This is a genomic window from Nocardia sp. CY15 (assembly GCF_009829295.1).
GTDB classification, from domain to species: domain Bacteria; phylum Actinomycetota; class Actinomycetes; order Mycobacteriales; family Mycobacteriaceae; genus Nocardia; species Nocardia sputi.
Genome location: NZ_VUOT01000020.1, coordinates 56,793 through 114,463 on the forward strand (window position 1 = coordinate 56,793; position 57,671 = coordinate 114,463).

Below are 57,671 nucleotides of genomic sequence, written 5' to 3' on the forward strand. Positions count from 1 at the left end.
ACGACTTCGCGGCGTTCGAATGGGCGGAGGACGCCTACGACCATTTCCGCCGCGACGACGGTGACATCGATGACATCGCGCGCACACTCGGTGAACATCCGCGCACCGACGGCTCACATTTCACCCGCGACGATGTGGAGCAGATCAAGAACCATCTGTTCCGCGAAGAACACCCCATCATCGACTATGACGGCAACCTGATTCGACGCAGGTTCGACGCCGATCCGGCCATCGCCGAGGCATGGATCCGGTTGCGCGCCGGACATCCGCTGCCCGCCGATATCGTCTTACTCGAACACGAGCTGGCCGAGTCCACCTACCTGCGTGCTGATCCCGGCTCGACGTATCAGGACGCACACGCCCACGCGAATCTCGACCATCACTGGTCCAACGACATACCGCCACGAACTGGCGAACGCTACGACACACTGTGGGGACGACACGATGGCACTGCTGATCTACTACAACCAGACCAAGGACAACCCGAGCGAAGTGGAGTACCGGTTCGGGGAGACGAGGGACAACCTCGATCGCACACTGATCATCGACAAGACGAGCAACACCGCCCGCACGGACCAACCGGAGGACGGGATCTTCCGGGCGGCGGCAGGACAGATCATGATCCGGGCCAGACGCGAGAAGCAGTGGCCTCGCAACGGCGTGATCGCCTCGTAACCGAGGACAACCGTCCGCGCCCGGCACACTCGCAAGCGGACACTCCACGCCCGCAGGAGTCCGACCGTGGACCCCAGGGGACGACGGACCGTGTGGCAGCGGTGCCACCTCGTGACGTTCCGGATTCTTCGGGCACCGCGCCGCATCGACCTTCGTCGCCGCGCGGGCCGGTCGAACTCAGCTACAACGACCTTCGGGTGATCGAGGATCACGCCACCAGGCACGGTCTGGTGGCCGCCGACATCGTCCGCGGGGTCCAAGACGGCACGCTGCGTGTCGGACAGTACGGCGTCTACAAGAACCCGGAACAACCGCCACTCCACGAGACTCCCGACAAGCTCGACCCGGAGTACCTCACCGAGGTCGTGGATCACGACCTGCGCGATCCCGTGCGACGGCGCTACGCGAGCGTCGAACCCGACGCATTCGAACCCGGCTGCGCCGACAACCTGCTGCCCGATCACCTGACCCGGTCCATGCCCGGCCAGGCGCTCGACGACGCGACTGCGCCGATCGACCCCACGAGGTTGGTGGTCAACTATCCCGGCGACGGCCTGTCGCCGGTATGGCGGGACAGGAGCGCTGAAGACGCGTTCCTGGACGCCCGCAACGCCCTGTTCCGCATGGATTCGCGGGGGCCGGAGATCTTCGACCTCGGCTTCTCGCCACGCGATCCCGACAACCTCAACATCGGTGCGCACGTCGGCCACACCGGCCCCGGCCAAGCAGACGGCTTCGTGTCGCTGTCGAGGAGTCCGGAGCACACCATCGCCCGGGAAACGGACATCGCGGGCAACGACCTCGACCGGCTCGCCGATGAGGGGCAGCTGACACGTCTGCCCGACGGCACCTTCCGGCAGACGATGTATATGCACGAGCTGTACCACCCGCACGGCATCGACGTAGACGCCACCTTCCACGACGCCACTGCCCATAGCCGATACAACGCGGGCAGCCACAGGGAAGCCGAGGTACTGGCCCCTGGCGGGATATCCGGCGACACCGTCTACCGCGTCTGGCCGCGGGAGATAATCGTCGACGCCAACGGGAACCTGGTATCCGTCAGGGTCGGCGAGCCCGTCTACAACCCGCGCTTCGCCCACCTGGACAACCCCCGCTTCGCCCACACCCACGATATTCCCGCTGTCGACCGAGGACGACAAGCGGGAGAGCACGCTCAGCAGCAGGATGCGCACTCCGGGCAGCACAGTCCCCTAACGGAACACGCACCACCGCACACGCAGGTTCCCCGCCCGGAACCTCCACCGCACCGGTCGGGTTTCGATCCGAACGTTCACAGGTACGTCGCGCATTTCAACGACGGTCGTGTCATCCCGCACGATCCCTTCTACTACGGCCGATACAACCCGCACATCGGCCGCTACCAGCCGACACCGCAGGAGACCGAGGCCGCCTACGCCCACCCGCTGGGGCAGAGCCCATACGACATCCAGGTGCGCAACTGGCTCGACGGCCACCAACAGCACACCGACTACCGGGCTCCCGAATCCCAGCCTCCGACACAGCAGGACCCGTGGCGGTCGATGCGGGCGCCGGAATCGCTCCCGCCGACTACTCACGAGCCGAGACAGCGCGCACAAGAGAACCCTCGTTCCCATGGCGAGACGCAACGCCTGAGCACACAGCGCACGCAGAATCCGTATACCGAGCGCCCGCACCCGGACGCTCCGCACGTGCGGGAATCCGATCGTGGCCGGGTGCCGCCACGCGCGCCCGAAGCACGCGCACCCGTAGCCGATCTGTCATCGATGCGAGCCCCCGAATCGCTGCCACCACAGCCGCGTGTCCCATCACCACCAAGACACGTAGCGGAACCACACTCACCCGTCGCTCCCCATCGGTCGGGCCCCTCCACGTCTGCGCCACATAATCCGAGACGACCTGCCAACCGCGAGCCCAGACAACACCTCGACACGCGCATAGAACGGCACATGGGATCGGGACCACAGCGTCAGGACCCTCATGTCACTGTGCCACTGCATGATCCGCACAGCTCCGCACCCCCTACCGAGGTACCCGATCGTCGCCGTCCGATAGACCCGGAAACACAACGGGCACTCGAAGCGCGCAATGCGCGCGAGAACTACCGACGACGAGCACCCGATCGAGTCATCGCGGTTCGGCCGGACCGAACGCCCGGCATCCCCGCATACGAGATGCGGCGGTACGCGGAAGGACCCGAGCATGTTGCCGTGGTCAGCGTGCGGATCCACCTCTCAGCCGGTCCGCAGATCTCCCCGCAGGAAATGCGGAATCTGATCGAAAACGCTCACTTGGCGACAGACCGTGCCTTCAACTACGGCCACCGATTGCTCAGCGGTGACTGGCTGCTGGTCGACGTCGTTTTCACCGACGACCCGTCCACCGCCCACCTGTCCGTCGACGTCAACCGCGAAACGGCCGACCCGAGAAGCTGGCATCCACACGACAGCTCCGAAACGCTCACCAACCACCTGCGCGAGCATCTCGGACTGCCGGCCGACAGCCGGAATCAGCCGACCGTCCGTCCGGAAGACCTGCGACAGATCAGCAACGACATCGCCGCAGCGAACACCCCCACCAGATTCACCGGTCTGCCCGAGACTCGCGTCATCGACCACAACCGGCTGACCAACCTCGAAAATCGCTCCTACCAGCAGATTGTCGAGGACTCGCTGCGTGACGGCGACCGCTTCACAGTAGGTGCCGACCCACGTACCCACCCGTACGGGCGACTGATCAACGACGGCGGTCCCGGATTCCCCGGACGCGGCAACAACTGCCTGGACAGTGCACTGGCAGCGCTGTCATCGTTCTTCGGCAGGCCGCAAGTGTCGCTACCCCGCTACCCGGACCGGCTTGCCGACGGGACCATCGACCAGACAAGCGGCGAGCGCAATGGCCCGCAGCGCGCAGCCGACTGGCTCGGCAGCAGCTTGCGAAACCACGCCGGTACGCCCGTGCCGGATCAATTCATGGCGCTGCACAATCAGATCAGCGCCCACGGGCCTGGATCGGCCGCCTTGGTCATCAACGAGTGGCACGCCCGTGACCCCCGAACCAACGCCTTGCTGTACCACCAGGACGGGGCACCGGTCATCGACGGCAGCCATGCCACCGTCATCGTCTACCCGCTCGGCGCGAGCGGCCCGGTCTGGTGGGACCCCCAGCAAAGCACCTTCTCGGACCGGCCTCCAGCCGACATGATCCACAACTCCGCTGGCTTGTGGTCGATACCGATCCCACCGAATCAAGGAGTGAACAGTGCCGGAATTTCGAACCAGAGAGCAAGTGGAGCAGTATCTGGCACAGATCTTCAGCCCCGACCAGGAGTATCGGATCTACCAGTTCGAGCACTGCTGGGTCTGTCGGCCGATCTCGACTCCCGAGCAGATCGCGAACGGTCAGAGGCTGGGCTTGGGGAACTACGTGGTGAACGCCGAGACGGGAGTGGTGACAGCTCACGCGAGCCTCGCGCCGACCATGATCGGGGAGAGGTACGACGAGGCGATCCGCACGGGCCAACCGGTACAGGGCTACCAGGTGTATCCGCCGACTTGGCGGGTGTCTATCGAGCGGACACGGGAAGACGCGAAGGAGATCGAGTACCTGCTCCGAGCGACGTCACTGACCGATCCACCGGAACCGAGCAGCGAACACCAGCTCGTGATCGACAAGAACACCCTGTCGTTCAGTCCGACGGACAGCACGTCGGCGAACGCGGTTTCCTGGGCCGAGATGCGCAACCGGACGGATGGGACCTGGCCGCGACAGGGGACGTTCGACTTCTAGACGGCGCCGCTGAGCACGACGGCCCAGCAGCCTCCGTACCAACCTCCACGCAAGCCACCTCACCGAATACAAACACGCAGGTACTACCGATCCCAGCCCGTCCATCGGCGCCTGCCGACCCAGGACGCTCACGGGATCGTTCCGACGAACCCGCTGACCGCCGACATCCGCCGAATCCTGCTCCGGGCCCGAGCGCCGAAGATGCACGACGCTACGACCCCGCGTTCATCGAAAACCTACGAATCAGCAACTCCACCCCTGCCGACCGGCCCGACACACGGCCCGTCGAGCGAAGCGCCGACCCCAACGCCGCCACGATATTCGCCGAAAACCAACGCATCACCAACCCCACACCCGACAACCGCCCTGAGACGCCGCACGTCGAGCGGAGTGCCGAGCCCCCTCCCCGAGATCTCGGCATGCGCGGTGCGCAAGGGCAGATCCCTATCGAGAGGCTCGTCGACAGCGTTCGCGACCGTGTTGCCCAGGACCCCAAATTCGAACTCAGCTACAGCGAAAGGGATCTCAACAACCTGATCGAGCACGGACGTCGACTGGGAATCGATGATCGCGGCATCGCCGACCTCATCCATATCGGTTCCCGCCTTGCGAAGCCCATCACCGCTGACGTGCTCGCACAGCACATGGAGAACTGGGCCGATGTGGTTTCCGATCGCGGCTACCCATACCGCTTCGAAGACGCCGGTCACTTCAACGCGTTCGCCAGGGATCTCGATCGAATCCTCCACGATGCCGGATTCGGTGACCACGGCATCTTTGTCCAAGGATCGGCGCTGCGGAGCCCCCAAGCGAACGACATCGACATCGCTGTCGTCATCGACCGTGACAGGTTCCATGCAATCCTCGTGGAGCGCTACGACGGACGGATAGCGACCAAGGCCACCGATGCGGCACCAGGCGGTCCTCTGACCCTGAGAGGGCTCACGCGGGCCGAACTTCAGGCGCTGGCCCAACGGATACACGAAAACCCGAAGGCTTACAACAACCAGGCGCTTACATTCGCCAATGCAGTTCGAAAAGGCGTGATCCGATCGACGCACGACATTTCGAAATCACTCAAGGCGGCAGGCAAGGAGATTCAGAACAAATATCCGGAGCTGAACATCGAGGATATTTCACTGATCGTCCCGGGCAGCGACTTCGATTCCAGTCCCGAGTTGCCCGTTGTCGAAACCACCGACAAGGATCGCGCGCACGAACTCACTCGCAGACTGGAGGCCGCTCGGGAACTCGAATTCCAGCGTGACCTGGCCGACGGCCAACGCGGGAAGTTGCTGGCGCAGCTGAACCCGCATATACGGGAAATCGTGCAACTGTCGAGAGATCTCGCCGAGACGAATCGAGTGCAGAGCGCGGCGGAGTCGCTAGGGTATATCCAGGCTCGCGAGGCGCTCGATCGGATCCGGGAGGCACTCGAACGCGGCGCTCCGCTGACCGACGTGAGTAAAGATGTCGCACTCGCGAAGGAGCGCATGGCCGCAGCGCAGCAACTCGAACTCCATAGCCGCCTCGACGCGCTGCGTGAACTTCAACTAGGCGAGCACAGACAGGTTGTCGCACAAATCATCGAACTCGATGTGCGCGAGCGGAACCTCTCGACCACGACCCAGCTGGAGATCACTGAGCGAGCACTCGTCGAGGTAGCCACCCGAGAAGTACTGGAATTCCGCAACCAGCAGCCGGACGTGCGTACCCCCTCCCTCCAGCTCGAACTGAATACTGCACGCGAATACGAGCAGGCCCTCGCGCGCGGCCAGGCGCAGGACCTCGGCGAGGTGACCCGGAATTTCGACGCAATACAGCGCGCCATCCGGCACGAGCAGGCAATAGAGGCGCGCCGGATCGAAGAGCTGGGGCTGGATCCAGCGCATCGGCAAATTGTGACCCAGGCGCTCGACACGGACCGCGCTCGCACACTCGGCAAAGCAGCGGAAACGTTGGGCAAGGAAATCGTGCGACAGCACCACAACGAGATCGTCGGGCCGAGCAGAGTTCTGCAATTGACTCCGGATCAGGCAAGGCGCCTAGATATACAGACTTATTCGCTGTGCCTGGACCTCACACCGACAAATTTCGATCATGAAAGGAGTGTGTACGTGTACGAGCCGCCAGGGCGACCTCCCGTCCATGTTCCCTACGATTCGCCGGAGCGCCGATACGCGCAGGCTGTCAAAGCCATACGAGACGGGCTTTCCCCACAGGTGGTCGAGGTCGATTACCTACGGTCGATCGGCCACGCTACGGCAGCGGAGGAAGCTGTCCGCCGAAATCCCGAGGTGTCACCGCGAGTAACCAGAGCGCGGGCGCTCGAACTCGAACGTGCACGGCAGCTCCGTATCGAACGTGACCGTTGAACGTGGCGAAACACGCTACGGCAGATGCGATTGTGGTGATCATATGACGGAGTGGCAGACGACGACCGCTGCCGAGCGGAGGGAAGTGAACCTCCTGAAGCGACAACTGACACTCATCCTCCATGGCCCGCTCGACCAAGTCCATCTCGACCGGTTGCGAGACGAACTCGGCATGACCTCGACTGGCTCCGCCACCGACCCGGTCGGCACCCGATTCGGACAGCGCCTCCGACATCACCCGAAGTATCAGACGATCACAATGATGGTGCTGACCGTGCTGCGCACCGATATAAACGAATGGTCGGTTAGGCTCGACGCCATACCGGGCACCGACTTCTCCGAATGGAAGCGCCTCGCTGAAATCAGCGCCCAGAAAACAGGACTCACCATCGCCGAACGGCAGCTGCCGTCATCGACGCCCCTCTCCGATATCGGTGATCCAGAGCCGGCGACTCGCATCGGCCGATCCACCGATGAACTGTCAACGGCTGGCGCCGCGAGCTCCGCCGCCCCGCATCCGATGCCAACCCCCCTGCTCGGTCTCAGTACGATGTCGCCTACCGGCCGCCCAAGCTGGGTGGACTTGCCTGCATACGACGCCGACCTCATGGACAGAACGATCCGGCAGCTCGAAGCCGTGCCGCGCTACACTCCACCGCAGCCACCAGTCCATCGACCGGAGCTGGACGACGCAGAGTTGGTTAACCTCGTCACCGGACTTCGCAATCTGATCTGGTCATGGCGAATGGATGACCTGGTGACCGTCAGCGCGCGAGCCGGGCTCTGGACGATAGAAAGACGCGAAACCGATCGGGTGGTATTCACCAGCAGATATGTGGCCGGTGAGTGTTATGTGAACGGAAGTGCCCTCGATGTCCATTCCATAGATTTGCCGGTCGCGACCATCATGCCTGATAGCGACGACTGCCGGACACCACCACGCGACGCCTTCACCCGAATGACCGCAGCACTCATAGACATATATGGTGAACCCACCGCACGCTCGTCGGGGACGACTTCACAGATCGAATGGACGGGAACGGAAAATGCACTGATCCTCGCCTACCGACATCCTTCCGTCCGGATCATCGTACGCCTCAACCCGAGAATCACCACTATTTATGGAGAAGCCGAGAGCACGCGCCGCAAGCGAAATGAAGAGCGGCGCTAGTATCGACCGCTTCACTCTCGACGAGTGATCGGCGTATGATCTCGTGTCGAGCCACATCGAGATTACACCTAAAAAGGATACTCATGACCATTACCTCGTACCACGGAACCTTTTATACCGATAGACCGGAGGTGATGGAACAGATTCTGAGAGCGTGGGTAGCGAAACAAGCTCTGCAGATGAAGCCGCATCGCGGGTTTCAGGTGCACTATGAGACCGACGGATTCGAACTCTATTGTTACGATGCGGGTGGGCCGGAAGCGCCTATCTACTTCCTTCTCGAGGGCCGCATCGAGGACGCGGCCGACTCCGCTGCTGATCGGCTTCGGAACCTTGCAGAACACTCCAGAAACGCAGGCCTGGAATTCAGTATCGACTACGAAGAAGTCGATGCCGAAGGGAATCCGTTGAGCGCCGAAAAAACACTGAGCTGATCCGCTCGAGTTTGCTCTGTGTGGCCGCCGTCGTCGGTGACGCCGCGCGTTACCGCCCCTGCCCGACCGGTGGTCGGAGCCGACCTGGCGACCCTCCGAGGTCACGCACTCAGTCGCGCCTGGACGAACTGCTGTGCGTGCGGCGGCATGAGCTCGACAGGCATCAGATACCACCCCCCGACGCGGAACTTCCACTCCACGACGTCGCCACGGAGTCTGAAACGCCGGATATTCCGGTAGGCGATGCGCGAATCCTCGACGGGCGTGCGCAGGGCGAAACCCTCACCGTCGTACTCGACATGCACCAGTGCGCCCGGAAAAGCGTAGGTCGCAATCCGTTTGCGGGTCAGGTTCCATCCTCGGAAGGAACCGATGACCATGAAGAACAGGATGAAGCCGAGCACGAACGCGATGCCGCCGACCGCACCGTCGCCGAATCCCTCGGTGCCCTCGCGGATGACATTCACGACTACCTGCAAGCTGAACAGCCCGGTGATCACACCGAGGAACAGCAGAAACCGAGTCGGATCGAAGCTGGCGAAGAAGGCCGCGCGATCGAGACGTCCCGCGGTCTGCGCGTCGGCGGCATATTCGAACACGAGCCGCTGGTCCCCGGCCGCCGGGACGGGCTGGTGGGGCTGCGCGTTCGACGGCGAGTACTGGCCGCCGCCCTGCTGCGGCGCCGGATATTGCCGCGATGGCCGCGGATCGGGTGGTGTGGCATTCACGTGCGACGGCCGCGGATGTGACCACGGCGCTTGCGGTGGCGTTGCCTGCGGATATGGTTGCTGTGCCTGGGGTTCGGGCTGCGATTCATACAGATGCTGTGGTGGCACTGGTGGATACGGTGCCCCCTGCGGCGGATGCCCGCCGTACGCGCCTGACATCGTGTTCGGATACGGCTGCCCAGCCGGATGCGGTTTCACGTCGTTCGAGTTCCTTCCCCTGCCGAGACAGGCTAACGCTCGGCCTCCGGTTCTCATAATGACAAGGCCTCCGACGCGAGGCACGCCGAGTGTCGGTCCCCCTTGCTAACTTTCGTCCTGTTCTGATCTGACGAAACCAGGCGAGGCGCTATGACTATCGGGGGAACCACCTATCTCGAGCTGTCCGAGGACAGCGGTTCCGCGCACAAGTTCTACGAGGTGATCGTCGCGGGCACCCAGGTGAGTGTTCGTTTCGGTCGCATCGGGGAGCAAGGGCAGACGAAGGTGAGTTCGTTCGCCACCGAGGAGAAGGCGCAGGCCGCCGCGGCCAAGAAGGTCGGCGAGAAGGTGCGCAAGGGCTATGCGCCCGCGGTGATGGGGGCGCGGGGCAGGCGCCCGGTGACCCGGCGGGCGATCAGCAGCGGCCGCTCGACCGCGAAGGCCGCGCCCGTGCTGTGGAGTTTCGACTCCGGCGCCGCCGCATTCGGCATCTTCGTCGACGAGCGTCGCTGCTGGGTGGGCAACGAGAGCGGTGACGTGTTCACCCTGACCCCGGACGGGGTGGTCACCGGTCGTTACCGCTTGCCGGACGCCGTCAAATGCATTGTGGCCGATGATTTCTGGATTTACGCCGGATGCGATGACGGTCGCGTCTACGACTTGTCCGGCAAGGTGCCGCGCGCGGCGTACGACATCGCGGCCGATGTCGACATCTACTGGCTCGACATCCACGACGGCATCCTCGGCGTCTCCGACCGTCAAGGCGGCATCACCGTCATCGACTACGAGGAGGAGTCGCTGTGGACCCGGCGCAGCACCGGCGATTCGGGCTGGATGGTGCGTATCGACGCGGACGGCGTCTACCACGGGCATTCCGCGGGCGTCACCAAGTACGACCTGGACAGCGGCAACCCTCTGTGGCAGGCGGGCACCGGCGGCGACGTGCTGTTCGGTTGGCAGGAATCCGACGCCGTCTACGCGGGCACCTCCCGTAACCAGGTGCGCATGGTGACCAAGAGCGGCCGGGCCGAGCGCACCTACCAGTGCGATGCCGCTGTCTTCTCCTGCGCGACCTCGCCCGACGGCCGCTACGTCTTCGCCGGCGACAATTACTCGTCGGTGTACTGCTTCGATGCCGCCGGGAACCGCGTATGGAAGTTGGCCACCGGCTGCGGCTCCGCCTACTCCATGCAGTATCACGACGACAAGCTGTACCTGGTCACCACCACCGGCACGCTGGCCTGTCTCGATGTCAGCGAGGCCGCCATTCGCGATGCCGAGCAGGGCGTGCTGCCCCAGACCGTTTCGGTGAAGGCTCCCGAGATCTCCGCCGTGGTGCCCAGCAATACCGTCGAAGTCACCTCCGACGCCGGAACGGGCGTCATCGTGGAGTGCGTGAACCACGGCAGTTCGCTGCGCGTGCGGGTCGTCTCGCCCGGATACCAGCGCGGCTGGAATGTGCAGTTCCCCAAAGACATCCGGCGCGCGGGCGCTCGTTACGTGGTCGACGGCGTTGCCGAGTCGGCGCGCGGTGGTTTCTACCGCGTCCGCGGGGACATCCGGCAGCTGACCTGAGCGCACCGACAGCGCTCACCCGAGGAGCGTTGCTCGCACGTCCTGCGTGACATGCGAGGAACGCTCCTCGGAGAAACCGGCTCGCCGACACACTGGATGCGGAGCCTCCGCCCGGGAGGCGGATACGCGCACTTCGACAATTTTTCGCCAACGCCCCGCTAGTACCAGCCCGGCGCTCTTCGGCGGGGTAGGCGCGATTGGCGTCCCCGATCTCCGGCTCGCCTGATACCTCCGCCTGCTCGCACGGCGATCAACTGAAGCCGTAGATCCTTCACGCCAGGACTCAGCTCTCCGGCGACCTGAGCTACAGCTCGGGGACGATGGCGTTCGGCCGATGGCTCGGGCCACGACGGGGCGCGGTTGGGCTACTCCACTCATCTCCCGGCACGGCGACTCCCGCGGATCGAGGACGATTACAACGATCGAGAATGTTGGTCGCTTCGGCGCCCAAGCGTTCACCCCGGTCACCGCGACGGCCACCGAGGTGACCGATGTCGGCCCGGTCAGCTCCCCCGCCCGCTGTTGCCCGCCCGCACACCCTGATCTGCCGATTCGTCGGCGGAACGCCTCGCCCGGTGGGAAGGTGGACGTACGGCAGGTGTCAGCAGAGGAGCGAGACACATGGTGGACAAGACCGACGGAGCTGCCGCGGGCGACGGCGGCGTGGTGACGGCGGACCGGCCCGAGCAGATCCGCAACGTGGTCCTGGTCGGGCACAGCGGGTCGGGAAAGACCACGCTCGTCGATGCCATGGCGCTCACCGCGCGGGCGGTCAATCGCGCAGGGCGGGTCGAGGACGGCACCTCGCTGTCGGACTACGACGAGATCGAGCATCGCCAGCACCGATCGGTGCAGCTGTCGGTGGTGCCGGTGGCATGGGACGGCATGAAAGTCAATCTGGTCGACACGCCGGGTTACTTGGACTTCGTCGGCGAGTTGCGGGCGGGTCTGCGCGCGGCCGATGCTGCGCTGTTCGTCATCTCGGCGGCCGAGGGCGCGGCGGGGATCGCGGGGGCGACCAGGGCGCTGTGGGAGGAATGCGCCGCGGTCGGGATGCCGCGCGCGATCGTCATCACCCACCTGGACACGGCGCGCGACGAGTACGACGTGATGACCGACGCCTGCCGGACCGTGCTGGGCGGCGGGTCGTCGGAGACCATCCTCCCGCTGCATCTCCCCGTGTACGGCCCGAAGAATCCGGATGGGCACCGGCCGGTCACCGGCATGGTGGAGCTGCTGCCGCACTGCGTGGGCGACTATTCCTCCGGCGTGGAGGTGCAAGGCGACCCGTCGCCCGATCAGGTGCCCGAGCTGGAGGAAGCTCGCAACCGCCTGATCGAGGGCATCATCGCCGAGAGCGAGGACGAGACCCTCATGGAGCGCTACTTGGAGGGCGAGGAGATCAGCCTGGCGACGCTGATCGCCGACCTGGAGCGCGCGGTCGCCCGCGGGAGCTTCCATCCGGTGTTGTTCGCCGCCCCAGCGCCCGAAGGAGCCAAGCAGGGCCTGGGCACGGTCGAGCTGCTCGACCTCATCACCGGCGGCTTCCCGACGCCGGCCGAGCACCCCATCACCGCCACCAACGGCGCTGAACCGCATCCGCTGCGCTGCGACCCGGACGCGGAACTGGCCGCGGAGGTCATCCGCACCGCTTCCGACCCGTACGTCGGGCGGGTCTGCATGGTCCGCGTCTTCTCCGGCACCCTGCACGCCGACGATACGGTGCACGTCAGCGGCCACGGCTTGGAGGACCGCGGCCACGAGAGCCACGAGCTGGACGAACGGGTCGGCGCGATCTCAGCTCCCTTCGGCAAGCAGCAACGCCCGCTGCGGCAGGCGATCGCGGGCGATATCGCCTACGTCACCAAGCTCGGTCATGCCGAAACCGGCGACACGCTGTCGTCCACCGACAATCCGCTCCGGATCGAGCCGTGGCCGATGCCCGATCCGCTGCTGCCCATCGCCATCCGCGCGCACAGCAAAGCCGACGAGGACAAGCTCTCGCAGAGCCTCGCCCGGCTGGCGGCCGAAGATCCGGCGCTACGCCTGGAACACAACGCGCAGACGCATCAGCTGGTGCTCTGGTGTCTGGGTGAAGCCCATCGCGACGTCGCCTTGGAGCGGTTGCGGACCCGGTTCGGCGTGCAGGTCGACGTGATAGAGCATCAGGTGGCGCTGCGAGAGACGTTCGCGGGCAAGGCGTCCGGGCGCGGCAGGCATGTGAAGCAGTCCGGCGGGCACGGCCAGTACGCCGTGTGCGAGATCGAGGTCGAACCCCTGCCCGAAGGGTCGGGCATCGAGTTCGTGGACAAGGTGGTCGGCGGAGTCGTTCCGCGCCAGTTCATTCCGTCGGTGGAGAAAGGCGTGCGTGCCCAGGCATCCCGCGGGCTGACCGCCGGATATCCCCTCGTGGACGTGCGGGTCACCTTGTTCGACGGCAAAGCCCATTCCGTCGACTCCTCCGACGCCGCGTTCCAGACCGCCGGTGCGCTCGCCTTGCGCGAGGCCGCGGCAGCCGCGGGAATCCGGGTGCTCGAGCCGCTCGCCGAAGTATGGGCGCTGGTCTCCGACGAATTCGTCGGCCCGGTACTGAGCGATCTGTCCAGTCGCCGCGGGCGCGTCCTCGGCACCGAGCCGCACGGCAGCGGACGCACCCGCATCCACGCCGAAGTCCCGGAACTCGAACTCAGCCGCTACGCCATCGACCTGCGCTCGATCTCCCACGGCACCGGCGATTTCACCCGCGCCTACGCGCGGCACGAGCCGATGCCGAACCAGCTGGCCGCCTCGGTGCGTGGGGAGAAGACGCGCGCGTAGAGGACTCGCCATCCGAGCCGCGACTCGCGTCGCACCCGCGAGCATCTGTCGGCGCCATCAACCGCAGCGAACGATTCCGGCCGGGTCAGACCCCCTGCGGTGGTGGTGAAACGGGTGGCGGCGCGGCAGGCTGCGGCGCCGCGGCCACGGCCGGCGGAGGTGGCGCCGCGATTCCAGGAGCGCTACCGGCCGCCGTGTCCAAACCGGTCGGGTGAATGAAGCCCGCGAAATTGCCGTACTTTTCCTTCAACGGAGGATTGTTGGGATCCAAGGGAACGAGCTGGCCATTGTCGAGGACGAACAGGCCGTTCTCGTTCTTGACAACCAGCGCACTATGCTTCTCCCACTGCAGAATATCGCCGGTCTTCAGCTCACCGGGGCCATTGACCACCGCAGGCGGATGCTCCGCTGTGATCTCCCCCGCTGTTCCCTTATATGCCGATACCGCATCGAGAGCGACGTTCTGCGTCTGCTTCTGCAAAGCCTCCGCCACCGGCGGCGACGCGTTCACGGTCGTATCCCCGATCTGGACCGCGGGCGTCGTTCCAGGTGCCGTTATCGGCGGCGGAGTACCCGCGTAGGTCGGCGGCGTCACGCCGGCAGGGCCGGTTTGCTGAACGGCTTGTTGCGCGGTGGTCGTCTGGGCGTTGCGGTTGCGCTCTCGTTCCTCGCGCTTCTCCCGCTCCTGTTCTCGCTCCCGCTCCGCGTAGGCCCGCTCGAGTCGCTCGTCTTCGGGCTGACGCCCTTGGTTCATCATTCCGCTCATGGCGCTCATCATCGCCATCTGCTGCATCGCATTTGCCATACCGTTGTCGCCGCTGTTGGCGGCGGGCGCAACATTGCCGGAGTTTGTGCCAGTGTTCGCACCGGGCCCCGTACCAGTCGCGGATCCGGTTCCCCCCTGCAGTGCCGAACGAATGGCGGCAAGCGGATCCGTATCCGAGGACGTATCACCGGTTCCGGTGGCCGAGATGGGTTGCGTGCCTGTAGTCGGATCGGTCAGCGAACCATCGGTGTCGGTAGGGCCGCCCAGCAAGTCGTCGAAGGTAGATCCCCAGTTATCGTTCGCGGTAGTGCCGGACGGTAGCGTGGAAGCATCCTGGGTCGGCATTGGAGGAGTACCGGTGTAGACAGGCGGCGGAGTACCGGTGTTCGTAGGGGTTTTGGTCGTACCGGTAGGGGTGTGTTGAGTGGCGGGCTTTTCGTTCGGGTCTTTACCAGGCTGTTCTTTAGTGGGAAATCCCGGGAACTCACCGAACTTCTTCCCTGCACTCTCGGCTCGATTCGCGTATGCGGTGACCTCCTCTACGCAGAACTGAACAGTGTCGCGAATTATTCCATATATCGGCTCCTCTTCCACGACGTTCTGAATACCGGGAGCCGTAAAGTTGTCTTTACTGAAAGTGCTTCCGCCGAAGTATCCCGCGTGAGGTTTCATCAGCGTCGCCCAGATATCCTCATGCGCAGATTGGACTTTGTCCCACATTTTCCGATATGTGCGGTCATTGTCGGCAGTGAGCTTCAGGTTCTCCGTCTTGAATTGGTCGTCTCTGGCCGCCCACTGGGCATCCAACTCGTCGAGCAACTTGGAAGTCGAATTGTATGCTTCAATAGACTCGCCCTTGCCCCCGGCTTGAGCCTCTGCACCGTTTCCCATTGCATCTGTGAAGGATTTACTCAGGTTATTGTCCCAGATAACGGTGTCGTCACCCTTCTCCGGAGACGCCAGGGCGATCGGCTTCTTTTTGTCCCCCATCTGTTTCTTGAGGTACTTGAGCTGATGGTTCGCCAGACTGACGTACGTCGTCAGGTCTTCCGAAGGAGTACCCGGAGGCAGCTTGATCTTCAGCGGAAAGTCATCGACCGAGTCCCCCTCTTTCGGATCCTTGTCCAGACCCTCCATATATTTTTTCTTCTGCTCCGACTCGGTCGGAGAAGGAGGAGGGGGCGCTTTGCGATCATGTTCCGGGAGGCGCTTGTCCGGGTCGACGCGCGTTACGTTGTCGACAACTCTCTTTTTGTATGCCTGCCCATCCGTAGTGACGAGGTAATCCAGGCGGTTGTAGGGCCACGAGTCCAATTTCTTGGGGTCCCCACCCGGGTTCGCCTCATACAGCGTTACTTCGCCCCCGGGCTTTTCCTGCGCGTAGTAGTAGCCGGACTCCGGACGGCTCTCTGATTTTGTATAATTGCCGTGCTTGTCGTGAGTGAAGTAGTTGGTCATGCGTCCTCCTAGACGGGCAGTTCATCGCGGCGCCTGTCGCGAGAGCCCTGTCCTGATGCCGTTGCCTCGATCGCCCGACTGCGGGAAATACCGCCACTTACCCGCGCGTGGGAGTTCCGCTCGATAGTTCGCATCCCTTCAACACAACCCACGATCAGATCGATGATTCCAAGCGATTCGCGAGCGGATTGCAGCCATTCGAGATCCTCCCGCCGGCTACGTGGCGGCCGCTGAGGATCAGGCCTCCGGCGACTTGCCTCGAATCGTTGCGCCACCCGCGCCGTCGGTGTCCTCGATCACACCTGCCGTCGAGTGGGAAGTATCGGCAGTATCCTGACGACCATCCGCCACCGAGGTCCAGCCGACCACACGATCACGCAGGTGCGGACGTCCGGCAATCTGCAGAAACGCATAGGCCGCATAGCCGTTCGTCGCGATGAAATTCGCTTCGTAATCAGGATCGTTCTTCGCGCGCTCCCGGGCTGCCGGGACCATGTCATGGTTTACGCCGCGAAGTCGGCGCCACTCTTGTGGATCCTGATAGAACTCGGTGGTCATATCGACGAACCCTCTCCACTCCGACCGACCTCCCCATTCTTCAGCATCCCCATACCTGGGGATAAAGAGAGGAAGCCGAGAGCTGGAGTTCAGTAGCCTGAGCCGAACTCCGCCTTCTCCATGAGGTTGTACTCGGCCTCGGTGGGCAGCCCCAGCGAGTCGGCCAGGCGCGGCAACGCGCCGTTGTACAGCAGCTCCGCGCGCCTCCCCACCCGGGACTTCTGGTAGGCCAGCCGGGCGACCCGAAGAATCTCGGCGGCGAGCCAGCTGTCGGTGTTCTCCCACACCTCGTCGCCGAGGTGCAGACCGACGATCATGCCGCTTCGATCACAGGCAACTCCGACGGAGTAGTCGGGATTGAACACCTCGTAGATCAGATTCAGCCAATCGGGCGGCGTTTCGGCCTCAGTGGCGCCCGACACGCCCAGCTCTGTCACAGCATCACTCCTGGGTATGGGGCCGACCACAGCGGCAAGTTACGGTTCGGGCCATGACACCTTTGGTGGCCACGTCGTCTGCTGGATGGCAAGCCGGTGTTGCCGTAGGGCGTCTTCGGTGCTGTCCCGAATCGCCGCCATGATGTCGGCCACCAGCTCCTGACTACTCGACGAATGCGCAATCGTCCCGTCGGCGATGTACAGATCGACGAGACGGCCCATCCCGTCGACCTCCGGAATCACCCGGGCGCTTGGCGAGGGCCGCCGAGCGCGGACTCCCTTGATCCGCTCCATCATGTCATCGACGGCGTGCACGAACTCACGGCCGGATTCCAGCGCTGCCGCCGTAAATGGATGCATCATGAGTGTCTTGTCCTCCGCAACGATCGCCGCACGCCGCGCGAGTGAGGGGCCTTCATCCCGGCTACAGGACAGAGACCCGGCAGCGTCCGAACAAGCATGCCGGATCGCACGGTCATCCGACACTCGATCGAGTCGGCGCCCAGCACTTTCCGCATGCCACCTCCTGCTCTGGATGATACGGATCCATTCTTCACGCTCGGCGCGAGCTTCCCATGCATGAGAACGGAGCCACATAGCTCGCGATGACAGCCCGGTGTGCGTTCTGGTCAGGAACGCAAACAAGCCCATCTACCCGGCGACCACAAGGTGATCACAAAGCAGATGGGCTTCGTCGGCTCGCACGCACAGCTGCGAACGAAGCACCTGGTTGCCGGTGCTCCGATCACAGGGTGGCGACCTTACGACTTACACGTCGAAGTACAGCTCGAACTCGTACGGGTGCGGCCGCAGGTTCACCGGGGCGATTTCGCCCTCGCGCTTGAGAGTGATCCAGGTCTCGATCAGGTCCTCGGTGAAGACGTTGCCTTCGGTGAGGTAGTCGTGGTCCTGCTCGAGGCGGTCGATGACCGACGCCAGGCTGGTGGGGGCCTGCGGGATGTTCTTGGCCTCCTCCGGCGGGAGCTCGTAGAGGTCCTTGTCGACCGGGGCCAGCGGCTCGATCTTCTTCTTGATGCCGTCCAGGCCTGCCATCATCATGGCGGCGAAGGCCAGGTACGGGTTGCCCGAGGAGTCCGGTGCGCGGAACTCGAGGCGCTTGGCCTTCGGGTTGTTGCCGGTGACCGGGATGCGGACCGCAGCGGAGCGGTTGCGCTGCGAGTACACCAGGTTGATCGGGGCCTCGTAGCCGGGGACCAGGCGGTGGTAGGAGTTCACCGTCGGGTTGGTGAACGCCAGCAGCGACGGCGCGTGGTGCAGGATGCCGCCGATGTAGTGACGCGCCAGGTCGGACAGGCCGCCGTAGCCGGCCTCGTCGTGGAACAGCGGCTTGCCGTCCTTCCACAGCGACTGGTGCACGTGCATGCCCGAGCCGTTGTCACCGAAGAGCGGCTTCGGCATGAAGGTGACGGTCTTGCCTTCCTGCCACGCGGTGTTCTTGACGATGTACTTGAACAGCTGCAGGTCGTCGGCCGCGGCGAGCAGGGTGTTGAACTTGTAGTTGATCTCGGCCTGGCCCGCGGTGCCGACCTCGTGGTGGCCGCGCTCCAGCTCGAAGCCGGAGTTCTGCAGGTTGGTCGAGATCTTGTCGCGCAGGTCGACGTAGTGGTCGTAGGGCGCGACCGGGAAGTAGCCGCCCTTGTTGCGGACCTTGTAGCCGCGGTTGCGGCCGCCGTCCGGGTCGAACTCCGCGCCGGTGTTCCAGGAACCGGAGACCGACTCGATCTCGTAGAAAGCGCCGTTCATGGCCGAGTCGTAGCGGATCGAGTCGAAGATGTAGAACTCCGCCTCGGGGCCGAAGTACGCGGTGTCTGCGATGCCGGTGGAACGCAGGTACTCCTCCGCCTTGCGCGCGACGTTACGCGGGTCGCGGCTGTATGCCTCGCGGGTGAACGGGTCGTGCACGAAGAAGTTGAGATTCAGCGTCTTGGCGGCGCGGAACGGGTCGATGCGCGCGGTGGAGAAGTCGGGCAGCAACAGCATGTCCGACTCGTCGATGGACTGGAACCCACGGACGGAGGAGCCGTCGAACGCTAGCCCTTCCTCGGCGAGGTCGGTGGTGAAAGCCTTCCCCGGGATCGAGAAGTGCTGCTGCACACCGGGAAGGTCGCTGAAACGGATATCGACGTACTCGATGTCCTCATCAGCGATGAATTTGATGACCTCGTCGGCCGTGCTGAACGTCACTTGTTCTCCTTACGGATCGGTTCCCAGCCAGTGTCGCCTTGCGTGGGTTCGTCGCGACCCGACGCTATGGATGCCGTGTTTCCCTGCAGTCAAGGATGTGTTTCGCCGGTGTTACACGTGCGTCAGGCAGCGTGGTGCTGACCACCCGGACTCGATTGAATGGTAGTCCTGCCCCCGGCACGGCGCGCCCCGACGCTGAACTCCGCTTATGCGGTACCGGGCGCCGGTCCGCGCGCGCCTATCCTGGGGTGCATGGCACGCATCACCGGCTCTTGGCTCTCCGGTCCTCCGGCCGACTCCGGCGGTCCGGCAACTCCCGAGTTCCCCGGTGAACACCTCGGCCTGCCGCAGACCGGAGCGGGCTCGCTGGCCGGCATGGGGCGCCGCATCGCCGCTCTCTTCGTGGACTGGATGATCGCGCTCGGCATCGCGGCGCTGCTCGCCCGCACCACTTCGGCGTCGAGTCTGACGCTGCTGATCTGGTTCGTGATCGGCGTCGGCGCGGTCACGCTGTTCGGGTTCACGCCAGGGCAGTATTTCCTGCGGCTGCGGACGGTGCGCATCGACGCGCCCGCCCCGGTCGGCTTCGTGCGGGCGCTGGCCAGGCAGGTCCTGCTGCTGTTCGTGGTGCCCGCGTTGTTCACCGACGCCGACGGGCGCGGCATGCACGACCGCGCCACCGGCACGGCGCTGGTGCATGCACGCTGAACCCGGGCACGGCCGACGGGACGCCCTGGCCACCGAAATCGATCACGAGACAAAGGCCCGCCTCCCAACAGGGACGCGGGCCTTGTGCACAGCGGTCAGCGCCGGCGGATGGTCCGCTGCACGCCGCGCATCTTCGCGCCGGCGGGCATGGGCCCCTTCGGCAGGGCGGGCCCACCGCGCGCGCTGAGCGCGGACAGCCGGCCTTCGATGAGGTCCATCCGCTTGGTGTCGATGTTGCGCGGCAGTTTGGTGAGGTAGCGCTGGAGATCCTTGAGCGGCACCTCGCCTTCGTCGTTGCCGATGACGATGTCGTAGATCGGGGTGTCGCCGATCAGCCGGGCCGTGCGCTTCTTCTCCTGAGCGAGCAGCGACTTGACCCGCTGCGGGGCCCCTTCGGCGACCAGCACCACGCCGGGCAGGCCGATCACCCGGTGCACGGCATCCAGTTGCGTGGTGGCGGCGATGCCGTTGCTCACCCGCCACTTGCCCTGGAGATTGTCCAGCACCCAGGCCGCGGCGCCCGCCTGGCCCTCGGCCTTGCGGTAGACGCTCTTCTGCACCCGCCTGCCGAAGATGATGAACGCCAGCAGCGCGCCGAGCACCACGCCCAGCGGGACGAGGAACCAGGTCAGCCCGAAGATCAAGCCGATCACGACGAAGACGGCGGTGCTGCCGACCAAGGCGCCGATCATCAGCGGCAGCAGCAGCTTGTCTTCCTTGCGCTGCATCTGGAACGCCTGCCACAACTGCTTGCGGCGTTCTCTCGACTGCTGCTTGCGGGCCGCTTTCGCCGCGGCCTTCGCTTCCTTGGTGGGCTTGCCTGCTGCCATGACTCTCAGGATAGTGCCCAGGTAGTCGCGGCTTTGCCGTGCCCAGCCGGTCTCAGCCGCGGTGGGCGATCGAGCCGAGTGCGGTGAGATCCAGATCACCCGATGCTTCGGTCCATCCCATGGCGCGCAAATCGGCCGGGGCAGCCACACCGAGAGCGTCGCGCAAACCGACAGCGACCGAACTGGCGAACTCCACCAGGCTGTTGGGGGCGATAGGCCAGAAAAGGGTCCGGGTCCAGTTGTCGGCGTCATGCCGCACCGCGGGCTCGTGCCAGCCCTGCGCGCGCAGTTCCTGTGCGGCGGTCTCCGGAATCGGGTTGCTCAGGTAGTGGTTTCCGGCCAGTTCAGCAGACAGTTTGATGTCATATTGGACGAACTGGACGTAGCGATTCCCTGGAGCGGCGATGATCAGGGTCGCTCGTGAAGGCAGCTCCGAGAGGCAAAGCGCCAGCGCTTGCACGAACCGTTCCCAGTCCGCGGTCGCCAGCTCACGCATTATCAATCCCCCAAGCATTCGCACTGGGCTGATCATACGCCGACCGAGACACCGGACGAAGTATCTGCGACATCGCGGCGTTCATCCAGTCGGTACCGTTCGCCGTATCCTTCGTCGTCCCCGCGCCGCAGGGCCACAACCTGCGGCAGCTCCGGCGCGACCTACCCTGCGCAAACACCGGCTCGCGGCCGGGCCTCCGCGGCGGCCGGGACGCGGCGGCATGCCGCGAAGCGAAATTCGGATCGGAATCGAGAATGTCGATCGGTTCCGGTTTTCGCGCCGACCCTTCGGGCCGTCACCTCCTGACCGGGATCACCCCCGGAAGGTGACACCGCGCCGCAGCTCACCGCCATGTGGACGTGGCAGCGTGCGATTCGGACGGCGGCTCGACGACCCATGGTTCCGGGGGCTGGACATCCACGCGGGAAGACTCGATAGTCCAATGGTGAGCGAACGAGCCGTTCTGTTGCGCGCCCTGGGCGGGCTGCTGCTCCTGCTGGGAGCCGTCACCCCCGTGACCGCGGTCGCCGAGCCCCTGCCCGTGCCGTACCAGTGGAAGCAAACGTTCATCGACGGCACGGACGGCACCCGACTGCACGCCGATATCCTGCGCCCGGCCGGAATCTCCGAGGAGACCCGCACTCCCGTCATTCTCACCGTCAGCCCGTATCGCGCGCACCTGGCGTATTTGACCGAGCCGCGCCTCACCGGGGGGCCGTCCACCGACAACCTCACCGCCGAGATGTTCCTCAACGCGGGCTACACCTACGTCATCGTCGATCTTCGCGGGTTCGGCGGCTCGAACGGCTGCCCCGACTATGGTGGCCCCGGGGAGCAAGCGGATGCTGCCGCGGCCGTGGAGTGGGCGGCGAGCCAGCCATGGTCTACCGGCAAGGTCGGGATGTTCGGCACATCGTACGAAGCCTGGACCGGCCTCATGGGGCTGGCGGGCGCACCGAAAGGCCTCGCCGCTGTGGGCGCGTTCGCGCCCGTCGGCGACCCGTACTCTTACCTTTACATGCAGGGCATCTCCTGGAAGTTCGCCGGCAAGCCGATCACCGAGAGCGGTGTGCGGCCCGCCGACTTAGCGGGGTTGGAACACCTGCTCATCGCCTCTACCCCACCGCATCCGGAGGACTCCGGCGAATATCAGGCGAATGCGACACAGTTGCCGTGGCAGTGCTACCGGCGGTACCTGGCCGAGATCGGCGATCACAATCCGGACACTGCCTTCTGGCGCGACCGCGACCTCGTCGCTCGATTGCGCGGCAATACGATTCCGCTTTTCCTCGGTCAGGGCTTCGTCGACTACAACACCCGGGCCGACCGGGTGTTCGACCTGTGGAACGGCCTCGGGCCCGGCGAGCACCGGGCCTGGTTCGGCCAGTGGGGACACCGCACCTGCCATGACAAATGCGGCACACCGCACTTCGACACCGAGTTGCTCGCGTTCTTCGACAAGCACGTCGCAGGCCGCGACGTGGTGGTTCCCGGACCGCGAATCACCGTCGGCCAGTTCGACGGACGCTGGCGCGCCGAGACCGCGTGGCCGCCCGCCGACGTGCGGCGGGTCCCGGTGGGACTGCGCACCGGCGAGTACACCGACCGGGGCCTGGTCCCCGGGCCCGACCGTGAACTCTGGTCGGTCTCCGCGCCGCTGACCGGCGACCAGCACCTGTCCGGCATCCCCACCGCCACCCTCCGGCTGAGCGGCCCGGCGAGCGCGACGGTCGCGGTCGAACTCTACGACATCGCACCCGACCTGCGCGCCACCGTCATCACCCGCGGGATCGCACCCGTCCGCGACGTCGCCGAAGTCCGGCTGCTCGCCCAGGATTGGCCGATCGCGGCCGGTCACCGGATCGGCGTGCGAGTCACCGACGTGGTCGACGACGTGTGGTCGCACTCCCCCGCCTTCGCCTCGGTCACAGTGACGTCCGCGAGCATCGAATTGCCCCTGCTGACCGCAACTCGTCACCCGGATCTGCCGGGAGGGCTCACCGAAGGCATCGTGAAGTGGCGAAACGAGAAGACGATCGCCTTGGACCCGAGCATCCTGAACAATGCAACCGTGTCGATGAACCTGCCCGACCGCACCGGTGACCGATGACGGAACCGGTCGACGACCTGACCGCCGAACGCCTCGCCGCCGCGCTGCGCTGTGCGACGGTGTCCACCGACGACCCGCGCGATGCCGACAGCGCCGCGTTCGACCGCCTCGACGCTCACCTGCGGGCGTCGTTCCCCCGCGTGCACGCCGAGCTCGAACTGCGGCGGTTCGAACACAGCAGGCTCTACCGCTGGCCGGGTACCGAGCCGGACCGGGTGGCCGCGATCCTGCTCGCGCACCAGGACGTGGTGCCCGCGGACGATCCGAAGCGCTGGACTCACCCTCCCTTCGCCGGAGTGGTCGACGACGAATACATCTGGGGCCGCGGCGCGATCGATGACAAGAGCCGCGTGCTCGCCATCCTGGAGGCGGTCGAGTCGGCGCTCGTCGCAGGCGTACGGCCGCGGCACACCGTGTACCTGGCCTTCGGGCACGACGAGGAGGTCTTCGGCGGCGACGGGGCCGAGCGGATGGCCGATCATCTGCGGCAGGCGGGCGTGCGCGCGGATCTGCTGCTCGACGAGGGCGGAGTGATCACCGCGGGCATCGTCGAGGGCGTGCGGCAGCCGGTGGCCACGATCATGCTCGGTGAGAAAGGCTACGCGACGGTGCGGTTGTCGGTCACCGAGGTGGGCGGGCACTCGTCCATGCCGGGCAAGCAGACGGCGGTCGGCCGGATCGCGCGGGCGGTGGCCCGCGTCCAGGACCATCCGATGCCGCTGCGCCTGACGCCGGTGATCGCGGACATGCTGGCCAGGTTGCGCGACGTCATGCCGGGACCGCGACGGCGTCTGCTCGGCCTCGCCGGCATCGCCGGACCGGTGATCACCCGCGTGATGGCGACCCAGCCGCAGACCGAGGCCATGGTGCGCACCACCACGGCGCCGACGGTGATCCGCGGCGGCGTGCGGGCCAACGTGCTGCCGCAGCGCGCCGAGGCCATGGTGAACTTCCGCATCCTGCCGGGGGACACGGTCGCCTCGGTGCTGGCGCACTGCCGGAAAGTCGTGCGCGACAAGGGCATCGAATTCGAGCTGGTCGGCATGTCGTCGGAACCGTCGCGGATCACGGAGCCGGGCCCCACCTTCGAGCTGATCGCCGATCTCGCCCGCGCCGTCGTCCCCGGTATCGCGGTGACCACCGGCATCGTGCCCGGCGCGACCGACTCCAGGCACTACGACGACCTGGCGCGGACCCGGTGCAATTTCGCGCCGATCGTGCTGGACAACCGTGATCTGGCCTCGATCCACGGAACCGACGAACGCCTCTCCCGGGTCAACTACGCTCGACTCATCGAGTTCAACCGGCGGCTGATCGAGCATTTCGCGACGGTCGGCGCGCCATCGACGTCAGGAGCGCAGGCATGACGACCGAGCCGACGGCGGGCGACAGCGCGCCCGCCGAGCCGCCCGCCATCCGTACCGCGTCCGGGGAGTTCGACGGGATCGGCAGCGGAGTCGCGTGGCGCGCCTGGCTGCCGGAGGGCGCCGCGCGGGCCGTGGTCGTGCTGGTGCACGGTGTGGCCGAGCATTCCGGCCGCTACACCCACGTCGGACAACGCTTGATCGCAGCGGGTTTCGCGGTGTACGCGCTCGATCACATCGGGCACGGGAAGTCCGCGGGCGGCAAAGCCAACATCGGCTCCATGGAAGGCGCCGCCGACAACGTGGCCGCCATGCTGGCCATCGCGAGCCGTGAGCAACCCGGGGTGCCGCGCTTCCTGGTCGCGCACTCGATGGGCAGCCTGATCACCCTGTATCTGGCCACCCGCGCGCCGATCGACGTCGCGGGCCTCGTGCTGTCCGCCCCGCCGTTGGACATCCCGGTGGGCAATCCGGTGCAGCGCGCGCTCGCACCGGTGTTGAGCCGGTTCGCCCCGAATCTGGGTGTGCTGAGACTGGATTCGTCGCAGATCAGCCGCGACCCCGCGGTGGTCACGGCCTACGACAACGATCCGCTGGTCTACCGGGGCAAGCTGCCCGCCCGCACCGGCGCCGAGATGCTGAGCGCGACGGATACGGTCAAGCAGCGGCTGGCGCAGCTCACCGTGCCGGTGCTGGTGCTGCACGGCACGGCCGACGCGATCGCCGCGCCGTCGAGTTCTGATCTCATCGAGCGGGGCGCGGGGTCGAAGGATCTCACGGTGATCCGCTACGAAGGCCTCTACCACGAGGTGTTCAACGAGCCCGAGCAGCAAAAAGTGCTCGACGACGTCGTCGGCTGGCTGGAAGCGCACCTTACCGAACAGTAGTATCCCGGCATGAGAACTACCGGATCCATCGCGTTCATCCGCGCCAGCTGGCACAGCTCGATCGTGGGCAAGGCGTACGAGGGCTTCCGCACCGAATACGCCGACCTCGGTTTCGATCCCGCCACCATCGACGTCTACGAGGTGCCGGGCGCGTTCGAGATCCCCCTGCACGCCAAGCGCTTGGCGCACTCCGGCCGGTACGCGGCGATCGTCGCGTCCGCGCTGGTGGTGGACGGCGGAATCTACCGGCACGACTTCGTGGCGTCGGCAGTGATCGACGGGCTGATGCGCGTCCAGCTCGATACGGACGTGCCGGTGTTCTCGGTCGTGCTCACCCCCCACCACTTCCACGAGCACAGCGAGCACGTCACGTTCTTCACCGAGCACTTCGTGACCAAAGGCGCCGAAGCGGCCCGTGCGCTGGCGGGCACGCTCAGCTCGCTGCGGTCGCTGCCGGTGTAGCCGCGGGCAGGCGCTCTCGCCGTCCACGACCGACGAGAGCGGGTCGTCGCCCGCCATCGGTCCGCTACGTCGGGCCAGGGCGGATACGTCGGGCCAGGGCGGATACGTCGGTGCCGATCCGGTCGGCCCTCGGCGATACGACACCCGCCGGGCGACGGTGGTCCCCGAGCAGTCGCGACCGACCCCGTCGTAGTCGAACCGCGGCGGCCGCGACACCTGGACGATCCTCGTCAGCGCGGCGCTCGGACCAGTCGGCGCGGCGACTTCCGCCCGGGTCAGTGCAAGCGGATGCGGGCGATCAGCGCTCGGTGGTCGGAGCCCGGAACGGAGAGGGTGTGCAACTGTTCGGCGGTGGCGTCGGCGAGCAGGATGTGGTCGATACCGATCACCGGACCCCAGCTGCGGTCGTCGGGAAAGGTGGGCAGCAATCCGGCGCCGGTCTGGTCGGCCGCCGAGGCGAAGCGACCGCGCACGAGGTCACGGTAGGCCGTGTGGTCCCGGGTCGCGTTGAAGTCGGCGCCCACGATGGCGGGACCCCGTTGCGCCGCGAGGATTTCCCGGGTCCTGCGCATCTCCGCCTGCCACGCGGGGAAATCGAACGGCGGCGGGACCGGGTGGAACGCGAAGACCGCGATCGGCCCGCGCTCGGGGTGATCCATAGTCGCGGAGACGTTGTTCAGGATGTATCCGTCGTACTTCCTGTTCTCCCGCAACGGGTGCCGACTGTAGATGCCGGTGCCGCCACCGCCGTCGCGGGTGGGCTCGAGGTACTGATACGGCAGTTCGTCGAGCAGGCCCGCGCCCGCCAGCCGTTCGAGCGCGGCGTCGGTCAGTTCGTCGACGGTCAGCACGTCGACCCGGTTGTCCCGCACCGCACGCACCACCGCAGCCGGATCGGCCCGGCCGAACAGCAGATTCGATTGCATGACGGTGAGCGTCGGACCGCTCGCCGCCCGCCCTTCCGGCACGAACGCGGGCACCAGCGTCCACAGCACCGCCACGGCCAACACCCCGGCGAGTGCCGCGCTGCGCCACCCGCGTGCGACCAGCAGCAGCACCAAGCCTGCGAGGGCGCCGAACATCAAGTACGACGCCCCCGACGCGAGCAGTACCAGTCCACGCTGTTCCCACGCCCCGAAATGCAGCACGATCCCGACGGCGCCCACGACCACAGCGCACCACCCCGCCCCGAGCAAGGCTCGGTCCATCCATTTACGCATGCGGTCGAGCCTAGGCAATGTCTGTGGGGACTCGGTGTGCGCCGAGTGTGGATTACAGGTGCGGGACACTTCGGCGGCTTCACCGTGTGGCGCGACCCGGCCCTCCTGAGCTGGCCGCGGAGCGTAGGCGACATGGCGAGGGCAAGGAATATACGTCGAGGAATTTCGAGCGACGGGACCGCTGACGGCCGAGATCGCCGAAGACCTGGCGGCGGTGGCGGGTGGGTACCGTCCATCGGCTCGATCGCAAGCACTACACCAAGGCTCGCGTGGTGCGCATCGAAGCCGCCGGACGCCCCCCGCAACCTGAGGGTTCGACGGGACACACCGCGACCGACCGCGTCACGACACGCGCCGCCTCATCAGCTCGCTCAATTCCGTCGTCTCGGTGGTGAGTGATCCGCCGGTGAATTGCAGCGTGGCACAAGCTCTCTCGGCCGCCTCCGGATGCCCGGCGCCGCATGCGTCGGTCACGATGATCGGCAGATAGCCCAGGTCCAGGCTGTGCCGGACGGTCGGCTCGATGCCCACTTCCATGGCGATGCCTGCCACGGCATAGGCGTCGATGCCGCAGTCGCGCAGCGCGAAATCCAACGGCGTCGCGGCGAACGCCGACATGGTGATCTTGTCGAACACCACCTCGTCCGGTCCGGGCGTCAACTCGGGCACCAACTGGAACTGCGCAGAGCCCTGCGGGAAGCTCGATCGCAGGGCAGCCGGGTCGTCCACCTGCTGCCAGGACATAGCGGTGCGCAGCTGCGCGACACCTGACGCCGCGACCGGCAGCGACATGTGCCGGGTGTAGAACACCCGGAAGCCACCCGCCCGTGCGGCGTCGCGCAATCGGACGCAGGCGCGCACGATCCGCTCCCCCTCGGGAATCTGCCGCACGATGCCCACCTGCATGTCGTAGATGAGCAGCGCCATCCGCGCGGGGTCGCAGGCGTCGGGCACGGTCTGCGGGATGCTCAGGCCGAAGGCGTGCCGCATGCTCACGCCGTCCGGTCGTAGGGCTCGGCGACGTCGACGGCCGGATCCATCAACGCTTCCAGCGGCAAGGGCGCCTGAACCGGCACGAATGTCCACTCCAAGTATCCGGCCTTGGTGAGCGGAAAGTCCGCGACGTACTTGCGCGCCTCCTCGACGCTGTCGACCTCGAAGACGATGACTACGCCGGGCTCGTCGGCGCGCGCGTAGTTCTCCCGGACGATGCCCGCCTTCCACAGCCGCCACACATTGGCGACCTCCTCGGGCAGGTACGGATTGATCGTCTCCAGGGTGACCCCGGGCTTGAATCAATCGAAAACAATGACCTTCATAGGATTTCGCTCCATGTCTGCGGTGGTTTGCTACGAACGGCATCCATGGAATCGCGATGATTACAGTGTTACAAGAACGCACTTTTCGGTGCGTAGGGTGAGCAGCCAGGAGGTCCGACGCGTGCCCGACAAGCGCTACCACTGCGCCGTGGAGGTGACCGTCGACCTGATCGGCGGCAAATGGAAGCCGGTGATCCTCGCCCACCTGAAAGAGGGGGTGCACCGCTATGGCGAGCTGCGCAGGCGGATGCCGACCACCAGCGAGAAGATGCTGATCCAGCAATTGCGCGAACTGGAATCCGACGGCCTGGTCCGCCGCACCGTCTTCGACACGGTGCCTCCGCAGGTCGAATACACGCTCACCGACGAAGGCCGCACCCTCGTCCCCGTCCTCACCGCCCTCTACGACTGGGGCGAGCAGCGGGCGGCCCGCAGGGGTCTCGCCCTGGGAACGTGAGTCCGGCTTCGCGGACACGCTTCGTGCGGCCGCGCGCGGAGAGCGGCGAATCGCTACGGCACAGCCTCAGGCGCCGAAGACTCGTTCGACGACGGCTTTGGCGCGCCGCGTGACGCGCATGTAGTGGTCGAGGAATTCGCTCCCGTCGTCGTTGGGCCAGCCCGCGACGCGCGCCACAGCGGACAGGAGCCGGCCCGGCCCGGGGAGCTGGTCGGTGGGCTTGCCGCGCACCAGGACCAAGGCGTTGCGCGCGTTGGTCGCGGTCAGCCAGGCGTCGCGCAACAGCGCCACATCCTGCGCGTCCAGCAGTTCGGTCTGCTCGATCACGTCCAGCGCTTCCAAGGTGGAGGTGTTGTGCAGGCCGGGCACCTCGTGGGCGTGCCGCAGCTGCATCAGCTGGACCGTCCACTCGATGTCGGCCAGGCCGCCGCGCCCCAGTTTGGTGTGCGTGGCCGGGTCGGCGCCGCGGGGCAGCCGCTCCGCGTCCACCCTTGCCTTGATCCGCCGGATCTCGCGCACCGCCTCGGCCGACACCCCGCCCTCCGGGTACCGCACCTTATCGATGACGTGCAGGAAGCGCACCCCGAGTTCCTGGTCACCGGCCACCTGGTTGGCGCGCAGCAGCGCCTGCACCTCCCAGGGTTGCGCCCACTGCTCGTAGTACGCGGCATAGGCGGCCAGCGTGCGAACGAGCGAGCCGTTGCGACCCTCCGGGCGCAGCCCGGCGTCGACGTGCAGCGGCGGGTCCGTACTCGGCGCCCCGAGCAACTGCTGTACCCGGTCGGCCACCCCGATGGCCCATTTGACGGCCTTGGTCTCGTCGGCGCCCGGCCGTGGGTCGCACACGAACAGCACGTCCGCGTCGGAGCCGTAGCCGAGTTCCATGCCACCGAGCCGGCCCATGCCGATCACCGCGATGTCGGCGGGCGCGGGCTCGCCCCGCTCGGCCTCACTCGCCCGGATCACCGCGCGTAACGACGCTTCCAGTACCGCCACCCACACCGACGACAGCGCCCGGCACACCTGCGGCACTTCGAGCATGCCGAGCAGATCGGCCGACGCCACCCGCGCCAGTTCGTGCCTGCGCAACGAACGCGCCGCGGCCACAGCGCGTTTCGAGTCCTCGTACCGAGCGGCGGCGGTGAGGATGCCGCGGGCCACCTCGTCGGGCTGCGGACCGAGCAGCAGCGGGCCGCCGGGCCCGTCGGCGTACATCCGGATCGTTTCCGGCGCGTTGATGAGCAGGTCGGGCAGATACTCCGAGGAGCCGAGCACGATCATCAGCCGCTGCGCGATCGCCCCCTCGTCGCGCAGTTCGCGCAGGAACCAGATCTGGTCGGCCAGGCCCTCCGACACCCGGCGGTAGGCCAGCAGGCCCGCATCGGGATTCGGCGTGTCGCCCAGCCATTCGAGCAGCGTCGGCAACAGCAGGGCTTGGATGCGGCCTTTGCGGGACACGCCGCCGGTCAGGGCCTTCAGGTGGCCGAGGGCGTGTTCGGGCGCCGCGTAACCGAGGGCCGCCAACTGCCGGATCGCGGCCTCGGGGCTCAGGCGCAGCGCATCGGGATCCAGGCGCACCACCGAGTCCAGCAGCGGCCGGTAGAACAACTTGGCGTGCAACCGCCGCACGCGCACCGCGTTCCGGCGGATCTCGCTGCCCAGCACACCCACCGCGTCCTGCCTGCCGTCGGGCCGGATATGGGCGGCGCGCGCCAGCCAGCGCATGCCCTCCTCGTCGTCGTCGGCGGGCAGCGTGTGAGTGCGACGCAGCCGCTGGAGTTGCAGCCGGTGTTCCAGCAGACGCAGGAACTCGTAGGACGCGGTGAGATTGGCCGCGTCGTCGCGACCCACGTACCCGCCCGCGGCCAGCGCGGTCAGCGCCTCGACGGTGCCCTGCACGTGCAACGTGTCGTCCACCCGCCCGTGCACCAACTGCAGCAGTTGCACGGCGAACTCGACATCCCGCAGGCTGCCGTGCCCGAGCTTCAACTCGCGTTCGCGCAGATCGGCGGGCACCAGATCCTCCACCCGGCGGCGCATCGCCTGGACGTCGGCGACGAAGTCGGGACGCTCCGAGGCCGACCAGACCATCGGCATCAGCGCGGCGCGGTACTGCTCGCCGAGCGCGAGATCACCGGTGGCCGGGCGGTTCTTCAACAGCGCTTGGAATTCCCAGGTCCGGGCCCACCGCTTGTAGTAGGCGATATGCGAATCCAGCGTCCGTACCAGCACACCGGCTTTGCCCTCCGGCCGCAGTGCCGCATCCACCTCGAAGAACGCCTGGCTCGCCACGCTCATCATCTCCGCGGCCAAGCGCGTGGCGGTGGCGTCGGCGGGCTCGGCGACGAACACCACGTCGACGTCGCTGACATAGTTCAACTCGCGCGCGCCGCACTTGCCCATCGCGATCACGCCCAACCGCACCGGCACCGGCTCGTCCTTGCAGACCCGCGCCACCGCGACGGCCAGCGCCGCGGTCAGGGCGGCATCGGCCAGGTCGGTGAGATGCCTGCCGACCACCTGGTACGGCAACACCGGCTCGTTCTCCACCGTGGCCGCCAGATCCAGCGCGGCCAGCAGCATCAGCTGGTCGCGGTACCTCTTGCGCAGCGACGCCACCACAGCGGGCTCGGAGATGCCGGCCCGGTAGAGCATCGGGGCCGCGTTCGGGCCTTGCTCGGGTTGCGCCTCGACCACCGTGAGCAGATCGGCGATCAGCTCGTCGCGGCCGGGCAACTCCTTGCGGCGCAGGACTTCCCAGGCGGACGGCGCGGCGACGAGGTGATCGCCCAACGCGCTGGAGGAGCCCAGCAGCGCGAACAGCCTGCCGCGCAGCGACGTATCCGTGCGGATCGCCGAATCGATGGCGTCCCAGCCGCTTCCGCTGCTCTCCCGCAGCCGCATGAGCGTGCTCAACGCGAGGTCGGCGTCCGGCGCGCGGGACAGCGCCCACAGCACGGGGATGCTCTCGACGTTGTCCCAGCCCAGTTCGCGCAGCGACGCGGCGGCGGAGGGCTCGAGCAATCCGAGCCGACCGACACCGGGGACAGCGGAGCGGGCAGACGGGGGCCGGACCATGGTTCTCAAATTACAGGGCGGAGCGCGCGCGCACGCCGACCCGGCGTCCCTCCGGCTTACAGCCCCAGGTATTCCTTCAGCTCGAACGGCGTGACCTGGCTGCGGTAGTCCGCCCATTCCCGGCGCTTGTTGCGCAGAAAGAAGTCGAACACGTGCTCGCCGAGGGTCTCGGCGACCAGTTCGGAGCGCTCCATCGCCTGCAGCGCCTCGTCCAGGGTGCCCGGCAGCTCGCGGAAGCCCATCGCGCGACGCTCGGCCACGGTCAGCGACCACACGTCGTCCTCGGCCTCCGGCGGCAGCGTGTAGCCCTTCTCGATGCCCCGCAAACCGGCCGCGAGCAGCACGGCGAAGGTCAGGTAGGGATTGCACGCGGAATCTGGGCTGCGGATCTCGACGCGGCGCGAGGACGACTTGTTCGGCGTGTACATCGGCACGCGCACCAAGGCGGAGCGGTTGGAACGGCCCCACGAGGCCGCGGTGGGCGCCTCGCCGCCGTGGATGAGGCGCTTGTAGGAGTTCACCCACTGGTTGGTGACCGCGCTGATCTCCGGGGCGTGCTCGAGGATGCCCGCGATGAACGCCCGCGCCGTCTCCGACAGGTTCATCGGGTCGTCGGGATCGTGGAAGGCGTTGGTCTCGCCCTCGAACAGGCTCATGTGCGTGTGCATCGCCGAGCCCGGGTACTCGGCGAACGGCTTGGGCATGAACGTCGCGCGCACGCCCTCGTCGATGGCCACTTCCTTGATCAGGTAGCGGAAGGTCATCACGTTGTCGGCCATGGACAGCGCGTCGGCGTAGCGCAGGTCGATCTCCTGCTGGCCCGGAGCGCCCTCGTGGTGGCTGAACTCCACGGAGATGCCCATGGACTCCAGCGCGTCGATGGCGTGGCGGCGGAAGTTCGGCGCCGAGTCGTGCACGGCCTGGTCGAAGAAGCCGCCGCTGTCGGCGGGGACCGGCACGCCGCCCTGCGGACCGTTCTCCAGCAGGAAGAACTCGATCTCGGGGTGCACGTAGCAGCTGAAGCCGACGTCGCCCGCCTTGTTGAGCTGGCGGCGCAGCACGTGGCGCGGGTCGGCCCAGGACGGCGAACCGTCCGGCATGGTGATGTCGCAGAACATGCGCGCGGAGTGCTGGTGGCCCTTGCTGGTGGCCCACGGCAGCACCTGGAAGGTCGACGGATCCGGCCGGGCGACCATATCGGCCTCCGAGACGCGGGCGAAGCCCTCGATGGCCGAGCCGTCGAAACCGATACCCTCCTCGAAGGCGCCCTCCAGCTCGGCGGGTGCGATCGCGACGGACTTCAGATAACCCAAGACGTCGGTGAACCAGAGACGTACGAAGCGGATGTCCCGCTCTTCGAGCGTCCGCAGCACGAATTCCTTCTGGCGATCCATGCCCGCGAGCGTAAGCACCTGGCGTTAAATCTGTGTTACATACACGCTTAAGATTGCTGACCTGGATGTTTTCGGAAGACTCCGCACAGTCGAATCGTCCGGTTTGTGAGCTTTTGCCCCGGTGTGCAACGACGGCGCCGCCGGTCGGCAACCGAGCCGCCTCAGCAGGTGAGGCCCGGAGCGGGTTCGGTCAGGTCGACCAGATAGGCGATGACCGCGTCGTCCACACAGGACACGCCGCCCGCCAGCGCCACAGTGTGCCGGTTGCCCTGGTAGGTGATCAAGGCGGCGCCCAGTTGCCCGGCCAGGTCCACTCCGGCCTGGTACGGCGTCGCCGGGTCCTCGGTCGTGGACACCACCACCGTCTTCGGCAGACCGGTCACGGAGATGCGGTGCGGCTCGCTGGTGTTCGGTACCGGCCAGGCGGTGCACAGTTCCAGCGGCGCGGCGCCGGTGCCCCGACGGTCGTCCAGGAACGGCGCGGCCTTGCGGTATTCCGCGTCCTGGCGCGCGGTGACCTCGCGGTCGGCGATACGCGGATCGTCCACGCAGCGGATCGCGTTGAACGCGTCGGTGGTGTTGGAGTAGCTGCCGTCGTCGCGGCGGCCGTCGTACAGATCGGCCAGCGCGAGCAACGTGTCACCGCGCCCGTCGCGCAGCTCGGACAACCCGAGCGTGAGTACTTTCCACAGCTCGTCGGTATAGAGCGCCTGGCGCACGCCGGTGAGCGCGTCACCGTAGCTCAGTCCGCGCGGATCGGTGGTGGGCAGCGGCTTGTCCCACAGCGGGTCCACCAGCGCGCGGAAACGCGGCACCGCCTGCGCCGGATCGGTGCCCAACGGGCAGTCCGGCTGCTGGGCGCAGTCCGCGGCGTAGGCGTCGAACACCTTCTGGAAGCCCGCCGCCTGGCGCAACGACTCCTGCACCGGATCCTGCGAAGAGTCGACGGCGCCGTCGAGCACCATGGCGCGCACGTGCGCCGGGAACTTCTCCGCGTACGCCGACCCGATCTTGGTTCCGTAGGAGTACCCGACATAGGTCAGCTGCGCGTCACCCAGCGCGGCGCGCATCACGTCGAGGTCCTGCACCACTTCGCGGGTACCGACGTGGGCGAGGAAATCCTTCCCGGTCCGCTCGGCGCAGCGGTCGGCGTACCGGCGGTTGTCGGCCTCGGCGTCGGCGATGCCTTCGGGGGTGTAGTCCTCCTGCGGCTCGGCACGCTCGGCGTCCTGCTCCTGCGGGGTCTGGCAGACGATCACCGGAATGGAGGAGCCGACGCCGCGCGGGTCGAAGCCGACCCGGTCGAAACGCTCGGCCAACGCCGTCTTGTTGCCGAGTGAGGACATGCCCAGACCGGACTCGCCCGGCCCGCCCGGGTTCATCACCAGCGAACCGATGCGCCGCCCGGTGGCCTGGATCCGGGACACCGCGATCTGCGCGGTGGGCCCCTCGGGCGCCGCGTAGTCCACCGGCACCGTGACCCGCGCGCACTCCGTGCTGGGCGGGAACCGGTCATCCGGCCCGCCGAATCCGGTGCAGTCGCCCCACTGCACCCGCTGGTCGTAGAACTTCTCCAGCCCGGTGGGCGGCGTCGGCATCGGCTGCCCCGATTCGGTGCGGGTGACGGCGCACCCCGAGATCAGCACAGCGGCCGAGGCCAGCACCGCCACCACCAGCGCACCGCGCCCACTCCGCACCGTCGACATGCTGACGATATTGCCATCGGGCAGACGTGGGCGCCGCGCCGGGCGACCCAGTCGGCGCTGTGACCAATTGCACCGGTCATCGGCCTTAATCCGCCCGGGTGGCGGGTGGCACACTGAAATTCGTCAGACAATCCCGGGGACCCGGACGGGCCCCGAGGCGACACAGACGAAAGGGACGATGATGTCCGTATCCGATTCGGAAACCCCTGCCTACGGTGCGGCGCCCGCCGAGCCCGAGAAGGTCGTCCGCAAGACCCGGGTGCACCACCTGCGGCAGATGAAGGCCGACGGCGAGCGCTGGGCGATGCTGACCGCCTACGACTACTCCTCGGCGCGGCTGTTCGAACAGGCAGGCATTCCCGTGCTGCTGGTCGGCGACTCCGCGGCCAACGTGGTGTACGGCTACGACACCACCGTGCCCATCACGGTGGACGAGCTCATCCCGCTGGTGCGCGGCGTGGTGCGCGGCGCGCCGCACGCGCTGGTCGTTGCCGACCTGCCATTCGGCACCTACGAGTCCTCCCCGCAGCAGGCGCTGGCCACCGCCACCCGGTTCATGAAGGAGGGCGGTGCGCACGCGGTCAAGCTGGAGGGCGGCGAGCGGGTCGCCGAGCAGATCGCGGTGATCACCGCGGCGGGCATCCCGGTCATGGCGCACATCGGCTTCACTCCGCAGAGCGTGAACACCCTCGGCGGATTCCGGGTGCAAGGCCGCGGCGACGGCGCCGAGCAGCTGATCGCCGACGCCATCGCGGTTCAGGAGGCGGGCGCGTTCGCCGTGGTCATGGAGATGGTGCCCGCCGAGCTGGCCGGTCAGGTCACCCGCAAGCTGACCATTCCGACCGTCGGCATCGGCGCAGGCGCGGACACCGACGCGCAGGTGCTGGTCTGGCAGGACATGGCGGGCTACACCAGCGGCAAGACCGCGAAGTTCGTCAAGCGCTTCGGCAACGTCGGTGACGAATTGCGCGCCGCCGCCGCGGCTTATGCCGACGAAGTGCGCCGGGGCACCTTCCCGGGCCCGGAACACAGCTTCTGACCCCAGTTCCAGGAAGACGACCGGCTGGGCGGCGCGCGCTCGTCGCGCCGCTCGGCCGATCGGTATCTCAGCGGCTCTTCCCAGCGGAAACGGCCGGTTCGGGCCGGTGGGCGAAATCAATGGCAGACTCGATGCCGACAATGCCGACACGACCAGAGGTACCGATGCCGTACAGCCGTTGGATTTCACGCAGCACCCTGCTGGTGGCAGGCGTTCTCGCCGCCGCGGCGTTGACCGCTTGCGGCAGCGAGTCGGGCCCGGCCCCCACCGGCAGCTCGAGTTCGACCACGGCCTCGGCCACCGCCGCGCCGGGCACGACCTCCGGCAGCGGCACGCCGGCGAGCCCGGAGATCTCCGACGCGGCCGCGGCCCAGCTGTGCGACATGATGCGGCCGGAACTGACCAACTGGCGTATCCAGGGCGGCACCCTGGGCAAGATCGGGCTGAACGCGCTGGTGCACGAGTGGGCGCTGCGCAACGGCGGCATCAACGCCGCGGTGCTGTCGGACAAGCCGATCGTCGACCGCGCCACCACCAAGAGCTGCCCGGACGTGCGTCAGCAGGCCGTGGAGGCGCTCGGCATCCCGGATCTGGCCTCCGGTCTGGCTTTCTGAGCCGGGCCGCCCTATGCGCACCCGTTACCCCGCGATCGAGCCTTATGTCTCCGGCATGCTGGCGGTCGGCGACGGCCAGTCGGTGTATTGGGAAGTCAGCGGGAATCCGGACGGCAAGCCGGTGGTGTTCCTGCACGGCGGACCCGGCGGCGCCACCGCGCCGTTCCATCGGGAGTTCTTCGATCCGGCCGCCTACCGGATCGTGCTGTTGGACCAGCGTGGTTGCGGCCGCTCCACCCCGCACCTGGCCGACGGGGCGAGTCTGGAGCACAACACCACCTGGCGCCTGATCTCCGACATCGAGACGTTGCGCGAGCACCTGGGTATCGAACGCTGGCAGGTGTTCGGCGGCTCCTGGGGTTCCACGCTCGCGCTGGCCTACGCGCAGCGCCACCCCGAACGGGTGACCGAATTGGTGCTGCGTGGCATCTTCCTGTTGCGCCGCAAGGAAATCGACTGGTATTACAACGGCGCCGCAGGTTACGTCTATCCGGACGAGTGGGAAAAGTTCCTCGCACCGGTGCCCGAGGACGAACGCGACCAGGACCTGGTCGAGGTCTATCACCGCCTGCTGCATTCGCCCGACGAACACCTCGCCCGCACGGCCGCGATCGCCTGGTCCACGTGGGAGAGCGCGACGAGTTCGCTGCTGCCGCGAGCGGATCGGGTGGCCGAAGCGGCCGAGCCCCGCTTCGCGCTGGCCTTCGCCAGAATAGAGAACCATTACTTCCGCCACGCGGGATTCCTCGACGAGGGACAGCTGCTGCGCGACATCGGGACCATCGCGCACCTCCCCGCCGTGATCGTGCAGGGCCGCCACGACATCGTCTGCCCGGCGGTCAGCGCATGGGAATTGCATCGCGCCTGGCCCGGTTCGGTCCTGCACATCGTCGACGACGCGGGCCACGCGGCGAGCGAGCCCGGCATCACCCATCACTTGGTGGAAGCGACCGACCGATTCGCGAAAGCGCGGTGAGCATGGTGACCATGGCTGGGGAAGCACTCATCGGCGCTTTGCGCGACGACGTCGACCGCCTGCTGGCCGCCGAGCCGGAAGTCCGCGCGGACGCACCGGATTCGGTCCATCAGATGCGGGTGGCCACCCGGCGGCTGCGCAGCGTGCTGCAGTCCTACGGCAAGTTGCTCGTCAAGAAACCGGCCGCCACGATGGGAGCGGAACTGAAGTGGCTGGCCGGATTGCTCGGCGAGGCGCGGGACGCCGAGGTGCGCGCCGATCGATTCGCCGCACTGCTGGCCGAGCACGCCGAGCGGGCCCGCCGAGCCGACATCGACGCCGTCACCGCGCGCTTGGTGGACGCCGAGCGGGAACGCTACCGCGCGGCGCACGACGAGGTCTTGGCCGCTCTGGACGGCGCGCGCTACCGCGAGTTGCGCGAAGAGCTGTCCGGGTGGCGCACCGATCCGCCGCTGCGTCACTCCCGCGCCGAGACATCCGCCACGGACGTCTTCGAGGAAGTGCTGCGGCGCGATCTCGACCGGCTGCAGTCCCTCGTCCGCGCCGAGCCTACCGTCGACCCGCACGAACGGGTCGAGGTACTGCACGAGATCCGCAAGAGTGCCAAGCGTTTACGGTATTCGTGCGAGGCCGCGGAACAGGTGCTCGGCGACGATGCCGCCGAGCGCGGCCGCCACGCGAAGAAGCTTCAGACCGTGCTCGGCGATCACCGGGACGCGGTGGAGTCGCACGAGGCGATCCTCCACCGGGCAGCCGAGGCCGCCGCGTCGGGTGAGGACGCCGGGCTCTACGAGATTCTCGCGGCCGCGGAGGACGTGGCGGCCGGTCGTGAGCTGAGCCGCTATCCGGCCACGGCGGCGGCGCTGTTCGGATAGGTCCCGCTGCCGTTCACGCGGGGTATGCGAAGGCTACTTTCCGCTCCCTGGGGTCTGCCGACACCAACCGCACCCGCACCGTCTCCCCTTCCGGTGGTTCGCCCACGCACGGCCCGAGCACCGGCGGGTTGGCGATGAAGACCACGGCAGGCCGGTTGCCGTTGGCCTCGCGCAGCACCACGGCGTCGAACTGCGCGCCGATGCGCCGCGCCAGCAGGGTCGACTCGGTCAGGTCGATGCAGGCGCGCTCGATCTTGCTCGCGACGCCGTCGCTGCGCCGCATGGCGTCGGCCGCGCTCGCCAGCCCTTCCCGCACCCAGCGCGGCACCTCGGCGCCCGCGCATCGAGCCAGGCAGATCTCGGTCGCGAACCGGTCCGACAGCCGCCGCAGCGGTGCGGTGACGTGCGCGTACGGAGCGCCGATCGCACTGTGCCGCAGCGCGTCCGGCGCGGGCGGCTCTGCCGCGACGCCGTCGACGATGGTGTAGGAGGCGCCGCGCAGCAGGGTTGTCGCCTCGGACATCAGCACCAGCGCCGCTGGTGTGCGGGTGTCCAGCCGGGCCAGCATCCGCCCGACCGCTTCGCCCGCGGGCCAGGCCACGCCCAGCGCCTGCGCGGTCCGGCGCATCGAATCGATCGCGGATCCGGATGGGGGCGGCATGGTGCGCAGCAGCGCGACCCGCTCCTGGGCGGGCGCGTCAGAGTCCAGCATGATCCGCGCCGCGCACATGCCGGTCAGCAGCGAGACCTGCTCGTTCCAGTCGTCGGCGGCGGTACGCGGTTCCACCACCAGCCGCCAGTGCCCGTGGGCGCGCTCGTCCTTGACGACGGTCTGCGCGGGCAACCGCAACCCGATCGCGCCGCGCGCCACCCCCGCCTGGATGCGCCGCGCGCCGAATTCCGGCAGGGCCGCGATCGAGGGATGCAGCCGACCGGCCTCCGCGTCGGCCTGCACCTGGACGTAGTCGAGCCGGGCCCGCGAGCGCACCAGAGCACGGATCACCGAGTAGTGCACCGGTTCGGCTTGCTCGTCGAGTTCGATGGTCCACAGCGCGGCCGGACGCGTCCGCTCGGGAAGCAGGCTCGCCGACCCCTCCGACAGGGCGGGCGGGTGCAGCGGCACGGTGCCGTCGGGAAGATAGAAGGTCTGGCCCCTGGCGCCGGACTCTTCGGCCAGCGCGCCGTCGGGGGCGATCACGGCGCCCACGTCGGCGATCGCGTAGTGCACGGTGAAGCCGCCGGGGGTGCGTTCGATATGCAGGGCTTGATCCAGGTCCATGGCCCCGGGCGGGTCGATCGTCACGAACGGGATGTCCGTGCGATCGACGCGGTCGCCCGCGAACGCGTCCACCGCGTCGCGGGCCTCCGCACTGGCCTCGGCGGGATACGCCGAGGCCAGACCGAACTCCGACCGTATGGCACCGAAATCGACGGGCGCCGAGACGATCCGCTGGTGGAGTTCCACGCTGAGGCGCCGGTACTACTGGAGCGCCAGCATGGTGCCGTTCAACTGGTCGAACGGACCGTAGACGGTGAAGGTGACCCGGCCACCCGGCACCGAGGACGACACCTCGGCCGCGGCGTCCAGCGCCTGACCGAACGAGGCGGCGGACGGATGGGGCAGCCCGGCGATGGCCAGGCCCACATTGTTCTGGTGCACGAATACCGTGTCGGCGGGACTGAGGTCGACCTGGACCCCGCCCTGCAGCGGAGTCACCGCGACAGCGCCGGCGGAACCCGCACCCAGCACCGCGAAAACCGAAGCGGCGCCTGCGACCAATGCGCCGGCGACCATGGAGCGAACTACTCGCATATGTCTCGAGACCTGCTTTCCCGCGATCGAAGTATGAATCGCCCGATGCTGCCCCGCACCGGGCTTTACCAACGGCGACTACTTTATGACGTCGATCACGATCAGGGCCAGTTCCGTACGAATCGGGCACACGGAATTCTCGCCCGACGGCACGAGCACGCCCGCGCTGCTAACGTGGCCCGCCGTGACGGGCGTCGCGTTCGCCCGCGCATTCGGAAATGTCCCGCACGTCGACAATTGGGAGCCCCCTACCTATGTCATCGATTTTGTTCGACTACCTGTTGCCTCTGCTCGGCCCCGAGCAGGCCGCCTACTGGGCTCAGGTTTTCGTCATCAACCCGGTCTGACCGCGCGATTCTTTCTTCACTACTCGTCGCCTCCCGTTCACCTGACGGGAGGCGGCGGTGGTTGTCGGCCGCTAGCATCCCGCTGCGTGACCAGAACTACCGCCGCGATCGCGGCCAGCGCCACCCTCCTCGCCCTGCTCCTCACCGGTTGCGGCGACGACAAGACCAGCAGTGCCACCTCCTCCACCACGACGGCGGCGGCGCAGGCCGCGACCCAGGTCGACAACGTGAAGGCGGGCGCTTTCGTCGTCAGCTTCCGCGGCGCGTTCCCGAAGCTGGCCGACGGCAAGGACGACGCGAAGATCGCGACGATCCTGTCCGAGACGTGCGCGGACCTCGGGGCAGGCAAATCCGAGGACGACGTCGTCGGCAACATCACCAAGCGGGCGGGCGGCGCCACCCAGCCCAGCTCCGAGGAGGCGAAGGCTATTTACCAAATGGCCAAACTCGTGTGCTGACCCGCTCCTGAAGAGGGCGTGCTTCGCACACCCGCTCGATTCCTCGCCAGGGATCGGGCCGGTGTGCGAAGCAGGCCGGGCGGGCGGACGAGTCGGTCTGTAAGCCGGATCCTGTCCCCGGCCGTGTGGCCGGGGGGCGGCCATCCATCTGGGCACTCCGTCGCCGGGTGCCTCGAGCGGTCCACCCGCAGGCTCGGGCGAGCAGCCCTCGAACACCTGCGCAGCCGCACCGCGAGCGGTGCGACCTTCGACCTTGCTCCGGGCGGGGTTTACCTAGCCGCCCCGGTCACCCGGGGCGCTGGTGCGCTCTTACCGCACCGTTTCACCCTCACCGCACGGCCGCGAGGCCGTGGGCGGTCTGTTTTCTGTGGCACTTTCCCGCGGGTCACCCCGGGTTGCCGTTAGCAACCGCCCTGCTCTGTGGAGTCCGGACTTTCCTCGGCACCGGGCGGCGGCACAACCGTGCCCGTTCCCAGCGCCGCGGCCGCCCGACCAACTCGTCCGCGAGAACAGGATACTGGGTACGGTTGGTGGCCATGGAACGTGTCGAGGTCGGCTTCCCATCCGGAAGCGAGCAGTGCGCGGCGTGGCTCTATCGCCCGGACGGCGCACCCAAGCCCCGCCCGCTAGTGGTGATGGGACACGGCCTGGGGGCCAATCGGGAAATGGGACTGGATCGCTACGCGCGGCGTTTCGCGGCCGCGGGAATGGCGGTCCTGGTATTCGACTATCGGCATTTCGGCGCCAGCCAGGGCACGCCCCGCCAATTGCTGAGCATCGCGCGCCAGCGCGCCGACTGGCATGCCGCCATCGCGTACGCGCGCACACTGCGTGGCATCGACGCGACCCGGATCGCGTTGTGGGGCACCTCGTTCGGCGGCGGGCACGTGCTGTCGGTCGCGCCGGACGATGCCTACCTCGCGGCCGTGGTCGCGCAGGTCCCGTTCACCAGCGGCCTGTCCTCGGCGTTGGCCAAGGGACCGATCAGCCTGATCAAGGTGGCCACCATCGCGGCCGCCGACCTGCTGCTCAGCCCGATCCTGCGCAGGCCGGTCCGCATCCGGCTCGCCGGACGCAAGCGTGCCGCGGCGCTGATGAGCGCGCCGGACGTGCCGGACGGCTTCCGTAGGCTGACCGACGAGAGCGAGACCTACGAGCCCAAAGTGGCGGCACGTGTGGCATTCTCCGCATTGTTCGACGCGCCTGGGCGACGCGCGAAGGCGCTCAAGATGCCGGTGCTGTACGCACTGTGCGACGACGATTCCGTGGCTCCGGTGAAATCGGCGCTGCGCGCCGCCGAACGCACCAAGCACGCCGTGGTCAAGCGTTATCCCGCCGGCCATTTCGATATCTACTTCGATGAGGTCTTCGAGAAGACCGTGTACGACCAGACCGAGTTCTTGGTGTCGGTGCTGCGGCCATGAGGCGTTCGCGGCCCGGCCGACAGCCGGCCGCGAATTCGAGAACGTACTGGTGTGCCGGGCAGGTGAAGCGGCTCGAGTCGACGGAGTCGGCCGATGCTGTCACGATGGCCCGGATGATTGTCAGGCTTGCGCGAGAGGACGACCTCGCCGCAATACTCGAACTGGCGGGGCAGGTCGAGCACTGGTTCGGCGCGATGGTCGACGACGCCGGGTTCCGTGCCACGGTGCTGCGGCACGTCCGGCGCGGCACGGCGCTGGTCGCCCGGTCCGCCGGGGCGGAGGTGCTCGGCGGACTCATGTTCGGATCGCACCCGCCGGTCTACCGGGTGCACTGGCTGGTGGTCGCCGAACAGGCCCGTGGGCACGGCATCGGCCGGGCGTTGACCACGGACGCGATCCGCCGGTACGTGCTCGCGCCGGGCACCCTGGAAGCGGTCACTTTCGGGCCCGATCATCCCGGCGCGGTCTCCAGCGGTGCGCGAGCGTTCTACGCGCGCATGGGCTTCCATCCCGCGGAGGACGCGGCTCCCGGGCCGGAGGGCGGCTCCCGGCAGGTCTACCGGCGGCGCGTTTGAGGCAGGTCAGCGGCCACGGAACGCGCGCCAGAGGATGAAGGCGAGGGTGGAGGCCGGTATCGCGGCCAAGATGGGCTTGTCGCGAAGCGTCTCCAGGAGCGTGCGCCCCGGGCGGCTGACCGGTCCTGGGATTCCCGCCGCGCCGCGTTCCGCCGCGGCGGCGGTGTCCGCCTCGATCTGTTCGGCGCGCTCGGCGGCCCGGCGGACGGACTCCGCTATCGGCGCGGCCTGACTGCTGCCGTCCTCGGCCGAGCGCCGCGTGGCGTATTCCGGCTCCGGTGTCCCTACCGCGCCGCCGGTGTCGCCCGACGTCGCGGCCGCGTCCGCCGAAATCGGCGTCGAAGTCACTGTCTCCGGCTCCGGCTCCCCTTCCGCACCAGCGGCACCGAGGGTCTCCACGGCGGCATCCTCCAGGCCCTGCGCCGAAGTCACCGGTTCCGGCTGCCCCGCCGACTCCAGGACAGCGTTCTCCAAGTTTTGCGCCGAAGTCACGGTCTCGGGCTCCGGTTCTCCTGCGGCACCGGCCGCGTCCGCCGAGACCTGCGCCGAAGTGACCGTCTCCCCCGCCGCACCAGCGGTACCCCGTGCCTGCGCGGCGGCGTTCTGCGCCGTGCTCCCCGGCTCGAGCTTCCGTCCTCCGGCAGCGTCAGCGTCACCGCTCGCCTCGGTGGGCGTGTCCGCGGCTCGCGGTGGAACGGCCTGCCGCGGCTTCCGGCTTGTCCGGGCCGCGCCGCCCACACCGGCCGCCGTACCGTTGGACGGCTGCTCGGTACCGCCCGGCCCGCCGGCCGGGACATCGGTGGCACGCTGAGCGCTGGTCTCCTTGTCCGTGGGTTCGCGGTCGTTCATCGCTGTCTCCTGTGTTCGGCGTCGCGGTGAGGACGGACGTCCCGGCTGCCGTCGAGGCCCGGATACCCTACGGATCGGCAGGCAAACCGGGCTTCGGCGGCCGCCATTCCATCTCGAATTCCCATCGGGGATCGCCCGGAGCCACGGGTCCGCTCACCCCGGTGCGGACGAAGCCGTTGCGCAGGTACAGGCGCTCGGCATAGGCATTGTGCTCGGCGAACTCCAAACGGACCACGGCATGACCGCCCACGACCGCCCAGTCGAGCACCGCGCGGACGAGCCGGTCCGACACGCCGGTGCCCCGAGCCCGGGGCGTCACCCACATCGAGATCAGGTCTACGCCACCGCGTTCCCGGTCGGGCATGCCCGCGACGGTACCCACCGCGGCCCCGCCCGCCTCGGCCAGGAACTGCGCCCGATCCGACAGCGCACCCCGCCAGTCGCTTTCGGTCTTTGCCCGCGCTTCGGCCGAGGTGGTGCCGAAGAATTGCGGTGCGTCGGCCAGCGCCTCGAGCCGGATGCGCCGGAACACCGCCCAGTCATCCGGGACGAGCAGTCTGATCTCGGGTGTTGGGAGGCCCATTCGCATTTCTCTACTCGACAGGCGACTTCGTACGCAAAGGATTTCCCCGTTGATCGCCCGGACGCGCGATCCACTCGCCGCGTGGCGGGATCACCATCACCGCCACGTTCGGCGCCGGGAAGCGGACCGCGGTGACCTCGGGCTCGGAAAGCCGGGTGCCTTTCATGAAGCGGTCGAATCCCTCCCGCATCACCTCGACGAGTTCGGCGGCCCCATGGACGAATTCGCCGATCACCGGGACGAAATAGGCGTCAGCCGTGAACGTCGCGGCGAAGGCCGCACCGTCACCGGGCGCCCAGGCCGCGACTCGCGCGGCGAGCAACCGGGCCAGGGGCGGCCTCGTCGGCTCGGCGGGATCGGTGCCGTACACGGTCACCGCCGTTCACCGAGTTCGCGAAGGCCGGCGCATTCCAGGCCGGCGAAGGTGGCGACCGTCGCCGCGCCGATGAGCAGGAAGACGACGCCCAGACCGGTCAGCGCGAGGACGCCCGAGCCCGCCAGCCCGATCATCCCGACCGCGGACAGGGCGTTCACGGCGACCACCGCCCGCGCGTGGCGCGCGCGGATCACCGGGCGCCGGGCGATCGACAGCAGCGCGAGCGCGCCGCCGAGCATGACGACGCCGAACGGAATGCTCCAGCCGATCGGCAGCCCGAGGGGGCCGCGCAACGATCCGGCCCCGGCGAGCAGCACCCCACCGAAGATCCCGGTGCTCCAGCCGTCCACGCGCAGCGCGGAGCGCAGGAACGCGGCGCTACGGCCGGGCCCGGCCAGGGTCGTGGGGGTCATGTCGTACTCCTGTCGGTCGATCCGAGGGCGCCGATCGGCTCCCGGCACCAACCCTGGCGGCCGGAGGTGGGCGTCTCAATGACCTCGCAGGTCATGGCCGCACCGCGCGACGGCTGCTTAGCTGGACGGGTGGCATCGGTTCAGACACCGTCGAGAGTGGGCGCCCTCCTGCGCGAATGGCGGCAACGGCGCAGGTTGAGCCAGCTCGACCTGGCACTCGCGGCGGACACCTCGGCACGTCACCTGTCCTGCGTGGAGACCGGCCGGGCCGCACCCAGCCGCGCGATGGTCCTGCGGCTGTGCGACACACTGGAGGTGCCGCTGCGCGAACGCAACACGCTGCTGGTGGCCGCCGGTTTCGCGCCCGCCTACCGGGAGAGCAGCCTCGACGACGCGCACCTCATCTCGGTGCGGGCCGCGCTGGACACCATGCTGAGCGCGCACGAACCGTACCCGGCGGTGGTCATCGATCGGCTGTGGAACGTCGTGGTGGGCAATGCGGCGATGAGCGTGCTGATGGACGGCGTCCCCGAGCACCTGCGTGCGCCTCGTCCCAACGTGTACCGGCTGGTACTGCACCCGGAGGGGCTCTCGGTCCGGCTGGCCAACCTCGCCCAGGTGCGCGAACTGTTCCTGGAGCGGCTGGCCAGGCAGGTCGCAGCGAGCGGCGACGCGGAGCTGGCGGCGCTGTACGAGGAGGTATCCGGTTATCCCGATCCACCCGAGGCGGATGCCGCGCAGGCGCAAGCGGACGCGCCGCCGAGCCCGTTCGAGGTGCCGATCCGGATCCGCACACCCGCCGGTGAACTGTCCATGTTCAGCACCATGGCCACCTTCGGCGCACCGGCCGACGTCACACTGTCGGAACTGGCCATCGAATTGTTCTACCCCCTCGATGATTTCACCGCGGCCATGCTGCGCGCGGCGGCCGCGGCGAAGTCGTGAGCGGGCCTCAGGCGTCCAGCATGGATTCGTCCCACTCGCGGTCCAGGTCCGGGTCGGCCGCCGACAGTATTTCGTCCAGCCGCAACCCCACCTCGCCGATGTTCGGCTCGGTCATCATGTTCAGGTGATCGCCCGGCACGTCGATCACCGTGAACCGGCGCGCCGCGTACTGTTTCCAGCCGTTGTCGGCGCTGTCGAACATGCTGCCGACGGTCTGGTGGGCCAGGTCGACGCCCGGCGGCAGGCCCTCGGTGGCGCGCAGCAGCGTGATGTCGCGCTCGTACGGTTCGAGCTTGTAGTCCAGCATCGCCGAGTAATTTGCGAAGAACACCTCGTAGAGCCGCCGGATCGCCTGCGGCGAGCTGTCGGCGGGCAGGATGCCCGACCGCACCGACTCCTCGAGCATCGCCGCGAACAACTCCTCGGAATTGTGCACGTCGGGTTCGAAATCGACCAGGGCGGACTGGCTTCCACGCGCATACCACAGCAGCTCGAGGAAGAACCACCGGATGAGTTTCTCTTCCGGGATCGGCGTGCGGGTGCGGGGGCGCAGCGCCATCGTGTCCAGCAGCGTCACGCTGGACACCTCGTGCTCGGGGAGCCTGCGGGCCATCTCCAAGGCGACATAGCCGCCGAACGACCAGCCCGCCAAGTGATAGGGACCGACCGGATGCACCCGCCGCACCGCCTCCAGGTACGACTCCGTCATCGCCGGAATGGATTTCTCCGGCGCGCTACCGGAGTCCGCGCCGGCCGCCTGCAACCCGTACACCGGACGGTCCGGATCCAGGTGCCGCGCCAGAGCCAGGTAGCACAGCACGTTTCCGCCGATCGGGTGCACCAGGAACAGCGGCGGCTTGGCGCCGCCGACGCTGATCGGCACCAGCGGGTCGAACGTGCGCTGGACCGCACCCGCCCGCACCAGCGTGGCGAGCCCGGCGGCGGTGGGCGCGCCGATGAACGCGTCCAGCGGCACCTCGACGCCCCACCGGCGTGACAGGGCCATCACCACGCGCATCGCGCCGATAGAGGTGCCACCCGACGCGAAGAAGTCGTCGTCCACGCCGATCGCACGCAACCCCGCGTACTCGGCAAGCAGGCCGACCGCCGAACGCTCGTATTCGTCGGCAGGCTCGCGCCGCGCCACCACCGAATCAGTGACGTCTTCCCCGTAGGCGCGCAGCGTCGCGTCGTCACGCTTGCCGCTGGGCGTGCGGGGCAGTTCATCGAGCCAGACGAACCGCGACGGCACCATGTGCGCGGGCAGCACCGAACGCAAATCGTGCCGCAGCGCGGCGAGGTCGGTCTGCTCGGCCGCGCCGACCAGGAACGCGACCAGCGAACCATCGATGCCGCCGAAGCCTCGGGCCACCACGGCGGCCTCGGTGATGCCGGGGAACTTCTCGACCAGGCTCAGGATGCACAACTCGACTTCGGCCGGCTCCACCCGGAATCCGCGGATCTTGACCTGGCTGTCGCTGCGGCCCAGGCAGACGATATCGCCGGAGAACAGGCGGACACCCAGATCGCCGGTGCGGTAGCGGATTCCGCCCGCGTGCGTGGCCACGAAACGCTGCGCGGTGAGCGCGGGCCTGCCCTCGTAGCCGCGGGCGATGGTGCGGCCGCCGAGATAGATCTCGCCGATCACGCCGTCGGGCACCGGGCGCAGCGCGCTGTCGAGCAGTTCCACGGTGTCGCCGTCGACGGCGCGGCCGATGGGCGGCAGCGCGGGGAACTCGTCGGCGGGACCCTCGAGCGTGAATTTGGTCGCGACGTGGGATTCGGTGGGGCCGTACTGGTTCTCCAGCACCAGGCCGGGGACCACCTTGCACAGAGCGCGGATCTCGTCGGTGATGCGCAGTTGTTCCCCGGAGGAGATCAGCACCTTCAACTCGGTCGGGAACATCCGCCGGCCCACGGCGGCCTCGGCGAACGCCTGCAGGGCCACGTACGGCAGAAACAGCCGTTCGATGCCCTCCTCCACCACCGTGTTCAGCAGTTGCTCGACATTCGAGCGCAGGTCGGCCGAACTCACCCGCAGGGTGGACCCCGCCGCGAGGGTGGTGAAGATCTCCTGGAACGACACGTCGAAACTCAACGGCGCCAACTGCAGGGTGCTGAGCAGCCCGGTGCCGGTGGCCGCGCGACTCTGCCAGTCCACCAGGGAGGTCAAGCCGCGGTGCGGCATCGCGACGCCCTTGGGTTCGCCGGTCGACCCGGAGGTGAACAGCACGTAGGCCACCGCGTCGGGCGGAATGTGATCGGGCAGATCCACCTCCGCCTCGGGTGCGGAGTCGTCGAAGAGCGTGACGGCGTCCAGCACCAAGGCGGCGTCGTCGACGATGTCGCGATAGGCGGCGTCGGCGATCACCCGGTGCGGGCGGGCGCGGTCGATCATCAGGTTCAGCCGGGCCCGCGGGTAGCTGACGTCCAGCGGAACACACGCGGCGCCGATTCTGGTCAGTGCGAGCACGAGCAGCACCAGCTGCGGACGCCGGCCCATCAGGATGCCGACGCGGTCGCCCGGCGACACCCCGTGCCCGAGCAGGCGTCGCGCCAGCCGGTCGGAGCGTTCGATCATCTCGTCGTAGGTGACCGACTCGTCGTCCCCGGCCAGGGCGACGCGGGCGGGAGCGAGCGCGGCGGCCTCGGCCACCAGCGTGCCCACGTCGCGGGCGGTCGCGGGGCCGACGCCACGGTCGATCGGCGCGTCGGGGTCGGCGACGATGCCCGCCAGCATGCGCAACTGGGTGAGCGCGACGGTTTCGCACTGCTCGGCGGTCAGCGTGTGATCGCCGTCGACCCGCAACCACATCCGGCCGTCGCGCGGATCGGTCGCCGCGGTCACCAGCAGCTGGAAGTTGGTCTCCTCCCGGGCGTCGAAGCCCAGCAGGCGCACGCCGTCGAGGACGAGCATGGGCTGGAAGACGTGGTAGTTGACGAAGTTGAACGCCGTCTCGAAGACCGGCCCGCCGTCGGCGAGGATCGACCGCAGCGGGTAACGGCGGAACGGATAGGCCTCGCGTTCCCGTCGCGCGATCTGCTCCACCGCCGCGCGCCAGGTGGACGCGGTGGCGTCCAATCGGATCGGCAGCGTGTTGAGGAACAGCCCCGCCACCCGCTCGGCGCCCGCACGGTCCGGGCGACCGTGGCTGACCACGCCGGTGGTGATGTCCGTGCGCCCGGTGAGCGCCCGCAACGCCAGGCAGTGCGCGGCCAGATAGACCGACTTCTCCGGAATCTGGTGGCGCGAGGCGAACGCCGAGACCCGCTCGGCCAGCCTGCGCGGCACCAGCGCACGCGCCTGCGGCACGCCCGCGACGACCGGCTGGTGCACCCCGAGCGCGGTGAGCGCGGTGGGTTCGGCCCCGGCGAGGGCGGTGCGCCAATACTCGCGGGCCGCGGTGTCGTGCGCCGTGCCCTGCTCGGCCCGCGCGTACTCGGCGAGCACGGTGGCCGGGTGCGGTGTTGCCTCGATCCGGGTCTGGGTCATGCCGAGGTGGTTCAGGTAGTCCAGCAGCAGTTCCAGCACCGACGTGGCGACACTCCAGCCGTCCAGGATCGCGTGGTGGAAGCTCAGCACCAGGTCCACCGTGCCGACCGGCTCCTGTGGCCCGGGACGGACGAACACCCGGATGGCGAACAGCGCGGCGACCGAGAAGTCGTAGGGGGCGTGCGTGCGCTCGTGGAGATATATCTCGATCAAGTCTTCGCCGTCCGCCTCGCCGATATCACCGAGGTCGACGATCTCCAGCTCGTAGGGCGGCGCGGGGTGCACGACCTGCAACGGGATCGAGTACCTGCTCAGTTCGAACGACGAGCGCAGCGCGGGTTGGCGCCGCACCAGCCGGTCCACGGCCTCCCGGAACTGCGCGGCGTCCCAGGGTATTTCGAGCCGGTAGCGGAACGCGTCCTTGTAGGTGACCGAGTCGGCGCGCTCGATGCTGTGATACAGCATGCCCAGCTGTAGGGCCGTAGCCGGAAAAGCGTCCTCGACCCGGTACAGCGCCGCGCGGTCGATCAGCGGCACCGTCTCCAAGGGGGCCACGACGCGCGCGCGGCCCGCGTGCCGATCGTCGCGCACGACACGGGCCAGCTCGGCGATGGTCGGCGCCTGGTAGAAGGCGTCCACGTCGAAGTAGAGCCCGGCGCGTTCGGCGGCGGTGCGCACGGCCAGCGCGAGGATGGAATCGCCGCCGTTGGTGAAGAAGTTGTCGTGCACGCCGATCGACTCGACGCCCAGCACCGTGCGCCAGACCTGCGCGAGCCGGGCCTCCACCTCGGTACGCGGCGCACCGCCCACGACCTGCCCGGCGCCGTGGCCGAGAACGAGTTGCTCGGCGAGTGCGCGCCGGTCCAGCTTCCCGTTGCGAGTCAGCGGGATCCGGTCCACCCGGATCAACCGGGACGGCACCATGTAGCGGGGCAACCTGGCCGCGAGCTGCTCGGCGATCTCCTCGCCGGAGACGTCACTCCCGACGAAATAGCCGACCAATTGCACGCCGTGCGCCTCTGAGACCTCGTCCACCACCGCCGCCGCGCGCACCCCGGAGCAGCCGAGCATGGCGTTCTGCACTTCTCCGAGCGTGATTCGGTTGCCGCGGATCTTCACCTGGTCATCGAAGCGACCAAGGTACTCGAGATTGCCATCCGGTAGCCAGCGCGCCAGATCGCCGGTGCGGTACCGGCGTCGCCCGGGCACCGCGCGATCGTCGACGAACGCCGCCGCGGTCAGCTCGGGCCTGCCGCGGTAGCCGCGGGCCACGCCCACGCCCGCGATGTTCAACTCCCCCGGCACGCCGACCGGCACTCGGCGACCGATGTGGTCGAGCACGAGCAGGTCGATGTTGTCGATGGGACGGCCGATCGGCACCACGTCGAGCGGGTCGTCGGGAGGGCAGTCGAAGTAGGAGACGTCGACGGTGGCCTCGGTCGGGCCGTAGAGGTTGACCAGTTGCGGCGCTGTGACCCCGGCCGCGGCGAAGACCGCGTGAAACCGGCGCACCAGCGCCGGCGGTAACGCCTCACCGCTGCAGAACACCCGCCGCACGCTGCCGATCCGCGCGACCGTCGATGGGTCGGCCGTCAGCTCGGCGACGAACGCGGTCAACATGGACGGCACGAAGTGCAGCACGGTCACGCTGTGCACGGCGATCGCGTCGGCGATGCGGCGCGGATCGCGCTCGCCACCCGGTTCCAGCAACGCCACCCGGGCGCCGGTGATCGCCCACCAGAACAGTTCCCACACCGACACGTCGAAGGTGGCCGGCGTCTTCTGCAGGATCACGTCCGACGCGTGCAGTGGGTAGCGCCGCTGCATCCAGGTCAGTCGGTTCACCACCGACCGGTGCTCGATCATCACGCCCTTGGGCACGCCCGTGGAACCCGAGGTGTAGATGAGATAGCTGAGGTCGGCGGGGTGCGAGACATTTTCGACACCGCGCGCCGGAACCGTGTCGGCCACCCCGATCCTGGTGACGCCTAGTTTGTCGAAGACCGCTCGATGCTGCGGCCCGGCCACCACGAAGCGAGCCCCGCAGTCGGCGAGCACGGCTTCGATGCGCGCGGACGGGAAGTCCGGATCCAGCGGCACGTACGCGCAGCCGGCCCGCAGTACGCCGAAGATCGCGACGAGCATCTCCGTCGAGCGGGGCAGCACGACCGGGACGCATTCGTTGCCGGTCGCGCCCAGCGTGCGCAGCCGGGCGGCGAATCCGTCTGCCAGAGCGGATAGTTCGGCGTAGCGCACCGGTTGCTCGCCCGAGCCGACGACCGGTTCGATCGCCACCCGATCCGGATGGCACGCGGCCATGTCGGCGAACAGCCGGTCGAGGGTGGTGTACGGGAACTGTTCGCGCGGACCGGATTCGAACGCGGCGATCGCGGCCAGCTCGCGCGCGGGCATCAGCGGCAATGCCGAGATCGGCAGGCCGGGCTGTTCCAGCGCCGCCACCAGCAGCGCGCCGATGCCGCGCACGACCGACCCGAACGGGAAGTTCTCGTCGAAGACGTCCCGGTCGTAGTAGAGCTGGAGGTTGAGCGACCCGTCGCGCGCGTGCTCCACGCCGAGGATGTTCAGCGCCTCGAGCACGGTGCCCGGATTGACGATGTCGAGCGTGCCGAGGATCTTGTCGAGGTGATCCGACGACGGCATCTTGATGTAGGAGTACGCCACGTCGAACAGCGGCGGCGCGGTCGGATCGCTGCCGAGGGCGCGGGCCAGGTCGCCGTACGGGAAACGCTCGTAGCGCTTCAGCTCCCGGATCTGCGCGGCCACCTCGGACGCGACCGCCGACAGCGGCTGCGCCGGGTCCACCCGGATGCGCAGGGGCACCACGTTCGTCCGGTGCCCGGCGGTGCGGAAGGTCTCCGCGCTGTGCCGGTTGAGCATCGGGACCCCGATCACCACCTCCTCGGAGCGGTGGATGGTGGTCAGGTAAGCGGCCAGCGCCGAAGCCGTGAACGCGAAGACGGAGAAGCCGGTCGCGCGAATCCGGTCGAGGAAAGCCGGTTCCACCACCACGCGCCGACGTCCCCGGTTCACGTTCGGAGTACTCGCCCGGCCGGAGAACAGAGCGGGGACCACTCCCTCGAAACGGCGGACCAGCGCGTCACGATCGGCCACCCACTGCGGAGAGGACAGATACTCCTCGTGCTCGGCGGCGATCTTCCGGTAGGTCGCCACACCGCGGTCGGTCTGCTCGGTGACCGGATCCGGTTCGGCGAGCAGTTCCAGCGGCAGATCCGTGCGGCTGTAGTCGTCCACCAGGGCGCTCCACAGCGCGTTCACGCCCCAGCCGTCGATCATCGCGTGGTGCATCGCCACGTAGAGATGGAAATGGTCGGGACCGTCGACCAGCGCGGCGATCCGGAACGGCTGCCGCGGCGGCGACGGCGTCACGTTGGCCCGGTTCACCCAGTCCCTGCGGGCCGCGGCGGGATCCGACGCCCAGCTCAGATCGACCAGCTCCACCTCGGGTAGTTCGTCGCAGACCCACTGCCAGAAGCGGCCTTCGGAGAACTCGAACCGCAAGCGCAGCGCGTCGTCACCGAGCATCGTCCTGCGCACTACAGCCCGCAACCTGGCCATATCGAACGGCTCGTCCAGAAACGCGCAGTAGGCGTTTCTGGTGACCGGCGCCGGGGCATACCTGTAGGCAACCGACAACACATCTCGCTGATACGCGCTGACGGGCCAGGCTTCGGGAGGTCTTTGGGAAGTAGCACTCGGTTCGGATGTCACAGTCACTCCTATCGCGACAGTCGCGGCACCGGCCGTGCGCGGATCTAACCAAGCCCACCCTGATCACTGAAACGCAAAGCTGCTACCACACTTATCCAGTTATCGATATCGCGAATCACGGCATCGGCTTCGCCGATGCCGCGACTCTGCTGTTGTTTCGTCGTGTATGCGGGCCGGTCAGCAGGCCGACAGCAGCGCGCGCACGCTCTCGTCGGCGAGACGATCGGCTCGCGCACGCGATACCGCGGGCTCGACGTAGCCGATGTTGAACGACAGCTCGTTGTGCGTCGCGTTGGCGGTGGCCATGATGAAACCGCTGACGGACATGCCGGAGACGAACTGCGCGCCCTCCAGCTGCCAGGAGCCGATCTTGTCCGGGAAGGGGTAGTCGCCCAGGTAGGTCATACAGAGGTGGCCCGGGCCGCGGGTGTCCATGAGTTTCACCGTGGACGCGCTGGCGGCCACCGACTTCGGCGCGGCCACCTTCAGCAGGTTCAACGCGGACAGATGATCGCGCCGGTCCATCCGCGCGCCGTACTCGCGCTCGATCTCGGCGGCGATCTCCCACAGCGAGGCCCACGGCGCGTACTTCGCCGGGGTGGCGATCATGCCTTGGTAGGTGCCGACTTCGGTGTCGCCGGCGGCGCCGTCGAGATGCTCGCGGAAGTTGACCGAGCTGCCCACGGTGTACCAGGCGGCCTTCTCGGTGCCCGCTTCCCTGGCCGCCGCGATCAGCAGCGCGGCCGAGAGGACGGACTGCAAGCCGACGCCGTGCCGGGCGCAGCCCGCGGTGAGCGCGTCGAGCCGGTCGGCGTCGAGGCTGCGGTGCACCACCCGGCTGCGCCGCTGCGCGGGCGGCGCCAGCGAGGTGGGCTCCAGTCGGCGCGGCTTGCGCAGCTGCGACTTCTGGTCGCGCAGAAACGAACTCGCGGTGCGCAGCGCACCGCCCGCGCCCTGGAAGCGCGCCGGGAACAGCTCCTCCGGTCCTGGCCGCACCGGCGCGGGCGAGAAGTCGCCCGTGTCCCCGGCGGCTACCTGGAGCACCTGCTTGGCTACCGACAGCGCGCTCTCGCCATCGGCGATGGCATAGTGCAGCGTGACGATGAGCTCGTTGGTGCCATCGGTCTCCTTGATCAGCACGGCCCTCGCCAGCGGGCCGGTGCGCCAGTCGAACGGCTCGCGCAGTTCCACCGCGTCGGCCTCGGTCAGCCAGTTCGTGCTGTCCTCGGATTCGATGACGCGCAGCGGAATCGGCGCCCCCACCGGCACGAAACGCGGTGCGGTGCCGTCGGCTTCGGCGGCGACGGCGACCCGCAGGAGCGGATGTCGGCGCTGCACCTCGTCCAACCCGGCGCGGATCTGCTCGGTCTCGACGCGCCCACGGATCCGCACGCGCGACAGGATGTGCAGCGGCGCGAGCTGATCGGCGATCCAGTGCCAGCGCTCGACCGGCGACAGTGGGCGCGGCAGCCGGGCGGTCGGCCCCTCCGGCGCCGGGAAGGACATCGGTTTGCCGAGCTCGCGCAGGAAGAATTCGGTAGGCGCGTGCCGGAAGTAGGTGTCGCGCACCCGCACCAGGCGCGGGTCGGTGGTCTGCTCGATCTTGGCGAGCGAAGCCGACCCGTTGACGAACATGGCGGTGCGGTCGGCGCGCAGCTTCTCGTAACGGCGCAGGGCCGCGACCGGATCCAGGGAGTTGCGCAGCACGCTCGCCAGCACCACAGCGTCCTCGATGGCGGCGTTGGCGCCCTGGCCGAGGCTGGGCAGCATCGGGTGCGCCGCGTCGCCGAGCAGCGTCACCCGGCCGCGGCCCCACTGCGGCAGCGGCGGGCGGTCCTGCGCGGGCACGGCCAGGATCGCCGCCTCGTCGGTCTGCTCGATGCAGGCGCGCACCTCCGGCGCCCAGTCCGCGTACAGGCGCAGCAGGTCTTCCTTGCCACCCTGCCAGTTCGCGGCCTCGTCGGCGGGCAGCGTCTTGGTGCCCCACCAGTACACGCGGCCGTGCCCGATGTCGTGGATGCCGAAACGCATTCCGGTGCCCCAGAAGTGCGCCGACAGCCCGCGCGCGACATTGGGATGCTCGAACGGGATGCAGGCCAGCCAGCAGACGAAATTGCCGGGGCGCGGCTCGGCGCGGCCGTGCAACTGCGCGCGTACCACCGAGTGGATACCGTCGGCGCCGACGAGCAGATCGCCCTGGGCGACCCGGCCGTCGGCGAACTCGACGCGCACGTGCTCGCCGTCGTCGACGAAGCCGGTGGCCTGCGCGCCGACGAAAGTCGGCGTGTCGCCGATCGCGCGCAGCAGCACGTCGTGCAGGTCGGTGCGGTGCAGCGCCACGGCGGGGGCGCCGAGCTGGGCGTCGAGCCGGTGCACCGGAAGCACCCGGATGGGACTGCCGTCGGGGTTGCAGAAACGGAAGGTCTCGACCCGGCCGCCGCGTTCGAGCAGTTGCTCATCGATGCCGAGGCCGAGGGTGCGCAGTGCGTTCATGCCGTTGGCCTGCACGGAAAGTCCGAAGCCCTGGGCCCGCAATTCGGGACCCGCTTCGTATAGTTCGACGCCGAAACCCGCGTGCCGCAGGGCGGCCGCGGTGGTGAGTCCTCCGATCCCCGCCCCGAGAACGACAACCTTGATCGGACTGCTCATCGAACCTGCACTCTCATCGAACCACTCGACGGCACAGGTGCTTCCAACCGCGACGCGGCCGACGGGCGGCGCTGCCCGCGAGAAACCGTCCCACTGAGCAGCACTGACCGAGGTCACTGCGTCGACCCCGACCAGGCAGGCAGCTAGGACGCCTGTGCCTGACCGTCCGGAAGCCTACCGCTACTGGGCGCGCAAGGCAGAGTTGAAGTGAGATTCACCGCATCACGCGATTGTGAAACGCAAATGTGTTGCAATGGGGCATAATTCGCCCTCCGCGCACCGTGTTCGCCCTCGATTCGGGCCGGGCGGCACTCTCAGAGGTAGGACGTATCGTTCACCAAGCGCACCGAGGACCCGCCGTCGAGATAGAACTCCGCTATCGATAGCGACGCCAGATCCAGATGCAATCGGTACAGCAGTGAGGGGCCGACATCGAGCGCCAGCCGCAGCAGGGTCTTGATCGGGGTCACATGACTGACCACCACCACGTTGGCGCCGGGATACCGCTCGAGCAGGTCGCGACGAACCGCGTCGACCCGCACGCGGACCTCTTCGAAGCTCTCCCCGCCGGGCGCGGCGACGGTGGGGTCGCCGATCCAGCGAGCATGCAGTTCGGGGTCGCGTTGCGTGGCCTCGGCGAAGGTCAGTCCCTCCCACTCGCCGAAGTCGGTCTCGATCAACCCGTCGTGGATCTCGGCCGGTACTCCGAGAGCGGCGGCCGCCGCCTCGGCGGTCTCCCTGGCCCGGCCGAGCGGAGAACTGACCACCGCGGCGATACCGCCCTTGACGGCGAGCATTTTCGCGGCGCGAGCGGCCTGCTCCCGGCCCAGCGGTGTGAGCGGTGGGTTGCCACGACCGGAATAGCGCCGCTGCACCGACAACTCGGTCTGGCCGTGGCGCAGCAGCAGCAACCGGGTGGGACGGCCGACCGCGCCGGTCCAGCCGGGGCCCTGCCCGGCGGCCTCGGACTGCTCGGCGCTGGTGTCCCTGACTTCATCGATCCAGCTCGGCCGGTCGTGCTCGGCGACCGCGAGAGCCGGATCGGCGGCCTCGGTCGGCCGCGTGTCCACGGTCGCGGCACGGCCCGTGCCCTCGTCCATGGCCTCGTTCGCCAGCCGGTCGGCGTGCGAGTTCTCCGCGCGCGGGATCCAGGTGTAGCCGACCCGCGCGAACCCGGAGGCCAGCCTGCGGGCTCGGTCGGCGAGCGGGATCAACGCCGCGTGCTTGATCTTCCAGCGACCGGACATCTGCTCGACGACCAGCTTGGAATCC

Annotated in this window: 44 protein-coding genes and 1 other RNA gene (1 of these 45 only partly in view); 20 read left to right on the forward strand and 25 right to left on the reverse strand. The window is 68.0% G+C overall.

What is annotated here, in order from left to right; all coding sequences use genetic code 11:
* Nucleotides 1-113 precede the first annotated feature (113 nt).
* On the reverse strand, nt 114-266 hold the full coding sequence (locus GVY39_RS21150) for a hypothetical protein (RefSeq protein WP_159927207.1): 153 nt from the start codon (nt 264-266) through the stop codon (nt 114-116).
* Between the two features lie 178 nt (nt 267-444).
* On the opposite strand from GVY39_RS21150, the gene GVY39_RS21155 reads away from it, so the two are divergent.
* The 4 genes from GVY39_RS21155 (at nt 445) to GVY39_RS21170 (ending at nt 8,447) form a co-directional block, all read left to right on the forward strand.
* Complete coding sequence (locus GVY39_RS21155) at nt 445-675, forward strand: hypothetical protein (RefSeq protein WP_159927209.1); 231 nt, start codon at nt 445-447, stop codon at nt 673-675.
* A 2,213-nt stretch (nt 676-2,888) separates the two neighbouring features.
* Nucleotides 2,889-6,842, forward strand: coding sequence for a toxin glutamine deamidase domain-containing protein (locus GVY39_RS21160; protein ID WP_159927211.1), 3,954 nt, complete (start codon nt 2,889-2,891; stop codon nt 6,840-6,842).
* 43 nt (nt 6,843-6,885) lie between these two features.
* Complete coding sequence (locus tag GVY39_RS21165) at nt 6,886-8,013, forward strand: DUF6301 family protein (protein ID WP_159927213.1); 1,128 nt, start codon at nt 6,886-6,888, stop codon at nt 8,011-8,013.
* An 83-nt stretch (nt 8,014-8,096) separates the two neighbouring features.
* The gene (locus tag GVY39_RS21170; protein ID WP_159927215.1) at nt 8,097-8,447 is read left to right on the forward strand and encodes a hypothetical protein; all 351 of its coding nucleotides are present in this window, start codon (nt 8,097-8,099) and stop codon (nt 8,445-8,447) included.
* Nucleotides 8,448-8,548: 101 nt separating this feature from the next.
* Here GVY39_RS21170 and GVY39_RS21175 read toward each other — a convergent pair whose 3' ends face one another.
* Entirely contained in the window at nt 8,549-9,175 is a 627-nt protein-coding gene (locus tag GVY39_RS21175; RefSeq protein ID WP_159927217.1) for a hypothetical protein, read from the reverse strand.
* Nucleotides 9,176-9,523: 348 nt separating this feature from the next.
* On the opposite strand from GVY39_RS21175, the gene GVY39_RS21180 reads away from it, so the two are divergent.
* Together GVY39_RS21180 and GVY39_RS21185 are read left to right on the forward strand one after the other, a co-directional pair.
* Nucleotides 9,524-10,948: a WGR domain-containing protein gene (locus GVY39_RS21180; protein ID WP_159927219.1), complete on the forward strand. Its 1,425-nt coding sequence runs from the start codon at nt 9,524-9,526 to the stop codon at nt 10,946-10,948.
* A 621-nt stretch (nt 10,949-11,569) separates the two neighbouring features.
* Nucleotides 11,570-13,765 carry an elongation factor G-like protein EF-G2 gene (locus GVY39_RS21185; RefSeq protein WP_159927221.1) on the forward strand — a complete coding sequence of 732 codons (2,196 nt, stop codon included), beginning with the start codon at nt 11,570-11,572 and terminating at the stop codon, nt 13,763-13,765.
* Nucleotides 13,766-13,850: 85 nt separating this feature from the next.
* Here the strand turns inward: GVY39_RS21185 and GVY39_RS21190 are convergent, their stop codons facing one another.
* From GVY39_RS21190 to glnA, 5 genes are all read right to left on the reverse strand, one after another.
* On the reverse strand, nt 13,851-15,989 hold the full coding sequence (locus GVY39_RS21190; protein WP_159927223.1) for a hypothetical protein: 2,139 nt from the start codon (nt 15,987-15,989) through the stop codon (nt 13,851-13,853).
* Nucleotides 15,990-16,226: 237 nt separating this feature from the next.
* The gene (locus tag GVY39_RS21195) at nt 16,227-16,547 is read right to left on the reverse strand and encodes a hypothetical protein (RefSeq protein ID WP_159927225.1); all 321 of its coding nucleotides are present in this window, start codon (nt 16,545-16,547) and stop codon (nt 16,227-16,229) included.
* 89 nt (nt 16,548-16,636) lie between these two features.
* Nucleotides 16,637-16,984 (reverse strand): hypothetical protein, encoded by a 348-nt coding sequence (locus GVY39_RS21200; RefSeq protein WP_159927227.1) that lies wholly within the window; start codon nt 16,982-16,984, stop codon nt 16,637-16,639.
* A gap of 39 nt (nt 16,985-17,023) precedes the next feature.
* Nucleotides 17,024-17,347: a hypothetical protein gene (locus tag GVY39_RS21205; protein ID WP_159927229.1), complete on the reverse strand. Its 324-nt coding sequence runs from the start codon at nt 17,345-17,347 to the stop codon at nt 17,024-17,026.
* A 405-nt stretch (nt 17,348-17,752) separates the two neighbouring features.
* Entirely contained in the window at nt 17,753-19,189 is a 1,437-nt protein-coding gene (glnA, locus tag GVY39_RS21210) for a type I glutamate--ammonia ligase (protein ID WP_159927231.1), read from the reverse strand.
* 252 nt (nt 19,190-19,441) lie between these two features.
* Between glnA and GVY39_RS21215 the strand changes: the two genes are divergently transcribed.
* Complete coding sequence (locus tag GVY39_RS21215) at nt 19,442-19,897, forward strand: RDD family protein (protein WP_159927233.1); 456 nt, start codon at nt 19,442-19,444, stop codon at nt 19,895-19,897.
* Nucleotides 19,898-19,992: 95 nt separating this feature from the next.
* Here GVY39_RS21215 and GVY39_RS21220 read toward each other — a convergent pair whose 3' ends face one another.
* Nucleotides 19,993-20,727, reverse strand: a complete 735-nt coding sequence (locus GVY39_RS21220) for a DUF4191 domain-containing protein (protein WP_159927235.1) — start codon at nt 20,725-20,727, stop codon at nt 19,993-19,995.
* Nucleotides 20,728-20,779: 52 nt separating this feature from the next.
* Nucleotides 20,780-21,223, reverse strand: a complete 444-nt coding sequence (locus GVY39_RS21225; protein ID WP_159927237.1) for a hypothetical protein — start codon at nt 21,221-21,223, stop codon at nt 20,780-20,782.
* A gap of 442 nt (nt 21,224-21,665) precedes the next feature.
* Between GVY39_RS21225 and GVY39_RS21230 the strand changes: the two genes are divergently transcribed.
* The 4 genes from GVY39_RS21230 to GVY39_RS21245 are packed head-to-tail and all read left to right on the forward strand — an operon-like array spanning nt 21,666 to nt 26,046.
* Nucleotides 21,666-23,333 carry a CocE/NonD family hydrolase gene (locus GVY39_RS21230; RefSeq protein ID WP_159927239.1) on the forward strand — a complete coding sequence of 556 codons (1,668 nt, stop codon included), beginning with the start codon at nt 21,666-21,668 and terminating at the stop codon, nt 23,331-23,333.
* Nucleotides 23,330-24,700, forward strand: coding sequence for a M20 family peptidase (locus GVY39_RS21235; protein WP_159927241.1), 1,371 nt, complete (start codon nt 23,330-23,332; stop codon nt 24,698-24,700). The genes GVY39_RS21230 and GVY39_RS21235 overlap by 4 nt, the downstream gene beginning before the upstream one ends.
* Nucleotides 24,697-25,584: an alpha/beta hydrolase gene (locus GVY39_RS21240; protein ID WP_159927243.1), complete on the forward strand. Its 888-nt coding sequence runs from the start codon at nt 24,697-24,699 to the stop codon at nt 25,582-25,584. Before GVY39_RS21235 ends, GVY39_RS21240 begins: the two co-directional genes overlap by 4 nt.
* 9 nt (nt 25,585-25,593) lie before the next feature.
* The gene (locus tag GVY39_RS21245) at nt 25,594-26,046 is read left to right on the forward strand and encodes a 6,7-dimethyl-8-ribityllumazine synthase (protein ID WP_159927245.1); all 453 of its coding nucleotides are present in this window, start codon (nt 25,594-25,596) and stop codon (nt 26,044-26,046) included.
* 275 nt (nt 26,047-26,321) lie between these two features.
* On the opposite strand, the gene GVY39_RS21250 is transcribed toward GVY39_RS21245, so the two are convergent.
* The 3 genes from GVY39_RS21250 to GVY39_RS21260 all read right to left on the reverse strand — a co-directional run bounded on the left by GVY39_RS21250 (nt 26,322) and on the right by GVY39_RS21260 (nt 28,501).
* The gene (locus GVY39_RS21250) at nt 26,322-27,266 is read right to left on the reverse strand and encodes an endonuclease/exonuclease/phosphatase family protein (protein WP_159927247.1); all 945 of its coding nucleotides are present in this window, start codon (nt 27,264-27,266) and stop codon (nt 26,322-26,324) included.
* A gap of 342 nt (nt 27,267-27,608) precedes the next feature.
* A complete protein-coding gene (locus GVY39_RS21255; RefSeq protein WP_159927386.1) occupies nt 27,609-28,256 on the reverse strand; it encodes a cysteine hydrolase in 648 nt (215 codons plus the stop codon).
* Between the two features lie 2 nt (nt 28,257-28,258).
* Nucleotides 28,259-28,501 (reverse strand): hypothetical protein, encoded by a 243-nt coding sequence (locus GVY39_RS21260; RefSeq protein WP_201295297.1) that lies wholly within the window; start codon nt 28,499-28,501, stop codon nt 28,259-28,261.
* A 205-nt stretch (nt 28,502-28,706) separates the two neighbouring features.
* On the opposite strand from GVY39_RS21260, the gene GVY39_RS21265 reads away from it, so the two are divergent.
* Nucleotides 28,707-29,042, forward strand: a complete 336-nt coding sequence (locus tag GVY39_RS21265; RefSeq protein ID WP_223517337.1) for a helix-turn-helix domain-containing protein — start codon at nt 28,707-28,709, stop codon at nt 29,040-29,042.
* Nucleotides 29,043-29,108: 66 nt separating this feature from the next.
* On the opposite strand, the gene GVY39_RS21270 is transcribed toward GVY39_RS21265, so the two are convergent.
* The 3 genes from GVY39_RS21270 to GVY39_RS21280 form a co-directional block, all read right to left on the reverse strand.
* Nucleotides 29,109-32,120, reverse strand: coding sequence for a bifunctional [glutamine synthetase] adenylyltransferase/[glutamine synthetase]-adenylyl-L-tyrosine phosphorylase (locus GVY39_RS21270; RefSeq protein ID WP_159927251.1), 3,012 nt, complete (start codon nt 32,118-32,120; stop codon nt 29,109-29,111).
* Nucleotides 32,121-32,176: 56 nt separating this feature from the next.
* On the reverse strand, nt 32,177-33,514 hold the full coding sequence (locus tag GVY39_RS21275; RefSeq protein ID WP_159927253.1) for a glutamine synthetase family protein: 1,338 nt from the start codon (nt 33,512-33,514) through the stop codon (nt 32,177-32,179).
* A gap of 161 nt (nt 33,515-33,675) precedes the next feature.
* Nucleotides 33,676-35,220, reverse strand: coding sequence for an alpha/beta hydrolase (locus tag GVY39_RS21280; RefSeq protein ID WP_159927255.1), 1,545 nt, complete (start codon nt 35,218-35,220; stop codon nt 33,676-33,678).
* A gap of 181 nt (nt 35,221-35,401) precedes the next feature.
* Here GVY39_RS21280 and panB point away from each other — a divergent pair, with 181 nt between their 5' ends.
* The 4 genes from panB (at nt 35,402) to GVY39_RS21300 (ending at nt 38,724) form a co-directional block, all read left to right on the forward strand.
* Nucleotides 35,402-36,259: a 3-methyl-2-oxobutanoate hydroxymethyltransferase gene (gene panB, locus GVY39_RS21285; RefSeq protein WP_159927388.1), complete on the forward strand. Its 858-nt coding sequence runs from the start codon at nt 35,402-35,404 to the stop codon at nt 36,257-36,259.
* Between the two features lie 164 nt (nt 36,260-36,423).
* Nucleotides 36,424-36,873 carry a hypothetical protein gene (locus GVY39_RS21290; protein ID WP_159927257.1) on the forward strand — a complete coding sequence of 150 codons (450 nt, stop codon included), beginning with the start codon at nt 36,424-36,426 and terminating at the stop codon, nt 36,871-36,873.
* Between the two features lie 13 nt (nt 36,874-36,886).
* The gene (pip, locus tag GVY39_RS21295; protein ID WP_159927259.1) at nt 36,887-37,849 is read left to right on the forward strand and encodes a prolyl aminopeptidase; all 963 of its coding nucleotides are present in this window, start codon (nt 36,887-36,889) and stop codon (nt 37,847-37,849) included.
* Between the two features lie 11 nt (nt 37,850-37,860).
* Entirely contained in the window at nt 37,861-38,724 is an 864-nt protein-coding gene (locus GVY39_RS21300) for a CHAD domain-containing protein (protein WP_236565576.1), read from the forward strand.
* A gap of 13 nt (nt 38,725-38,737) precedes the next feature.
* Here GVY39_RS21300 and GVY39_RS21305 read toward each other — a convergent pair whose 3' ends face one another.
* The gene (locus GVY39_RS21305) at nt 38,738-40,189 is read right to left on the reverse strand and encodes an RNB domain-containing ribonuclease (RefSeq protein ID WP_159927261.1); all 1,452 of its coding nucleotides are present in this window, start codon (nt 40,187-40,189) and stop codon (nt 38,738-38,740) included.
* Between the two features lie 15 nt (nt 40,190-40,204).
* Nucleotides 40,205-40,537, reverse strand: a complete 333-nt coding sequence (locus GVY39_RS21310; protein ID WP_159927263.1) for a hypothetical protein — start codon at nt 40,535-40,537, stop codon at nt 40,205-40,207.
* A gap of 433 nt (nt 40,538-40,970) precedes the next feature.
* Between GVY39_RS21310 and GVY39_RS21315 the strand changes: the two genes are divergently transcribed.
* Entirely contained in the window at nt 40,971-41,342 is a 372-nt protein-coding gene (locus tag GVY39_RS21315; protein ID WP_159927265.1) for a hypothetical protein, read from the forward strand.
* 84 nt (nt 41,343-41,426) lie between these two features.
* On the opposite strand, the gene rnpB is transcribed toward GVY39_RS21315, so the two are convergent.
* An RNA gene (gene rnpB / locus GVY39_RS21320) (RNase P RNA component class A) lies at nt 41,427-41,842 on the reverse strand.
* Nucleotides 41,843-41,878: 36 nt separating this feature from the next.
* On the opposite strand from rnpB, the gene GVY39_RS21325 reads away from it, so the two are divergent.
* Nucleotides 41,879-42,766 carry an alpha/beta hydrolase gene (locus tag GVY39_RS21325; RefSeq protein ID WP_159927267.1) on the forward strand — a complete coding sequence of 296 codons (888 nt, stop codon included), beginning with the start codon at nt 41,879-41,881 and terminating at the stop codon, nt 42,764-42,766.
* Between the two features lie 113 nt (nt 42,767-42,879).
* A complete protein-coding gene (locus tag GVY39_RS21330) occupies nt 42,880-43,341 on the forward strand; it encodes a GNAT family N-acetyltransferase (RefSeq protein WP_159927269.1) in 462 nt (153 codons plus the stop codon).
* Between the two features lie 6 nt (nt 43,342-43,347).
* On the opposite strand, the gene GVY39_RS21335 is transcribed toward GVY39_RS21330, so the two are convergent.
* From GVY39_RS21335 to GVY39_RS21350, 4 genes are all read right to left on the reverse strand, one after another.
* A complete protein-coding gene (locus GVY39_RS21335) occupies nt 43,348-44,190 on the reverse strand; it encodes a hypothetical protein (protein WP_159927271.1) in 843 nt (280 codons plus the stop codon).
* A gap of 67 nt (nt 44,191-44,257) precedes the next feature.
* On the reverse strand, nt 44,258-44,773 hold the full coding sequence (locus tag GVY39_RS21340) for a GNAT family N-acetyltransferase (protein WP_159927273.1): 516 nt from the start codon (nt 44,771-44,773) through the stop codon (nt 44,258-44,260).
* A 10-nt stretch (nt 44,774-44,783) separates the two neighbouring features.
* Nucleotides 44,784-45,149 carry an SgcJ/EcaC family oxidoreductase gene (locus GVY39_RS21345; protein WP_236565577.1) on the reverse strand — a complete coding sequence of 122 codons (366 nt, stop codon included), beginning with the start codon at nt 45,147-45,149 and terminating at the stop codon, nt 44,784-44,786.
* Nucleotides 45,146-45,562 carry a hypothetical protein gene (locus GVY39_RS21350; RefSeq protein ID WP_159927275.1) on the reverse strand — a complete coding sequence of 139 codons (417 nt, stop codon included), beginning with the start codon at nt 45,560-45,562 and terminating at the stop codon, nt 45,146-45,148. The genes GVY39_RS21345 and GVY39_RS21350 overlap by 4 nt, the downstream gene beginning before the upstream one ends.
* A gap of 156 nt (nt 45,563-45,718) precedes the next feature.
* Here GVY39_RS21350 and GVY39_RS21355 point away from each other — a divergent pair, with 156 nt between their 5' ends.
* Nucleotides 45,719-46,507, forward strand: a complete 789-nt coding sequence (locus GVY39_RS21355; protein ID WP_240679469.1) for a helix-turn-helix domain-containing protein — start codon at nt 45,719-45,721, stop codon at nt 46,505-46,507.
* A 7-nt stretch (nt 46,508-46,514) separates the two neighbouring features.
* Here the strand turns inward: GVY39_RS21355 and GVY39_RS21360 are convergent, their stop codons facing one another.
* The 3 genes from GVY39_RS21360 to GVY39_RS21370 all read right to left on the reverse strand — a co-directional run.
* Nucleotides 46,515-53,678 carry a non-ribosomal peptide synthetase gene (locus GVY39_RS21360; protein ID WP_236565578.1) on the reverse strand — a complete coding sequence of 2,388 codons (7,164 nt, stop codon included), beginning with the start codon at nt 53,676-53,678 and terminating at the stop codon, nt 46,515-46,517.
* A gap of 249 nt (nt 53,679-53,927) precedes the next feature.
* Nucleotides 53,928-56,399 carry an FAD-dependent monooxygenase gene (locus GVY39_RS21365; protein ID WP_159927281.1) on the reverse strand — a complete coding sequence of 824 codons (2,472 nt, stop codon included), beginning with the start codon at nt 56,397-56,399 and terminating at the stop codon, nt 53,928-53,930.
* 314 nt (nt 56,400-56,713) lie between these two features.
* On the reverse strand, nt 56,714-57,671 hold the 3' portion of the coding sequence (locus tag GVY39_RS21370) for a bifunctional RNase H/acid phosphatase (RefSeq protein WP_159927283.1). It continues 224 nt past the right edge of the window; 958 of the gene's 1,182 nt are visible here — the last part of the coding sequence; its start codon lies beyond the right edge, outside the window; its stop codon occupies nt 56,714-56,716.

Excerpts from the sequence above, each read along its gene's own strand:
- GVY39_RS21340 (WP_159927273.1), bottom strand. The coding sequence starts at position 44,773 with ATGGGCCTCCCAACACCCGAGATCAGACTGCTCGTCCCGGATGACTGG.
- GVY39_RS21270 (WP_159927251.1), bottom strand. The coding sequence starts at position 32,120 with ATGGTCCGGCCCCCGTCTGCCCGCTCCGCTGTCCCCGGTGTCGGTCGG.
- GVY39_RS21215 (WP_159927233.1), top strand. The coding sequence starts at position 19,442 with ATGGCACGCATCACCGGCTCTTGGCTCTCCGGTCCTCCGGCCGACTCC.
- GVY39_RS21195 (WP_159927225.1), bottom strand. The coding sequence starts at position 16,547 with ATGACCACCGAGTTCTATCAGGATCCACAAGAGTGGCGCCGACTTCGC.
- GVY39_RS21255 (WP_159927386.1), bottom strand. The coding sequence starts at position 28,256 with ATGCGGCACGCCTTCGGCCTGAGCATCCCGCAGACCGTGCCCGACGCC.
- GVY39_RS21150 (WP_159927207.1), bottom strand. The coding sequence starts at position 266 with ATGTCCGGCGCGCAACCGGATCCATGCCTCGGCGATGGCCGGATCGGC.
- pip (WP_159927259.1), top strand. The coding sequence starts at position 36,887 with ATGCGCACCCGTTACCCCGCGATCGAGCCTTATGTCTCCGGCATGCTG.
- GVY39_RS21350 (WP_159927275.1), bottom strand. The coding sequence starts at position 45,562 with ATGACCCCCACGACCCTGGCCGGGCCCGGCCGTAGCGCCGCGTTCCTG.
- GVY39_RS21155 (WP_159927209.1), top strand. The coding sequence starts at position 445 with ATGGCACTGCTGATCTACTACAACCAGACCAAGGACAACCCGAGCGAA.
- GVY39_RS21185 (WP_159927221.1), top strand. The coding sequence starts at position 11,570 with ATGGTGGACAAGACCGACGGAGCTGCCGCGGGCGACGGCGGCGTGGTG.
- GVY39_RS21310 (WP_159927263.1), bottom strand. The coding sequence starts at position 40,537 with ATGCGAGTAGTTCGCTCCATGGTCGCCGGCGCATTGGTCGCAGGCGCC.
- GVY39_RS21220 (WP_159927235.1), bottom strand. The coding sequence starts at position 20,727 with ATGGCAGCAGGCAAGCCCACCAAGGAAGCGAAGGCCGCGGCGAAAGCG.
- GVY39_RS21190 (WP_159927223.1), bottom strand. The coding sequence starts at position 15,989 with ATGACCAACTACTTCACTCACGACAAGCACGGCAATTATACAAAATCA.
- GVY39_RS21165 (WP_159927213.1), top strand. The coding sequence starts at position 6,886 with ATGACGGAGTGGCAGACGACGACCGCTGCCGAGCGGAGGGAAGTGAAC.
- GVY39_RS21275 (WP_159927253.1), bottom strand. The coding sequence starts at position 33,514 with ATGGATCGCCAGAAGGAATTCGTGCTGCGGACGCTCGAAGAGCGGGAC.
- GVY39_RS21250 (WP_159927247.1), bottom strand. The coding sequence starts at position 27,266 with ATGCGTAAATGGATGGACCGAGCCTTGCTCGGGGCGGGGTGGTGCGCT.
- GVY39_RS21365 (WP_159927281.1), bottom strand. The coding sequence starts at position 56,399 with ATGAGCAGTCCGATCAAGGTTGTCGTTCTCGGGGCGGGGATCGGAGGA.
- GVY39_RS21240 (WP_159927243.1), top strand. The coding sequence starts at position 24,697 with ATGACGACCGAGCCGACGGCGGGCGACAGCGCGCCCGCCGAGCCGCCC.
- GVY39_RS21335 (WP_159927271.1), bottom strand. The coding sequence starts at position 44,190 with ATGAACGACCGCGAACCCACGGACAAGGAGACCAGCGCTCAGCGTGCC.
- GVY39_RS21170 (WP_159927215.1), top strand. The coding sequence starts at position 8,097 with ATGACCATTACCTCGTACCACGGAACCTTTTATACCGATAGACCGGAG.
- GVY39_RS21235 (WP_159927241.1), top strand. The coding sequence starts at position 23,330 with ATGACGGAACCGGTCGACGACCTGACCGCCGAACGCCTCGCCGCCGCG.
- GVY39_RS21330 (WP_159927269.1), top strand. The coding sequence starts at position 42,880 with ATGATTGTCAGGCTTGCGCGAGAGGACGACCTCGCCGCAATACTCGAA.
- GVY39_RS21300 (WP_236565576.1), top strand. The coding sequence starts at position 37,861 with ATGGCTGGGGAAGCACTCATCGGCGCTTTGCGCGACGACGTCGACCGC.
- GVY39_RS21325 (WP_159927267.1), top strand. The coding sequence starts at position 41,879 with ATGGAACGTGTCGAGGTCGGCTTCCCATCCGGAAGCGAGCAGTGCGCG.
- GVY39_RS21180 (WP_159927219.1), top strand. The coding sequence starts at position 9,524 with ATGACTATCGGGGGAACCACCTATCTCGAGCTGTCCGAGGACAGCGGT.
- GVY39_RS21280 (WP_159927255.1), bottom strand. The coding sequence starts at position 35,220 with ATGTCGACGGTGCGGAGTGGGCGCGGTGCGCTGGTGGTGGCGGTGCTG.
- GVY39_RS21205 (WP_159927229.1), bottom strand. The coding sequence starts at position 17,347 with ATGATGCATCCATTTACGGCGGCAGCGCTGGAATCCGGCCGTGAGTTC.
- GVY39_RS21245 (WP_159927245.1), top strand. The coding sequence starts at position 25,594 with ATGAGAACTACCGGATCCATCGCGTTCATCCGCGCCAGCTGGCACAGC.
- panB (WP_159927388.1), top strand. The coding sequence starts at position 35,402 with ATGTCCGTATCCGATTCGGAAACCCCTGCCTACGGTGCGGCGCCCGCC.
- GVY39_RS21290 (WP_159927257.1), top strand. The coding sequence starts at position 36,424 with ATGCCGTACAGCCGTTGGATTTCACGCAGCACCCTGCTGGTGGCAGGC.
- GVY39_RS21230 (WP_159927239.1), top strand. The coding sequence starts at position 21,666 with ATGGTGAGCGAACGAGCCGTTCTGTTGCGCGCCCTGGGCGGGCTGCTG.
- GVY39_RS21225 (WP_159927237.1), bottom strand. The coding sequence starts at position 21,223 with ATGCGTGAGCTGGCGACCGCGGACTGGGAACGGTTCGTGCAAGCGCTG.